Origin of the sequence: Enterococcus sp. (assembly GCF_022711995.1) — a bacterium.
In the GTDB taxonomy this organism is placed as follows: domain Bacteria; phylum Bacillota; class Bacilli; order Lactobacillales; family Enterococcaceae; genus Enterococcus_D.
The window spans coordinates 1-41,336 of sequence record NZ_JALAHI010000156.1; the positions used below are offsets into that span (position 1 = coordinate 1).

At 40.8% G+C, this 41,336-nt stretch carries 37 protein-coding genes; 9 read left to right on the plus strand and 28 right to left on the minus strand.

Going from position 1 to position 41,336, the window contains the following annotated elements; genetic code table 11:
* The 3 genes from Q0A12_RS15080 to Q0A12_RS15090 all read right to left on the minus strand — a co-directional run.
* The coding region (locus Q0A12_RS15080) for a MucBP domain-containing protein (RefSeq protein WP_291293449.1) at positions 1–1,765 on the minus strand (1,765 nt) is incomplete at its 3' end.
* Positions 1,766–2,252: 487 nt separating this feature from the next.
* Complete coding sequence (locus tag Q0A12_RS15085; protein WP_291293450.1) at positions 2,253–2,828, minus strand: GNAT family protein; 576 nt, start codon at positions 2,826–2,828, stop codon at positions 2,253–2,255.
* A gap of 45 nt (positions 2,829–2,873) precedes the next feature.
* Positions 2,874–3,362: a hypothetical protein gene (locus Q0A12_RS15090; RefSeq protein WP_291293451.1), complete on the minus strand. Its 489-nt coding sequence runs from the start codon at positions 3,360–3,362 to the stop codon at positions 2,874–2,876.
* A 195-nt stretch (positions 3,363–3,557) separates the two neighbouring features.
* On the opposite strand from Q0A12_RS15090, the gene Q0A12_RS15095 reads away from it, so the two are divergent.
* Positions 3,558–3,959 (plus strand): hypothetical protein, encoded by a 402-nt coding sequence (locus Q0A12_RS15095; protein WP_291293452.1) that lies wholly within the window; start codon positions 3,558–3,560, stop codon positions 3,957–3,959.
* 88 nt (positions 3,960–4,047) lie between these two features.
* On the opposite strand, the gene adhE is transcribed toward Q0A12_RS15095, so the two are convergent.
* From adhE to Q0A12_RS15140, 9 genes are all read right to left on the minus strand, one after another.
* Positions 4,048–6,639 carry a bifunctional acetaldehyde-CoA/alcohol dehydrogenase gene (gene adhE, locus Q0A12_RS15100; protein ID WP_291293453.1) on the minus strand — a complete coding sequence of 864 codons (2,592 nt, stop codon included), beginning with the start codon at positions 6,637–6,639 and terminating at the stop codon, positions 4,048–4,050.
* 328 nt (positions 6,640–6,967) lie between these two features.
* Positions 6,968–8,047: a M42 family metallopeptidase gene (locus Q0A12_RS15105; protein WP_291293454.1), complete on the minus strand. Its 1,080-nt coding sequence runs from the start codon at positions 8,045–8,047 to the stop codon at positions 6,968–6,970.
* 12 nt (positions 8,048–8,059) lie between these two features.
* Entirely contained in the window at positions 8,060–9,124 is a 1,065-nt protein-coding gene (locus Q0A12_RS15110; RefSeq protein WP_291293455.1) for a M42 family peptidase, read from the minus strand.
* A 15-nt stretch (positions 9,125–9,139) separates the two neighbouring features.
* Positions 9,140–9,661: a GrdB-related putative oxidoreductase gene (locus Q0A12_RS15115; protein WP_291293456.1), complete on the minus strand. Its 522-nt coding sequence runs from the start codon at positions 9,659–9,661 to the stop codon at positions 9,140–9,142.
* A gap of 13 nt (positions 9,662–9,674) precedes the next feature.
* Entirely contained in the window at positions 9,675–11,021 is a 1,347-nt protein-coding gene (locus tag Q0A12_RS15120; RefSeq protein ID WP_291293457.1) for a PTS sugar transporter subunit IIC, read from the minus strand.
* Between the two features lie 53 nt (positions 11,022–11,074).
* Entirely contained in the window at positions 11,075–12,022 is a 948-nt protein-coding gene (locus tag Q0A12_RS15125; RefSeq protein ID WP_291293458.1) for a N(4)-(beta-N-acetylglucosaminyl)-L-asparaginase, read from the minus strand.
* Positions 12,023–12,176: 154 nt separating this feature from the next.
* Positions 12,177–13,478 carry a Sapep family Mn(2+)-dependent dipeptidase gene (locus Q0A12_RS15130; protein ID WP_291293459.1) on the minus strand — a complete coding sequence of 434 codons (1,302 nt, stop codon included), beginning with the start codon at positions 13,476–13,478 and terminating at the stop codon, positions 12,177–12,179.
* 12 nt (positions 13,479–13,490) lie between these two features.
* Positions 13,491–14,219 (minus strand): GntR family transcriptional regulator, LSA1692 subfamily, encoded by a 729-nt coding sequence (locus tag Q0A12_RS15135; protein ID WP_060813156.1) that lies wholly within the window; start codon positions 14,217–14,219, stop codon positions 13,491–13,493.
* 20 nt (positions 14,220–14,239) lie between these two features.
* Positions 14,240–15,082, minus strand: a complete 843-nt coding sequence (locus tag Q0A12_RS15140) for a YitT family protein (RefSeq protein ID WP_291293460.1) — start codon at positions 15,080–15,082, stop codon at positions 14,240–14,242.
* Positions 15,083–15,312: 230 nt separating this feature from the next.
* Between Q0A12_RS15140 and Q0A12_RS15145 the strand changes: the two genes are divergently transcribed.
* On the plus strand, positions 15,313–15,744 hold the full coding sequence (locus Q0A12_RS15145; RefSeq protein ID WP_291293461.1) for an Hsp20/alpha crystallin family protein: 432 nt from the start codon (positions 15,313–15,315) through the stop codon (positions 15,742–15,744).
* Positions 15,745–16,067: 323 nt separating this feature from the next.
* Here the strand turns inward: Q0A12_RS15145 and yajC are convergent, their stop codons facing one another.
* Positions 16,068–16,406 carry a preprotein translocase subunit YajC gene (gene yajC, locus Q0A12_RS15150; RefSeq protein WP_291293462.1) on the minus strand — a complete coding sequence of 113 codons (339 nt, stop codon included), beginning with the start codon at positions 16,404–16,406 and terminating at the stop codon, positions 16,068–16,070.
* 82 nt (positions 16,407–16,488) lie between these two features.
* On the minus strand, positions 16,489–17,634 hold the full coding sequence (gene tgt / locus Q0A12_RS15155; protein WP_060813158.1) for a tRNA guanosine(34) transglycosylase Tgt: 1,146 nt from the start codon (positions 17,632–17,634) through the stop codon (positions 16,489–16,491).
* A gap of 193 nt (positions 17,635–17,827) precedes the next feature.
* Between tgt and Q0A12_RS15160 the strand changes: the two genes are divergently transcribed.
* Positions 17,828–18,541, plus strand: coding sequence for a DUF975 family protein (locus tag Q0A12_RS15160; protein ID WP_291293463.1), 714 nt, complete (start codon positions 17,828–17,830; stop codon positions 18,539–18,541).
* A 201-nt stretch (positions 18,542–18,742) separates the two neighbouring features.
* On the opposite strand, the gene Q0A12_RS15165 is transcribed toward Q0A12_RS15160, so the two are convergent.
* Together Q0A12_RS15165 and Q0A12_RS15170 are read right to left on the minus strand one after the other, a co-directional pair.
* Positions 18,743–19,915, minus strand: coding sequence for an NADP-dependent malic enzyme (locus Q0A12_RS15165; protein ID WP_291293464.1), 1,173 nt, complete (start codon positions 19,913–19,915; stop codon positions 18,743–18,745).
* A 37-nt stretch (positions 19,916–19,952) separates the two neighbouring features.
* Complete coding sequence (locus tag Q0A12_RS15170; RefSeq protein ID WP_291293480.1) at positions 19,953–21,221, minus strand: 2-hydroxycarboxylate transporter family protein; 1,269 nt, start codon at positions 21,219–21,221, stop codon at positions 19,953–19,955.
* A 250-nt stretch (positions 21,222–21,471) separates the two neighbouring features.
* Here Q0A12_RS15170 and Q0A12_RS15175 point away from each other — a divergent pair, with 250 nt between their 5' ends.
* Positions 21,472–23,007, plus strand: coding sequence for a sensor histidine kinase (locus tag Q0A12_RS15175; protein WP_291293465.1), 1,536 nt, complete (start codon positions 21,472–21,474; stop codon positions 23,005–23,007).
* Positions 23,004–23,681 (plus strand): response regulator, encoded by a 678-nt coding sequence (locus tag Q0A12_RS15180; protein WP_291293466.1) that lies wholly within the window; start codon positions 23,004–23,006, stop codon positions 23,679–23,681. The genes Q0A12_RS15175 and Q0A12_RS15180 overlap by 4 nt, the downstream gene beginning before the upstream one ends.
* 517 nt (positions 23,682–24,198) lie before the next feature.
* On the opposite strand, the gene queA is transcribed toward Q0A12_RS15180, so the two are convergent.
* Positions 24,199–25,230, minus strand: coding sequence for a tRNA preQ1(34) S-adenosylmethionine ribosyltransferase-isomerase QueA (gene queA, locus Q0A12_RS15185; RefSeq protein ID WP_291293467.1), 1,032 nt, complete (start codon positions 25,228–25,230; stop codon positions 24,199–24,201).
* Positions 25,231–25,571: 341 nt separating this feature from the next.
* Between queA and Q0A12_RS15190 the strand changes: the two genes are divergently transcribed.
* Genes Q0A12_RS15190 through Q0A12_RS15205 form a run of 4 tightly spaced genes read left to right on the plus strand, consistent with a single transcriptional unit; the run spans position 25,572 to position 28,964 of the window.
* Positions 25,572–26,738 (plus strand): betaine/proline/choline family ABC transporter ATP-binding protein, encoded by a 1,167-nt coding sequence (locus tag Q0A12_RS15190; protein ID WP_291293468.1) that lies wholly within the window; start codon positions 25,572–25,574, stop codon positions 26,736–26,738.
* Between the two features lie 2 nt (positions 26,739–26,740).
* Complete coding sequence (locus Q0A12_RS15195) at positions 26,741–27,376, plus strand: ABC transporter permease (RefSeq protein WP_291293469.1); 636 nt, start codon at positions 26,741–26,743, stop codon at positions 27,374–27,376.
* A complete protein-coding gene (locus Q0A12_RS15200) occupies positions 27,377–28,297 on the plus strand; it encodes an osmoprotectant ABC transporter substrate-binding protein (protein ID WP_291293470.1) in 921 nt (306 codons plus the stop codon).
* Between the two features lie 4 nt (positions 28,298–28,301).
* On the plus strand, positions 28,302–28,964 hold the full coding sequence (locus Q0A12_RS15205; protein ID WP_291293471.1) for an ABC transporter permease: 663 nt from the start codon (positions 28,302–28,304) through the stop codon (positions 28,962–28,964).
* Positions 28,965–29,017: 53 nt separating this feature from the next.
* On the opposite strand, the gene Q0A12_RS15210 is transcribed toward Q0A12_RS15205, so the two are convergent.
* The 11 genes from Q0A12_RS15210 to Q0A12_RS15260 form a co-directional block, all read right to left on the minus strand.
* Entirely contained in the window at positions 29,018–30,583 is a 1,566-nt protein-coding gene (locus Q0A12_RS15210; protein WP_291293472.1) for an ABC transporter ATP-binding protein, read from the minus strand.
* 141 nt (positions 30,584–30,724) lie between these two features.
* The gene (locus Q0A12_RS15215; protein WP_291293473.1) at positions 30,725–31,426 is read right to left on the minus strand and encodes a hypothetical protein; all 702 of its coding nucleotides are present in this window, start codon (positions 31,424–31,426) and stop codon (positions 30,725–30,727) included.
* 405 nt (positions 31,427–31,831) lie between these two features.
* Entirely contained in the window at positions 31,832–32,092 is a 261-nt protein-coding gene (locus Q0A12_RS15220) for a DUF6171 family protein (protein ID WP_060813166.1), read from the minus strand.
* Positions 32,093–32,096: 4 nt separating this feature from the next.
* Complete coding sequence (locus tag Q0A12_RS15225; RefSeq protein WP_291293474.1) at positions 32,097–33,539, minus strand: alpha-N-arabinofuranosidase; 1,443 nt, start codon at positions 33,537–33,539, stop codon at positions 32,097–32,099.
* 25 nt (positions 33,540–33,564) lie between these two features.
* Complete coding sequence (locus tag Q0A12_RS15230) at positions 33,565–34,518, minus strand: family 43 glycosylhydrolase (protein ID WP_291293475.1); 954 nt, start codon at positions 34,516–34,518, stop codon at positions 33,565–33,567.
* Between the two features lie 9 nt (positions 34,519–34,527).
* Positions 34,528–36,054, minus strand: coding sequence for an alpha-L-arabinofuranosidase C-terminal domain-containing protein (locus tag Q0A12_RS15235; protein ID WP_291293476.1), 1,527 nt, complete (start codon positions 36,052–36,054; stop codon positions 34,528–34,530).
* Positions 36,051–36,620, minus strand: coding sequence for a DUF624 domain-containing protein (locus Q0A12_RS15240; RefSeq protein WP_291293477.1), 570 nt, complete (start codon positions 36,618–36,620; stop codon positions 36,051–36,053). The genes Q0A12_RS15235 and Q0A12_RS15240 overlap by 4 nt, the downstream gene beginning before the upstream one ends.
* 10 nt (positions 36,621–36,630) lie before the next feature.
* Positions 36,631–37,413 carry a carbohydrate ABC transporter permease gene (locus Q0A12_RS15245; RefSeq protein ID WP_366031563.1) on the minus strand — a complete coding sequence of 261 codons (783 nt, stop codon included), beginning with the start codon at positions 37,411–37,413 and terminating at the stop codon, positions 36,631–36,633.
* Positions 37,414–37,504: 91 nt separating this feature from the next.
* Positions 37,505–38,401 (minus strand): sugar ABC transporter permease, encoded by an 897-nt coding sequence (locus Q0A12_RS15250; RefSeq protein ID WP_291293478.1) that lies wholly within the window; start codon positions 38,399–38,401, stop codon positions 37,505–37,507.
* A 127-nt stretch (positions 38,402–38,528) separates the two neighbouring features.
* Positions 38,529–39,800, minus strand: coding sequence for an ABC transporter substrate-binding protein (locus Q0A12_RS15255; RefSeq protein WP_291293479.1), 1,272 nt, complete (start codon positions 39,798–39,800; stop codon positions 38,529–38,531).
* Positions 39,787–41,235 (minus strand): alpha-N-arabinofuranosidase, encoded by a 1,449-nt coding sequence (locus tag Q0A12_RS15260; RefSeq protein WP_291293481.1) that lies wholly within the window; start codon positions 41,233–41,235, stop codon positions 39,787–39,789. The genes Q0A12_RS15255 and Q0A12_RS15260 overlap by 14 nt, the downstream gene beginning before the upstream one ends.
* Positions 41,236–41,336 lie beyond the last annotated feature (101 nt).

The window sequence follows — 41,336 nt, forward strand, 5'->3', positions numbered from 1 at the left end:
CCACTGTTACGTCGACAGCTGGTACAGGATGTTTCGTATACACATACGTCACGGTTTGCGCTTGATCACTCAATGTTCCCGTGCCATTTGTTGGCAACTGCGTATCGTCTATTGTATAACCGGTAATGGACAATTTGTACGCATCTGTCGTGGCATCATAAGTATCGCCAATATTCCCTGAGATTGCTTGTGGTGCATGAATCTCGTTGCCATCGATATCCACATATTCCACCGTTACGTCGACAGCTGGTACAGGATCTTTCGTATACACGTACGTCACGGTTTGCGCTTGGTCACTCAATGTTCCCGTGCCATTTGTTGGCAACTGCGTAGCATCTAATGTATAACCGGTAATTGACAGTTTGTACGTATCCGTCGTGGCATCATAAGTATCGCCTACATTTCCTGAGATTGCTTGTGAGGCATGGATCTCATTGCCATCGGTATCCACATATTCCACCGTGAAATCTGCAGCTGTCTCATGATGTTTGAGAGCAAATTGGTGCAAATAGGTGCCTGAAGAAATCGAATAAAAACTATAGCCATCAGGTTGCGCGTACGTTCCAGCAGGATTGTTTACAAAACAATTGTATTCCATGGTTTGAATGTCTTCAAACGCTTCTGGTGTAATACCAGAGACTGTGATTCCTTGATCGGTAATCGTTAATTGAGAAGAAGGAAGCTGAACACCATTCAAATCAAAGTACGTTTGACTCTGGCTGTTCGATGTTGTGAATGGCGGCACATATCCGTCAAAATTTGTGAGTCGGTTTGGCATAATCGAAAATGGAACAAAAAATGACTCCGTGGTACTGTCATAATTCAATACCTTAGCCGATAAGTTAGTCACTTCATCAAGTCTCCCGGTATTTTGACCATGAGCCGCAAGGTTTTCTAAGACAGGAAAATTGTTGATCACAGTAAAATCACTGACCCCACAAAATTGAATACGCAATTCATTTAAATTCGGCAATGAAGCCAATGGCGCAATCGTGGTAATATTCATATTCGATTCAAAAGTAAGTGATTCTAAATTATTCATTTTAAGAATTTTCGGATAAACAGCATTCGTTACATTAGCCGAAGAAAGATTCAGCCTAGTAAGATTATCCCCAAAATCAGGAACATTGTCGTCTGTAACATTAGCCCCCATTAAATAAGCATAGACTAAACTATTTATCTTAGTTAACACCGAGAAATCAGAAATCTGATTGGTTCCGTTCATGTAAAAGGAAGACAGGCTTGTAGCATATTCCAAACCGGTTAAATCAGCAAGAGCTGCATCAGTCGAATAGATATAGATTGTCTTCATTTTACTGATTTTTTCTTTGGTGATTTCTGATACTTCGATTCCTAATGCATTTGCCACAATTGACTGCAAAGTAGGATCTGGTAACCAACTAGAAAGGTCGTCCGCATTCGCATCATTGGCATCAGCAAATGTTCTCGGATGTACTTGTGGATTAGAATCTGTGGATTCACTCGTTTCATCCTCTTTTTCAGTAGAGGATGTGGCAGGAAGCGTAGTTCCTGTTGTTCCTGTTGTTTCTGTCGCAGATTCACTTTCAGAAGTTGTTTCTTCAGACGAAGAAACAGTTGTGGAAGATTCAGTATCCTTCGCAACTGAATCCGCGGAAGATTCTTGAGCGCTATCAGACTGTGGCAGATAATTCTCTTCCTCTGCCAATACCGTTAGGAATGGGGAAGCAAGTGACGACTGGAACAAGACAAATACAGATACATACCCAAATATTTTGCGTTTCATGTTAATCTCCTTTTAAGCTAATTATCATCTCTTTTTTCTAATCATTTTCTAACTATTTTCATATTATACGAAAATTTTGAAATAGTAAAATTATAACTTATATTGAAATATAACACGCCCCTATAGTCGCTTTCACACCCCATTTACGCCATTTCATTTGTTAAAAATAAGCAGCCCATCTGAGCCTATTCATTGACAAAAAAATTTAACCAAAATTTCTCAAAGAAAAATATTGTTATCTTTCTCATTAAATGGTTGATGAACTGTCCTTTTCTATTTATGGAAAATAAAAAAATTCAAAAGAATACTTTACGAAGAAACACCACCATTTCTTTCCCTTATCACTGCCAAATAATCATCTTTTTTTCCAACAATTCTTTCACAGCAAAAAAGTCCAAACAGGATACTCTCCCGCTGGACTGATGTTTTGCTTCTTTTGATTTTATTTGGTCATAACAAACTAGATTGACAATATCAATTAACGGAATTAGTGATCCCTTTTATTGGAAACACCCATTCTACTCTGCATTCTTTGCCATTCTTCTCGAAGTACACCATATTTTACGGAATCATAATAGTGCCCTTCCCAATAGCGAACTTTGCGGATCTGGGCTTCTTTGGTCATGCCTAGCTTTTCTCCTAGTTTCATCATCCGGTGATTACCGGACCACGTGGTGTAACCGACACGCTGGATATGAGGCTCTGCTTCAAACAAATCATGGATCCACTGCCGAATTGCTTGACTGCCGATGCCTTGATTCCAAAGGGAAGCGTCATAGATGGCTATACCGAACTCCAGCCATTGCTGTAAGTTGTTGTCTTCCCAATAAGCGGTAGCGATCCCCACGACTCTTCCTTGATAAATGATCGCTTTGCGCAACGGATTATCGATACAGCTAGCGCCAAACCCCATTCGAAATTCTTCCCAAGTCAACACAGGATCTTGAAAATAAGGACCATCCCATTTCTTCCATTCTAAATCTGCCTTAGGTCCATAGCTGATCGACCAAAGTTCCTTGAGGTTTTCTTGGGTGATTGCTTTTAACTGAATATGTTTTTCCATCTTTCTCCTTTTCAAACATCAAACGGTTGAAATCAAAAACTGAATCTATTTCTTTTTGCCAAATAGACGTTGTAGAAAGCCCGTTTTTTCGGACGTTGGTTCTTTGACTGCCACTGTGCTACCAGCGTCCTTCCATTTTCTCTGAAACGTAAGATTATCTTGTAAAAGCAATCCATTTAATTCAAGGATCCCTTTTAATCCAGCGATCGTTCGTCGCAACTCCCCCTCTTGTTGACCATAGAAATCCTTCTTCCCATTATCCTCAAGTTTTTCCAACTGCTGGATCAACTCTCGAAGTATTTGAGATTGATCTCCCAGAATAGCTGATATTTCTTCCACTTGACTTTCTTCTAACGTTGATGCCGTTTCATAAGTTGTTACTAAAGACAAACTATCGGCATAATCTTTTAAGTCAAAAAGAAACGTTTGGCTCGCTTCATCTTCGCTGATTGATGTTTGTATCAATCGTTTTTGTAACGCTTCCAATTGTTTTTGTTGAACGAGTAATTCGAATACCAATGTTTCTGTGTTCATCGGTACCACCTCCTAGTAATATTGTCATGTTTTTCCTTTGCTTCGTCAAGAAGTCGTTGCTCTATTTTTCAAAATAGTTTGTAGCTAAAAAAGCAACCACTGTACCTTATGCTATTGAATAATCAACCTACTTGTTTTAACATTACACTTATTAATCATTTCAAACCTTTCACTTTAATAAACAGGGGTGAACTCATGAAAAAAATTGTTCTTTCCGGAAGTCTTCACTTTCAATCAGAGTTGCAGGAACTCGCTGAAAACCTGACAGAAAAAGGATATCAGATTCTAAACTATCCCAAGCCAACCGCTGATTTATCAAAAGAATTTCCTTCTTTGTTTACTCATTTTTACAAAAGCATTGAAGAAGCAGACATTTTCTATTTGTACAATCATAAGAAAAATGGGGTAGCTGGTTCTATCGGTGCTGCCGGTTTTGCTGAAGCTACTTATGCGCTTTGTCGCAAGTTGCTTCACAATCAAAAAATCGATCTTGTTTTTTTAGAACAGCCAGATGAGGCGGTTGCTTGCTTTGAAGAAATCCACCAGTGGCAACAAAACGACTGGGTAACAATAGGAGAGCTTCCTTGGTTTAAATAAGCTCCGCTATAGCTACTTTTTTAAATTAGGCATACAACAAATATCCCCTCGGCAGCTAAGATACCGAGGGGATTGGTGTATTCATTGCTTAGCCGTTATAAGCATCCACAATGATTTGTTTCAATTCAGAAATCAATGGTTCTTTAGGGTTAGCTGTTGTACATTGGTCTTCGTAAGCCAATTCAGCCATACGATCTACAGTTGAATCCAATACTTCTTGAGTCACGCCTTGTGCTTTCAAGTTCATATCGATACCAACTTTTCTACCCAAATCATAAACGGCAGTTGCTAAAGCTTCCACTAGTTCCGCAGTTGTTTCTCCTTTAAGACCTAAGAATTTCGCGATGTCTGCGTAATCTGTGTCAGCACGGAAGAAATCATATTTAGGGAACATTGCATGCTTTTGAGGATCTTTGGCATTGTAACGGATGATATGCGGTAAAAGAATCGCATTGGTACGTCCGTGAGGAATACCATATTCTCCCCCAATTTTGTGAGCAACTGAGTGACAAATACCTAGGAATGCATTGGCGAAGGCCATACCTGCCATTGTTGAGGCATTATGCATTTTTTCGCGAGATTCCATGTCTGGTGTTTTCACTGATTTTTCTAAATAGTCAAAGACTAATTTGATTGCTTGTAGACTCAACCCACGAGTGTAGTCAGAAGCCATTACTGAAACATAAGATTCAATCGCATGGGTCAATACATCCATACCTGTGTCTGCTGTAACAGATGCAGGGACTGACATAACAAATTGAGGGTCAACGATTGCTACATCTGGTGTCAACGCGTAATCAGCTAATGGGTATTTCACGTGCGTATCGCTATCTGTGATAACCGCAAAAGGAGTTACTTCAGAACCTGTACCAGAAGTTGTTGGGATACATACAAATTGTGTTTTTTCTGGTTTGTCGATCTTGTATGTCCGTTTACGAATATCCAAGAATTTTTGTTTTGCGCCAAAGAAAGATGTATCTGGGTGTTCATAGAACATCCACATGCCTTTCGCAGCATCCATTGCAGATCCACCACCAAGGGCGATCACTGTATCTGGTTTGAAATCAACCATCATCTTCGTACCAGCGTAAACCGTATTTGTTGATGGGTTTGGTTCTACATCTGAGAAGACTTCGATTTTGACATCATTTTTACGACGAGCTAGAACTTCGCGAACGGTATCGCAGTAGCCGAATTGAACCATTCCTGGGTCACAAACGATCATGACACGTTCAACATTTTCCATTTTCTCTAAGTACAATAGAGAGTTCTTTTCAAAGAAGATTTTTGGCGGTAATTTAAACCATTGCATATTATTTCTCCGTTTCGCTACAGTTTTAACGTTGATCAAGTTCACAGCAGAAACATTACGAGAAACAGAGTTCTTTCCGTATGAACCACAACCAAGTGTCAATGAAGGGATCATTTCATTGTAAATATTACCGATACCACCTTCAGCAGATGGTGTGTTCACCAAGATACGGCAAGCTTTCATGCGTAGGCCAAATGCCAATTGCAAGTCTTCATTTTCTGTGTGGATAACCGCTGTATGTCCTAATCCACCTAAATCAAGCATCGCTTCACATTTTTGGAAAGCATCTTCTGTGTTGTTTGCTTTGATCATCGCTAGAACTGGAGAAAGTTTTTCGCGAGATAATGGGTAATCTGCACCCACGCCATCTAGTTCTGCAATCAATAATTTTGTACCTTCTGGCACTTTGATACCTGCTAGTTTAGCGATATCCATTGCTGAATGACCAACGATTGCTGGATTTACAGCATATTTGCCTTCATTCATCACTGCATCTTCAAGTTTTTGCAATTCTTTTGGTTTTACCACATATACTTGATGGGCTTCAAATTCTGCTTTAACGGCTGCGTAGACTTCTTTATCAACGATCACTGCTTGTTCAGAAGCACAAATCATTCCGTTATCAAATGTTTTTGAAACGATCAAGTCGTTGACGGCGCGTTTGATTTTTGCAGTTTTTTCAATGTAAGAAGGAACGTTACCTGGTCCTACACCTAGAGCTGGTTTTCCTGTTGAGTATGCGGCTTTGACCATGCCTGCACCACCAGTTGCCAATACGATGGCGATCCCTGGGTGATTCATCAATAAACCTGTTGCTTCGATTGATGGATGTTCGATCCATTGCACACAGTTTTCTGGCGCACCAGCTGCGATCGCTGCATCACGAACGATCCGTGCTGCTTCTGCTGAACATTTTTGAGCAGATGGATGGAAAGCAAAGACGATTGGGTTACGGGTTTTCAACGCGATCATCGCTTTGAAGATCGTTGTTGATGTTGGGTTAGTTGTTGGTGTTACCCCACAGACAACCCCAACTGGTTCAGCAATTTCGATCAAACCTTTTTGTTTGTCTTCATTGATCACGCCAACTGTTTTGTCATGTTTGATGCTATTCCAAATATATTCTGAAGCATACATATTTTTGATTGCTTTATCTTCGTAGATTCCGCGTCCAGTTTCTTCAACTGCCATTTTCGCAAGTGGCATATGTTTGTCTAAGGCTGCCATTGCCATTTCGTGTACGATATGGTCAACTTTCTCTTGATCAAAGTTTTCCATTTCTTTTAAGGCCACGTTTGCTTTTTTTGCAAGATCATCGATCATTGCTTGTACATCAATTGTTACTTCTTTTTCCAATGTCTTAGCCATTGTAATCCTCCTAGTTCGTTAACAATTTATTTGTTAATTACTTCACATACACATCATACAACATCTCTTTTTATTTGTAAACAATTTTTGTGATTTTTTTCACAGTTTTTAAAAATAAGTTAAATCAACCGTTTACAAGACCTCAAGTTATTTTAAAACGTTTTTTATCGAATGGGAAGTTCATGTGCTTTATTGAGCAATCAGTGATCGTACCTTGCTTTTTCAAGAAAAAAAACCGATTTATTTGATTGTCTTTCAAATAAATCGATTCTAAGTATTTACTGGAACTGAATTTAGCTTTGTATCCACGAAGAGGAACAATAACATCCTATTCCCAAATTTTGAAAGAGCGTATCTCCTCGGAGGAAAGCTTTTTCAAAAATTCGCTCAATAAAAGGATGGTTTGCAGGCAATCCTGTTTATGAATGATCAATCTCGAGGAATGCATATATCTTGTTGGAATCGAGACTGTCATGGCGACGACACCTGTCATTGCTTTGTGGATATTGCAAGCATCTGTTCCACCAACAGTCATGAAGTCATGGCGATAAGACAATTTTTGTGCCGTTGCAATCTCCTCCATTTTGGCAAGCAGTTCGCTATTGCCGATCGTCAAAGAATCCAAAACGGAAAGTACGGGCCCTTTTCCTAGCTCTAATCCCCCTTGATCAAAGGGTGTGTCTACAGCCGTGGTAACATCTAATGCAATCGCCAAATCGGGCTTAATGCTATGGGCAGCTGTGCGGGCACCACGTATTCCGACTTCTTCTTGAGTCGTTGCCGCAAAATAAACATCAACAGCTAGCTCTTCTTTGGCTAAAGCTTTCATGATCTCAATGCAGACCCCCACACAAACTCGGTCATCCCACGCTTTCCCTAGCAAGTAATTCGGATCATTCATTTCACGAAAGGCGGTCTTAGGTGTCACCATGTCGCCAATGTTTATTCCTAACTGGCGAATGTATTCAGCTGACGGAACTCCCATATCTAAATAAAACTCATTTGCCGGGATCACTTTATTCTTTTCTTCCGGCGGCATCCCGTGGGGCGCACGGCTTCCAATGACCCCTGTGTATTTCTTGCCTTCCATCGTCGTGACACGCATTTCTTGTGCAGGCATGACGTGTCCCCACCAGCCGCCTACCGGTAAGAGTTTCAAATAGCCTTCTTTGGTAATTTGCCGTACCACGAAACCGACTTCGTCCATGTGGGCTGACAACATCACTTTGGGCGCATTCGCTTTAGAACTCTTTTTTACTAAGATCAATGAACCAAGGTTGTCATAGAAACAAGCGTCAACTGCTCCTTCTGCATATTTCTTCACGATTCTGGATACTTCTTTTTCTCGTCCGCCGATACCATCGGCTTCACTTAATTCTTTTAGGATTTCTAAGTCTACAGCTCTCATAGGGATCGTCTCCTAGCGGTTTTCTTCTTTGAATGAAACAATCGCTGCTTCGTCTAACTCTTTCAGAAAAAGATAGAGGGCTTGACTGACTGTTTCATAATCTTCTTGCGAAACAACTTGAGCTGCGGTGTTCATATTTCTTACAGGCATGTTCATAAATAAGACGGGACATCCTGTCCGTAATTTGTTGAACCAAGCACCGTCTGAGTCTTCTAATGAGAAATAATATTGATAAGGTAACGCTGCCTCTTCACAGATTTTTCTTAATTCTTCCATCGGTAACCTATTGGGCAAAACGGATGGATCATAATACGTCAATAAAACCCCTTTGGAGAGCTCGCCTTGGCTATCGCCAGCATCTTCTTGATAATCCCAAGCTCGATTTGTATCTAAAATGATCGTTAGGTCTGGTGCAACCAAATTCGCTGCTGTTTGAGCCCCTCTGGCACCAACTTGCTCCTGAACCGTACATCCGACATATAAATCGAAAGGAAAGCTGAGTTGATTTTCATAAATTTGATGCAACAGATTAATCGTTTGGTTAACAGAAATCCGACCATTCCAATTATGGGCGATCCATTCCTTCCCATTTTTGCTGACAGTGAATTTTGGGGCAAAGGTCACCATATCCCCCAAAGAAACTTCTTCTGACAAGGCTTCCGTTTTTGAAGAAAAGCCAAAATCTAGTAAAACGTCCTCTTTTCCCTGTACTTGGTTTGCTTTGTTTTGTCCTAAAATGACTCCCGGGAAGGTTTTCCCTTGACGATTGTACAAGTGGACTTCCTGTCCCAATAAGCTATTTGGCTCGATTTTCCCCATTATTAGTCCGCGAATCAAGCCGTTTTCTTCAATTTTTTTGACAATAAACCCAAGTTCATCCATATGAGCAGTCACTAAAACAGTAGCAGGATTCTCTTTTTCAGATTTAACGACGGCATAGATCGAACCTAGGTTGTCATAGATGATTTCATCGCAATAAGGTGCATAACACTCTTTCAATAATTTGGAGATTGTTTTTTCTCTTCCGGAAATCCCGGGAGTTTTGACCACTTTTTCCAGCTGATCCATTTGTCCCATCTGCTTTACCACTCCTTAATAACAATGTTCCTTCACGTAATCCGCTGTGTCTTGTTTCTCCGCTTTCAACTGGCAAAGTGTCAACATCTCATTCATTGCTTCTGTAAGTCCAGTACCACCCTTTTTAGGCATTTTTACAATATCTACTTGCTCTTTAAATCGGTTGATGACCTCTTGGCATTCCGTAGACATCGCCGCAACAGCCGGGATCTGCACCTTTTCTTCGACAACTTTTGCAACTTCAGCAGCCATTTCCCCATATTTTTCATAATTAAAGCATGGACCACACAGTAGAACATCTGCGCCTAATTTCTGGACCATGGCGGCAATCTTTAAAGAAGATTCCCGCGCATGACTTCGATAATAGTCATCCCCACAATAAATCGTAGCGAGAACTTCCATGTGTTTTTCCTTTAATAACTTTTCGAACATTTTGACAGAACCAATGGCTGTCTTTTGCCCCCCTAATGGCTGATCCCCATGTTCTTTGCCACCCAGGCCGGCTTGAATCTGATCCAGTAAAAAGACTATTTTCATTGTGATCCCCCTTCTATAACAAGTGATCGATGGAAATATCGTCAAATGACAATTCCAGTTCTTCACTTTTGGCTTGTTCTGCATCCCGTTCATCTTTTAGGTATTGCTTGTCTAATGCCATGATAAATGGATAGTAGATCAAACAACCAATGGCTAATAGAATCAATTGCCAGACAGAAGCAATCAAACTGCCGGTACTCAAATACCCTGAAAAGCCAATTGGCGTCGTCCACGGTAAAGATACGCCGGTGGTATAAGGAATGATCCCTAAGTTCGTTACCAATGTCGATAAAAGCAGATTAACTACTGGAACGGCAATAAAAGGAATAATAATGATTGGATTCAATACGACAGGCAAACCAAAAATAATTGGTTCATTGATGCCAAAGATCCCGGGAACCAGTGAAAGTTTTCCTAGTTCTTTGATCCGTTTTGATTTACAGAACAGGACCATAATAATCACAAGTGAAAGTGTAGAACCGCCGCCGCCAAAGTTGGTAAAGAAGTTCGAAAATGGATCCGTAAAGATGTTTGGCAAGTCTTTACCGGCTTGAAAAGCATCTAGATTTTCCATCGTTAGAATTCTTAGAATCGGCGCGAATACAGAATTGGCTACCGCCGGACCATTGATCCCAAAGAACCAAAAAATCGTACAGGCTAGACTATAGATGATCTGTGCGGTTAATGTATTCCCCGCACCTTTCAATGGCATTTGCAAAACGTTAAAGATAAAATCATGAACGGTGCCAAAAGGTGTCAGACCAAACAAAATATTGATGACAAAAAATAAGAGCATGACTAACGCACTTGGAATCAGTGCAGCAAAGGATTTCGTTACTGCAGGTGGAACCCCATCAGGCATCTTGATGGTCCAGCCTCGTTTTGTTGTGTAAGCATAGATTTCTACAGAAATAATTGCGACGAGCAAACCGACAAAAATCCCATTTGTTCCTAAGTGATCAAAAGAAAGTCCGCTAACAGGATCAGCTACCCCTTCCACGACCAGCTTATTGGGAGTTAAAATCAAAAACGCAATCACAGCCACTGCTGCCGCTTGAATGGGATCGGTTTTCTTTTCTCTCCCATAAGCATATGCCGTTCCTAGACAGGAAAAGAAACCCACTGTATTAAAGACAGAACCAGAAACCCGAGTGACCCACGATTCCCAACCTGTACCAAACATTCCTGCCCAAAACTCTGACCATCCTGGTATCGGAAAATTTGCGAACAGGAGGAAAATCGAGCCTACAATCACTAATGGTGTCGTGATTAAAAAGCCATCCCGCACTGCGATCAAGATTTTGTTCTGCCCTAGCTTTACCGCAAGCGGCATCAACACATTTTCTAATTTATCGAACATTCCACTCTTCCTTTCGAGACTTTGCTCAAAGCTTGCAATCCTCTTTTTTTACGTCATACTGGTGCTTTGATTCGTGCTTCGTATGCATCAAGCCACTCTTGTGTGATCGGTGTGATCACCGTGGTTTGGTCTGGACCAGGATTGGCCATATAAATAGCCGGTTCTTGGTCTGCTGTCGCAACACTAAATGTAAATTCTACATTTGTGGCCACCCCCCATGCCCCATTTTTATCTAAAGCAATCAACGAGAACGCACCAGCTTTGCCATAGCGTTTACGCAATCGCTCTTCAAACCTATAAACGGCCTGATCACAAGCGGACTGTGGTGAAAGACCTTCTCCCATCAAACGGACGATTTCGTAAGAGAGGCAGCCTTTCATCAGGTCTTCACCCAAACCAGTGGCGGCAGCCCCGCCAATTGTACTATCTACATAAAATCCTGAACCGGATAGTGGGGAATCTCCCACGCGTCCTTGTTTTTTCATGAACAAACCAGAGCTAGAGGTTCCGACTGCCATTTGCTGTTGCGTATCGAGAGCGACAACGCCAACCGTGTCATGGCCATCGTAAGGATCGAGATTGGAAGCAGCAATTTCTGCTAATCGTTTTTCCCAGATTTTTTTTGCCCGTTCGGTCAACATATTCTTTCGTTCAAATCCAGCCAGCATTGCATATTCGGTAGCCCCTTGCCCTACTCGAAAGCTATTGAATTTTTCATCACTCAATCGGCGAGCAACAGAAATCGGATTGGCAACATCGGTAATCCCTGCAACGGCGCCAATCTTAAATGTTTCACCATCCATAAAAGCAGCATCCATTTCGACGATGCCGCGTTCATTTGGCAACCCGCCATAGCCAACTGATTTATAAAATGGATAATCTTCCACTGCTTTGATGGCAGTTTCTACTGCATCTTTGCATGACGCTTGTGCTTCTAAAACTTCTTTGGCTGCCAGTACACCATCGTGTGCCATTCGCCAAGTTGCGATCATTCCCCACATATCTTTCCCTCCATCATTTATAGCGCTTTCAAGTATATTCTATATGGTATATACTACTATGTCTATACTAAAAAACGAGTTTCTTTCAAATCTCATCGATTTATAAGAAACTCGTTTCGGATTAATTTTTTATTGTTGAGGGTTCATCGCATTCTTATTCTGTTAATGCTTTGATGCTTCGCATATAGATTTCCAAATTCATCCGCAAATCAGCACTGTCCATGTACTCATTCTTATTGTGTGCAATCCCTTTTTGACCTGGAAAAGACGGACCAAATGCTAAGATATTCGGCATTTTACGGGCATAAGTTGCCCCTGTCGTGGTGACTGGCGTGGGGTCATTGCCGGTGACTTTCTGATAAATGGCGGACAGTTTGGCAATTTCGGTTGATTCTTTGTCTCGGCAAAATCCGGGAATGCTACGAATGACTTCTAGTTCGACACCGAGAGGCAGTTGTCTTTGCAAACGGGTCACCACGTCTGTTTCTGAAACAGACACGGGATAGCGAAAGGCAACTTCCAACAACAATCCTTCAGGAGCCTTTTGCATCACGACAGGTGTTAAAATCAATTTACCAGAATCTTCGTCAGCCAACGCCAAGTCAACCCCTTCTCCAAAATGCTGCTGATGAAAGCTTTGGCAGATCCAACGAAAATAAGCTTGTGCGATTGGCGGAACTTTTTGCGACTCAGCCAGTTGGGCTGCCATGAGGGTAATCGCATTTGCTCCCAATTCAGGAGCATTGCTTGGAGAACGTTTCCCTGTGACTTCAAACGTCTGTCCAGCAACGCCTACGCTCAAGTAATCGGGAACATGGTCTCGGAATTGATCCCCCTGAAACGAGGTAAATTGATGCAATTCATCATCAGGCAGCGGAAAATGAAGGGCTACATTGACGACGCCCCGCTCGCCGTAGACTACCGGATACTTACAATCTGGCGTAAATCCGAACACAGGTGGTTGTTCTGCGGCCAAATAATGAGGAACATCCGACATACCACTTTCTTCATCCGTACCGAAAATGATTCGCAGATTTTTTTTCGGTTGATGTCCCAATTCTTTCAATAATTTCATCCCATAAAGGCAACTGATGATTGGTCCTTTGTTGTCTAGAATCCCTCGACCATAAAGGCGGCCATCTTTTTCACTTAAATCAAACGGCGGAAAATCCCAGCCTGAGCCAGCAGGCACCACATCGAGGTGTCCCAGGATACCGATATAGTCTGATCCTTCGTTTCCCCACTGTGCATAGCCGATCACATCATCGATCACCTTTGTTTCAAATCCAAAAGCGGCACTTTTGTCCATTACCAAAGACAAAACTCGCCGAGTCTCCGTACCATAGGGCGCCTGTGGCATAGGGTTTGATTTCACACTAGGCACTTCTATGACCTGTTTGAGTAAATCTAAAAAGTCTGGCCAATTTTTCTCAATCGCTGCACTGATTTGATCCATTTTTTCCACCTCTTATTTTTGTCGTACCAATGTATTTTTAAAGGTATATTTATCTGCACGATAAAAGGACGTATCGAACAAGATCGGTTTTGCAGAAGGAGAATACGTCATCGAATGGACGAGAAGCATGGGTTCCTCTTCTGAGACATGCAATAGCTTGGCAATATCTGGCGGACTTTTGACCGCTTCCACTTCTTGATGAGAATAACCAATTTCAATGTTGGCTTCGATTACTTCATACAAAGAAGATTCTAACTGGTCTTGGGTGATTTCGCCGGACTCTTTTTCCAAATAACGTTTCAATACATAGAGATTCTCCACCGTCATCGGTTCATCATCAAAGTAACGCAAGCGAGTCAGATACACCATTGGTTCTTTGCCATAATTACCGAACATCTGGCGGATCTTCGTTGGTAATTCTTTCACTGTCTCTACCTGTAATACTTCAGTTCGGGTCTTTTTCCCTTGGGCTTTGGCTGTTTCGGTAAAGCTTTGCAAGCCGCCAGATCCACTTTGGATCTTTGGCTGCTTCATCACATACGTTCCTTTGCCCTTTTCTTTGACTAAAATATTTTGAGTGATCAGAAGATCGATTGCTTTGCGGACAGTTAGGCGACTGCATTGAAATTCCTCCGCTAAATCATAATCAGAAGGCAGCTTCTGACTGGTTACATAGGTGCCATCATTGACGCGTTGCGCGATTTTATCTGCTACTTCCTGGAAAACTGCTTGTTTTTTCACTTGATTCCCTACTTTCTACTCTACCATTCATAAAACGGACGATTCGCACTCACACCGGAAGCCACACTAACAAAAGCTTGGGTGTCGACAGATTGAATCAGCCCTTCAACTGTTTTTAATTCTTTTTGGGAGATGACTAAAAGCAACAATTTCTTCTGTTGATGATCAAAGCCGCCCTCCACATCGTTGATGACAGTGATACCTCGCTGAAGTGCACATTGCAATGTCGTAATGACACCTTCTGCTTTGTCGGTTACTACAAGCAATTGCACACGTCTTTGCTTGAGGTTCACGTAATCTACCATCCGACCACTGATAAAGAAAGAGATGGCACTATAAAAAGCGTAAGGCCAACCAAAAATCATGCCGGCAACGAGTTGAAGACTAACATTAAAAAAGATGAAGAAACTGCCGATACTTTTACCGGTCATCATTTTTACTAAGATTCCTAAAATATCTAATCCCCCAGTGGAGAAATCATCATTCAAAGTCAGACCGACAGAAAAGCCGTGGAGCAATCCGCCAAAAACAGCGCAGATAACCGGATCTGTAGTTAATGTGACAACTGGGATCACCTTCATCATAACAGATGAAAGGAAGACAGTACAAACCGTCATAAGCGTAAAATCACGATCGATCTTAAACCATGCAACCGCTAACAGCGGCGCATTAAAAAATAAGACCAACAAAGGGATCGACCACTCGATACCGAAGTGGACTTGCAAGAGTTGCGACAATAATTGTGAAAGTCCGGTAATTCCACTGGCATATATATTTCCTGGCAGCCAGAACATATTCAATGCAACCGACGATAACACTGCGTAAATAAGTGCAACGGCTAAGCGTTTTATTCTTATTGGCATAAGGCTCTCCTTTCCTTTCGGTTATAGTATATATCATAAAGTATATACTGTCATCTAAAAAAAGACTCTCGACTAAAGAAGCGACTTTGCTGAGCCTTCGTCGTTCCCGGTATAAAGGGGAAAATACTTTCTTGCAACAAATCTGGCAAAAGAGAGTAAAATACTTGAAAACTGACTAATTTTGACTAAAATAATAATTGGAAAGAAAAATAAAGAAAGGATTGATTATTATGTCACATGAGATTGAACCTCGTCGCTCAGATGCCTATAGTATGACACCTTTTAATTTCTTCGAAGATTTTGGTCGCAGCTTTTTTGATGGATTTAAGTCGAACATGATTAAAACGGATATTCACGAAAATGACTCGGAATATCTGGTTGAAGCAGAGCTGCCTGGTATTCCAAAAGAGAATATCCAAGTTACTTATGAAAATGGTATTTTAACGATTGCTGGTCATCATCAGTCGGCTACGACGACTGATGACAAAAAAGGCAAATTGGTGCGCAGCGAACGTAGTCTAACAAGTGTCCGTCGTCAATATTTACTGGAAAATGTCAAAGAAGACGACATCAAAGCCTCCTATTCAGAAGGTATTCTTAAATTGACTTTGCCAAAAGATGATTCCGGCAAAGAACCGAAGAAAATCATTCCAATCGAGTAATCGGATGATTTTTACAAAATCAAACAGCCCTCTTAACAGAAATGCCTGTTAAGAGGGTTTCTATTTAGGAAAAATTCGACTTCGCAAGTTTTAGAGAAAAGAAATGCTTCGTCTACCAGGGACTGTGACAAAAGCCTCTTACAAGTAACCATATCCGAACACTTTATAGTATTGCTCCTTTGCTCGCTTGCCTGATTTTCTTAGATTACCTAAAACAGCCTGCCAAAGTCTGAGTAACTCCCCCCACGCAAAAAAAATCAAAGGCCGCAAAGTCTGCTGCCTTTGATTTCTATCGGTCATTCTATCAGACGGACTGAAAAGACTTATTTTTCAGTGTCTTCGGTTTTTGTTTCCTCAACAACATCTGCTGGTTCGATTTCAGTTGCAACTGATCCACCGGTACCAGGTACGACTGTACGGATTGATGCGCGATCGAATTCCAAGAAAATACCTTCACAGTCAAGAACAACTGTGTTCTTATCTGTATTTACTTCAGAAAGAACGCCATGAAGTCCGCCAATTGTTACTACGCGATCTCCAGCTTTCATATTTTCCAATAAGTTTTTTCGTTCTTGTTGTTGTTTCTTTTGTGAACGGCTCATGAAGAACCACATTGCCACCAAAGCAACAAGCATAAAGAGCATTGGTAAAGATTGTGCCATTTTTTTCACCTCAATTTTTTTACTTTTCTATAGATACTTTATCAGAATCTGACGTGTATTCCTACCGTTTTACCACATTAAATTAGAAATTCTTGGCATTTTCTTTATTGAAGCCATATTCCTCGAAGAAATGTTGGCGGAATTCCAACAAGTTGTCATCCATGATTGCTTGACGGACTTGTTTCATCAAATTCAATAAGAAATAAACATTGTGGTATGACGTTAAACGGATACCGAATGTTTCATCACATTTGATCAAGTGACGAATGTACGCACGTGAATAGTTCTTGCAAGTGTAGCAATCACAATTTTCATCAATTGGTCGGAAATCACGGGCAAATTGCGCGTTCTTCACAACTAATCGACCTTTGGAAGTCATACACGTTCCGTTACGGGCGATTCGAGTCGGCAATACGCAGTCAAACATATCGACCCCGCGAATCACGCCATCGATCAGAGAATCCGCAGCGCCCACCCCCATCAAATAGCGTGGTTTGTGGTCAGGAATCCATGGTGTAGTAAATTCCAAGACGCGATTCATTTCAGCTTTCGGCTCTCCTACTGACAGACCGCCAATCGAATAGCCAGGAAAGTCCATGCTGATCAAATCTTGCGCACTTTGTTTCCGTAAATCTTCAAAGCCGGCGCCCTGAATGATTCCAAATAGTCCTTGAGAATCTGGATTGGCATGGGCTTTTAATCCACGTTCTGCCCAGCGAGAAGTCCGTTCTACTGATTTTTTGACATAATCATAGCTTTCGTCAAATGGCGGACATTCATCAAAACTCATCATGATATCAGAACCCAATTTGTTTTGGATATCGATGGCTTTTTCCGGTGAAAGGAACATTTTAGAACCGTTTAGATGGTTCTTAAAGTGAACACCTTCTTCAACGATATTTCGCATATCTGCTAATGAGAAGACTTGGAAGCCGCCAGAATCAGTTAGAATCGGCTGATCCCAATTCATAAATTTGTGAAGCCCACCTGCTTCGGCCACTAGATCTTCTCCTGGTCGCAGCCATAAGTGATATGTATTACTTAAAATGACACCAGCACCCATGGCTTTCAATTCTTCCGGTGCAAGGGTCTTAACAGTAGCTAACGTTCCTACAGGCATAAACATGGGGGTTGGAAAAGTACCATGCGGTGTGATCAATTCACCTAAACGGGCACCTGTATGTTTCTCTTTCTTGATCAGACGATAACGAATGGCAGGTTGCGACATTCATTTCCCTACTTTCTTTATAGACTCGATTTACTGTGCAACGCTATTAATGATAAGGGTTGTGGTAGGAATTTGCAAGAAGCTTTCAGATTCTCTTCTTCTTTTTCAAAAAAACTTTCCTTTCATTAGCCTATTTTTTGTACAATCTATGGTCTTTTGCTATCATATTAAACAAATAGAAAGGAGGGTTTTTATGAAAACGATTGGACAACTAAAAAGCGAAGCCAAGTCGGTGCTCAGCGGTCGCTGGAAAGACAGTGTCTTGATGTGCTTAGTTCCGACTTTGATTTCAATCGCGTTTGCTATTGTGCTTGTGGTGGTTGTCGTGTTGCCTTTGATGGCACTAAGCCAAACAAGTGGATTTGACGGTCAATCCATCAATGAAGCGTCAAATGCAACAGGCGGTAGCGGCGGTGGTAGCGGATTGATCGGCGGGCTCTTTGCAGCGTTGTTCGGAGCAGGGATTTCTTGGACATTCCTTGATCTGTTACGCGGCAAGAAGCAAGAGATTCGGCCATTTTCTGATGTTTTTCGCGGATTTAGCGGAGCGTTCGCTCTTGGTATCATCGTCATCTATATTTTATCAACGATTTTCACTAGTTTATGGGCATTATTATTTGTGATTCCAGGGATCATCAAGTCTTACTCCTACTCACAGGCGTATTTCATTTATTACGATACTTATGAACAAACAGGGACACGCCCCGATTTTCTGGCTTGTATCACGGCTAGCCGCCGCTTGATGAAGGGCTATAAAGGAAAACTGTTCTTGCTTGACTTGAGTTTTATTGGCTGGCACATTCTAGCCATTATCACCGCTGGAATCGGGTACCTTTGGTTAACACCTTATATCAGTGCTACCAAAGCAGCCTTCTATGATAATTTGCCAAAACAGACAGTAGCCTAAAAAAAGGGCTGTGCCATAAGTCTCCGACAAGTAACATTCTCCGAACAGTAACTAGTATTGCTCCTGCGGTGCAGGGACTCCTCGTCGCAAAAGTAGGAGTCTGTCGCAATAGACTATTGTTCGGTTTCACTTGTTGGATAATGACTTATGCCACAGTCCTTTTTTTTATGAAAAACTGACTTCAACCCAATGTTGCTACCGTCAATTGACGCTTTCTGCTAGGACAGCATCTTTGACTGAATCTGCCACAATCTTAGCGACTCCTTCTTGGAAAGCATCCGGAATAATATTTGTTGGCGTCAGCTCCTCGTCTGGGATCAAGCTGGCAATTCCTTTGGCTGCGGCAATCTGCATCTCAACGGTGATTTTGCGGGCTTGGGCATCTAAAGCTCCACGGAAAATCCCTGGAAAAGCCAACACATTATTGATTTGATTTGGAAAATCACTACGTCCGGTCCCTACAATATAGGCCCCTCCTGCCAAGGCTTCGTCGGGGAAGATTTCCGGAACTGGATTAGCCATAGCAAAGATCACAGGTTTGTCTCCCATCTCAGCGATCCATTCCTTTTTCAATGCCCCCGGAGCGGAAACACCAATGAAAATATCGGCCCCTTTCAATGCGGTCCGCAAATCTCCGGAAAGATGATCCCGATTTGTCACTTTAGCAATCTCTGCATGATGCGGTGGCAACTGATCATTTTCTTCATTCAAGATTCCCACCTTATCTACAACAATGATATTTTCTGCACCGGCTGCCAAAAATTTTCGAGTAATCGAAAGCCCTGCGGAGCCACCTCCGTTGACAACGATTTTGGCTTCTGCCAGCGATTTGCCAATCAATTTCAGACTATTGAAAGCAGCTGCTAATACAACGATGGCCGTCCCATGCTGGTCATCATGGAAGATCGGAATCCCGCATTCTTCGATCAACCGCTGCTCGATTTCAAAACAGCGCGGCGCACTGATATCTTCTAAATTGATTCCCCCGAAGGTTGGTGCGATTGCTTTGACGATCGCAATGATTTCTTCGGTGTCTTGGGTGTCTAACACGATAGGGATCGCATCGACATCGGCAAAGCGTTTGAATAAAGCGGCTTTCCCTTCCATGACCGGCATTGCTGCTTCCGGTCCAATATTTCCCAGTCCTAACACTGCGGAACCATCGCTTACAACAGCGACAGTGTTTTTCTTAGTTGTCAATGAATAGGCCAGTTTTCTATCTTCTGCAATTGCGGAAGAGACAGCAGCTACCCCTGGAGTGTAGGCAATACTTAAATCTCGTCGATTTTCGATTGCGACTTTCGAGACGACTTCCAATTTTCCGCCATATTCTTTGGCTTGTTGCAAAGCGATTTCTTTTACATCTTCTGACATGATAGGTTCCTCCTATAGTTGATCACTTTCTTCTCTTTTAAAAAATCATTCGTAAAATCGCGGTCATAGCAATCACTGTGATGGCACCGCCTAAACGGGTTGCTACTTGGGCAAAAGGCATCAAATTCATTCGGTCGGCAGTGCTCAAGATTGCTACATCACCTGTGCCGCCCATGCCGCTTTGACAAGCAGAAATAATTGCGGCTTCGATAGGATACATATTCATAAAACGAGAAACGACAAATCCAGTGGCAATTACCGTAAACACTACACTGATAACGACAAGAAAATAAGGGATACTCAATGTGCCCACAACATCTTTTAAAGGAATGTACAACAACCCAAGCCCGGTCATCAATGGAAACGTAAAGTTACCAGAAATAAATTTATACAATTGTTTAGAGCCGTGTTGTGTTTCCGTTGGGACCACATTCAAGTATTTCAAAAATGCCGCTAAGACGATCATCAACACTGGTCCAGGAAAGCCAGTCAAATGCTGCAGTAAGCTGCCGGCAATGAACAGCGTACAAGCAGTCAACACCCCAGCGCCCATTTTCTTGATATCAAAAGCGCCGGAATCATCTTTTAATGCATCCTCCATATCGTCCTCATTACTTATTTTAACGAGTTGACCACCTCCAGAAAGATCTGGCCGTTTTTCTCCCCAGCGAGACAATAATGCGGTACACATGATTGCAAAGAAATTACCAATGATGGTGGCTGGAATCAATTGTGCCACCAACTGATCACTGCCTAAGCCAGTGATTGCGCTATAGCCAAGGGATAGAGGCAAGATGCCTTCACCGATCCCGCCAGCTAACACCGGCGTAACAATGAAAAATAGCGTGTGCTGCCATTCTAAGCCTAATAATACACCAACTAGCGTGCCAACCCCCATTGCGCAGATCATTCCGATCATCATAGGAATGATCATTCGCATCAATCCTTGCACGAGGATTTTACGATTCATGCCTAAAATACTGCCGCAAACAAGACAAGCAATATAAAAATATAAAAAATTGGCTTGCTTCATCAAAATATCGGCAGATTCAAGAATATTCGGATTGACTAAGTTGAAGAAAACCAAAATAGAGGGAATCAATAAAGATAAAATTGCCGGACCACCGAAATTCTTGATAAAAGGAATATTGGCACCAATCGTTCCTAACAACCAGCCTAACGTTAAAATAACTGCAAAACCACCTAACATATTGACAGGTAGTTGTTGTAATAGCCCGGTGACTACAATGACTGTCGCGAGCACAATGTAGACCGGTAATGGAACCGAACCAACTTTGATTTTCATCCACCGATCAACCAACTTCTCTTCTTTTGCTTTCGATTCAACCTGTTTTCTCACCACATGGGATTCGATATGCTTTTCCATTTTGCATTCCTCCTAAAATGATTTCAATCAAACGATTGGTTACTCACAGATTAAAGCAAACGTTTTCTTTTTCGTAGTTTATTTAATTATTTTAAGTATTTAAATTAATTAAAGCGCCGAAAGGTTTTCGTCAGCTATGTTATAATTTAAGAGCAAAGGGGGAACTACAGTGAAAAAAGGGTTACGGTTATGGGGTGTGTTAACAGTCGTTTTTACGATCATCCTGCTCCTTGTCACCTCTATTCTTTATGGATTGGTCCTGATACAAAATTCGTCATTTATTCGTTCCAATGAAGAACAATTGCTCTTAGCCGTTGGCAAACAGCTGGCCATCGATCCACAGGTGACCGCTGCGCTAGAAGAAGAAAAGACCAATGCTGAATTGGAAGCGTACACAAAAGAAGTGACGCAAATACATGGACTAGACTTCGTGGTTGTGATGAATATGCAGGCGATTCGCTTGACTCATCCCGATGAGTCCCAAATCGGTAAACACTTCGAAGGTGGTGATGAAGTCACCGCATTGGAAGGAAAAGAGCACACTTCCATCAGTGAAGGAACATTGGGCCGCTCACTGCGGGGATTCGTTCCGGTCTATTCCCTAACAGAACCGAAGAAACAAATCGGTGTGGTGGCTTTAGGAATCCGCATGCAGTCACTAAGCGCTTTAATAAAAAGTTCCCGAGAAGGGTATTTGATTGCTTTGGTGCTAAGTATTGCGATCGCCGCCTGCGCAGCAACTGGACTCGCCTATTATTTAAAAAGACAACTGCACAATTTAGAACCAAAGGAAATTTCACGGCTTTTTGAAGAACGCAATGCCATGTTAGAAGAGACCAAAGATGCTGTCATTGTCTTGGATTTGAACCAACAAATCAATCTGGCGAATATCGCTGCGAACGAACTATATCAAAAGAACAGTGGCCGCACAGACTCATTAGTCGGCAAACATTTGCAAGATCTAGTTTTGCAGACAGAAACTATCGATTTAGAACGCAATGTCGAACAGCTCTATCGGCAAAATGGGCAAGATTTTCTTTTCTCCTCGGCGCCGATCATCGTGGAACAAAAACGGATCGGTTGGATCGTCTTTTTGCGTAATGCGACGGAGTCGTTGTTCGTTATGGATCAACTAGCCAACACCACCGCATATGCCACTGCGCTGCAGTCTCAATCTCATGAATTTATGAATAAACTGCATGTGATCTATGGACTCGCCGACTTAAAAGCATATGATGAGTTGAAAATTTATCTGGATGATATTTTGACTCCCGAAAAAGAGTTTTCTCATCGACTCTCCTTTTTAGTTCAGAATCCGCAAATCGCCGGATTCCTCATTGGAGAACGACAAAAATTTTCGGAACGTAAAATCCAGCTTCTGATTGAGATTTCACCAGAAATCCCTGCGAATCCGCAAGAAGCAGAAACCAAAGCCTTGATCGATCTTTACCGCTACATTCATCATATTTTGCTGCAGATGCAGGCCATCGAGGAATTGCGGATCGAGATTCAATACGCGATCGATCAGCTGACCTCTACTTACACGATCCAGCTGTCTGAAGCCAATCAGCAAGTTCAGGACAGTTTTCACAGCAACTATTTCCAGCAAATGCTAAAAGATTATCAGGCACTGTTTTCTATTGAGGAACAGCCAAACCTAGTTATTCTTCAAATTCAAACACATTATCATGGGGTGATAAAATGAAACCATTAAACGGATTGATCGTCGAAGATGACCCAATGGTGGAGTTTATCCATCGGAACTATTTAGAAAAAATTGGTACCTTTCAAGAAATCTATTCGGCAGATACAGTCGCCGACGCTGAACATTTACTACAAAGTAAACAAGTTGATTTAGTACTGCTCGATGTCCATCTGAAAAACGGCAACGGCTTAGACTTGCTCAAAGAGATCCGCGAGTCGCAACAAGCCATCGAAGTGATTTTGATCACAGCGGCCAATGAAACTCAGACCATCCAGTACGGACTGCATCTAGGGGTCCTGGACTACCTTGTCAAACCATTTACCTATGAACGCTTCCGGCAAAGCATCGAGCTGTTTCTAAAAAGGCAAGAAGCTTTGGAACAAGACAATTTAGCACAAGAAACCATTGACCAAATGCTCGTGGCCAAACAAAGACCTGATTCATCCTCTGTTGAACTGGATAAAGGCCTGTCTGCGGATACGATGGATCGTATCAAAGCAGCGATCCAAACCTTTCCGGCAGCGTTCACGATCCAAGATTTGGTGGAAATCAGCGGCTTTTCCCACGTTTCCGTACGGAAATATATGTCTTATTTAGAAACGCACGACTATGTCAAAAGTCAGATCATCTATACTAAGATTGGGCGTCCCTATAAAGTGTATCAAAAATGCTGATAGACCATTAAAACAGCCGCCTATCCCTGATTTTGCCATCATCTGACTCGTTTTTTTCTGATAGGCACCCATCTTTTCCCTCTGCCAATGAGGACTTGCTTCAATGAGTCGATACAGATTTTCCGTTTGCAAACGCTTTCTAAATATGCTATAGTATAGGTGTAAGGAAGGTAGCAACTCTGTTAGTGGTCTTGTAAATATCGCAAACTCAATCTACAAAAAGTTGTTGAACGTACAAGTTTCACCTAGTATCAAGCGTGTAAAGTAACAGAAAAGCGTAACACAAAATCGAGAATCTTTTCGAAAATAGGATACGTCTATTACGTTGTATCAGAACACACGAAACATGTGTAAGTTTGTAAAAGAAAACAAATTTTGAGGAACAAATTGCTTTGCATGAACCAACCATCAGTGACCACTACTTATACCTTCCCTTAGATATAGGCTGGACGACAAAAAAGCAGTTCAAAAAGTTGAAACCTTCAACTTAATGAACCGCACTTGTCGTTCAGTTTTTTTATTTTAAGAACATGGCGTCGCCAAAGCTAAAGAAGCGATAGCGTTCTTCAATGGCATGGTGGTAAGCTTCTAATGTCAGATCACGTCCGGCAAAGGCACTGACCAGCATCACCAATGTCGATTTTGGCAAATGGAAATTCGTTGAGAAGGCTTGGACAACTTTAAACTGATAGCCAGGAGTAATAAAAATGCTGGTCCAGCCGCTGTCAGCTTTGATCTCACCATCAAATTTTGAGCCGATGGTTTCCAATGTACGGATCGAAGTCGTTCCAACAGCAACGATTTTCCCACCATTTGCTCGTACCTCGTTTAATTGGGCCGCCGCTTCTTCTGTCAATCGGTAAAACTCGCTATGCATTTCATGGTCCGCGATATTGTCCACACTAACTGGGCGAAACGTTCCTAACCCAACATGCAAGGTCAAATAAACTAACTTAACCCCTTTATCAGCGATTTTCTCCAATAATTCTGGCGTAAAATGCAAACCGGCCGTTGGTGCCGCTGCCGAACCATTTTCTTTGGCATAAACGGTTTGGTAACGGTCTGGATCTTCCAATCGTTCTTTGATATATGGCGGCAATGGCATTTCACCCAATGATTCTAAAATTTCCAAGAAAATGCCATCGTAGCTGAAGCGAATGATTCGTCCCCCGTGTTCTAACTCTTTTTCAACAACCGCTTCTAAGCGGCCATCACCAAATGTGATCTTCGTACCGACTTTTGCTCGCTTGGCTGGTTTGATCAATGTCTCCCAACTGTCTCCTTCGATATTGTTTAACAATAAAATCTCTAAGTGGGCACCGGTCTCGATTTTTTCACCATAGATACGGGCTGGCAACACACGGGTATCATTCATGACAAGGGCATCGCCAGGAGCTAATTCATCAATAATGTCATAAAAATGTTTGTCTTCCATTGCGCCGCTTTCTCGGTCTACCACCAATAGGCGGGAACTTGAGCGATCGCTAAGCGGCGTTTGAGCGATCAATTCTTCCGGTAACTCAAAGTCAAAATCTTCTGTTGTAAGCATGTCGTCACTCTCTTTCTTTCATATGCCCGTCTATTCTATCACGTTTTTATAGTCAGGGGAAAAAAACTGCTACTTTCTCTAAGATCTCCCAACATAGCCTTTGTAAAATACGCTTTTATGCCCAAAACACAATGAATTTAAAATAACGAATAGAAAAATTGCCAATGACTAAATTTCTATCCTCAACTATTTTCGATTGGATATTCCTCACTCTTTCTCAGCAAAATATGTGAATCTGAATAAAAAAGGCAGAATATTTGAATAACAGCCTACTTTTAGGCATACTATTGACAGAGCCTAGGCAGAACAATCGTTGCCTAAATAAAATTAGAGGTGAAATCATGATTGAATTTCAACATGTATCCAAAATCTATAAAGGCGGCAAAGTAGCTGTCGAAGATGTCAATCTATCCTTTGAGAAAGGAGAGTTCATCTGTTTCATCGGTACCAGCGGTAGTGGGAAAACAACTTGTATGCGAATGATCAACCGAATGACCGATCCAACGAAAGGAAAAATTTTAATCGATGGCAAAAGTGTGACCGATATCAACCCTGTCGAATTGCGTCGCCAAATCGGCTATGTGATCCAAAGCATTGGTCTCATGCCGCATATGACGATTCGCGAAAACATTACCCTTGTACAAAAACTGTTGAAGGTCAGCCAAGAAGAGCGCAATAAAACCGCCGAAAAAATGATTGATCTTGTCGAACTTCCGCGGGAGATGTTAGACCGTTATCCAAATGAGTTGTCTGGTGGACAACAACAACGGATCGGTGTTGTCCGAGCGTTGGCAGCCGACCAAGACGTCATTCTGATGGATGAACCTTTTGGTGCATTGGACCCTATCACTCGCGATTCATTGCAAGATTTGGTCAAAGACTTACAAGAGCGTTTAGGAAAAACCGTCGTTTTCGTCACCCATGATATGGATGAAGCATTAAAGTTAGCTAGCCGCATCTTGATCATGAGTGAAGGCCGTGTCATCCAATTTGATACTCCGCAAAACATTCTGCGAAACCCTGCAAACAGCTTTGTTGAAGAATTGATTGGTGAAGACCGCCTTCTGCAAGCGAAACCAGACACGACACCAGTCAAAGAAGTCATGCTCAAAACACCGATCGCCATCACGCCAGAAAAATCTTTGCAAGAAGCGATTCGTCTAATGAGAGAAAAACGGGTCGATACGTTGTTAGTCACAGATAATAGCAATGTCTTGAAAGGCTACATCGATGTCGAATCAATCGACCGCAATCGAGGAAAAGTAACCAGTGTTGGAGATATTCTGAATAAAGATGTCTTCTATGTAAAAGAAACTGCTTTACTACGAGATACGTTGCAACGGATCCTAAAACGCGGATTAAAATACGTGCCCGTCGTTGATAACGAAAAACATTTAGTAGGAATTTTGACCCGTGCTTCCTTAGTAGACATTGTTTATGATGTTATTTGGGGCGAGGAGTCCTCTATTCTTGATGCGATTGAATCCGCAAAACCAGAGGAGGTCTAGCCATGCAAAGCTTCTTTAATGAATATGGCGGCGAACTGGTTACCAAAAGTATCGAGCATTTATATATCTCATTTGCCGCATTATTTCTAGGTATTCTGGTCGCTGTTCCTTTAGGCGTTATTTTGACACGTTTTCCTAAAGCGGCTTCGATTGTGATCGGTGTGACCAGTGCCTTACAAACCATCCCCTCATTGGCTTTATTGGCATTGATGATTCCTATTTTAGGTGTGGGAAAAATCCCAGCGATTGCTGCGCTTTTTATCTATTCATTGCTGCCTATTTTGCGCAACACCTATATCGGCATGAAAAAAGTCGATTGGAATTACCGCGATGTTGCCAAAGGAATGGGCATGACCAACTTCCAATCGATCATCAGTGTGGAACTGCCTTTGGCGATCCCGACCATTATGGCAGGGATCCGCTTATCTGCAGTCTATGTTTTAGCATGGGCAACATTGGCCTCTTATATTGGTGCCGGAGGTCTGGGGGATTTGATCTTTAGTGGATTGAATAATTACCAACCACCATTGATTTTTGCTGGTACGATCCCAGTAACGATCTTCGCACTTTTAGCAGACTGGCTACTGGGATTACTTGAAAACAAACTGACACCAGCTGCATTAAAGGAGGATGCCTAAATGAAAATCAAAGCGAAACTCGGTCTATTATTGTCCATGACCTTTGTTTTACTATCCGGCTGCTCCTTCCCAGGACTTGCTTCTACATCAACGGAAGATACGGTAGCAATTACCGGGGGAATCACCTCGGAAGCTCAGATTCTTGGGGCGATCGTTGCTGGAATGGTGGAACATTACACGGACAAAAAGACTACTGTTATCAATAACTTGGCCACAACGACCATCAATCATCAGGCAATGATGAATGGCGATGCATCGATCTCGGCTGCTCGTTATACCGGAACAGATTTAACGACGACACTGGGTTTAAAACCACAGTCCGATCCTGCTGCAGCCTTTAAGACCGTCAAAGATGAATTTGAAAAACGGTTCCAGCAAACATGGTTCCCTTCCTATGGCTTTGACAATACTTATGTTTTTCTAGTCAGAAAAGATACCGCAGAAAAATATAATCTGAAAAAAGTCAGCGATTTAAAAGGCGTTGCCGATCAATTGGTAGCCGGTGTCGATACAGCATGGATCACCCGTGAAGGTGACGGCTACGATGGCTTCCAAAAAGCATATGGCTTTTCTTTCAAAAACATTTTGCCTATGCAGATTGGCTTGGTCTATGACGCAGTCGATAATGGCAAAATGGATATCGTACTCGGCTATTCAACCGATGGACGGATCGCCAGTTATGATCTGGTTATGCTAGAAGATGATTTGAACTTCTTCCCACCTTACGATGCAGCACCTGTGGTGGATGATAAACTCATCAAAGACACCCCAGAAGTAGCCGACGCCTTGAACAAACTGGCCGGTACGATCTCCACGGAAAAAATGCAGCAACTCAATTATCAAGTTGATAATGATTTATTGGAGCCGACTGTAGTCGCGGAACGTTTCTTAAAAGACAATCATTATTTTGAAGGAGAGTGACGAAATGAATGACATGAATCTATTTCAACAATTTATTGCCTACTTTCAGGAAAATGGCGGTTATGTCTTTGCCCAATTTATTCGTCACTTCCTCATTTCCATCTATGGTGTTTTATTCGCATCCATCGTTGGTATTCCCCTAGGAATCTTGATTTCTAAAAAGACGCGTCTGGCAGATTGGGTCATCCGAATCGCCAATATCATCCAAACGATTCCTTCACTGGCTATGATCTCGATTCTGATGATTGGCATGGGACTCGGTGTCAATGTCGTGATTTTAACGATTTTCCTTTACTCCCTTTTACCGATCATCAAAAACACCTATACCGGTATGCGTCAAGTAGACCGCAATACGTTAGATGTTGGTAAAGGAATGGGTATGACAAGTTGGCAACGACTGTATATGATCGAATTGCCTTTATCCGTCTCTGTCATCATGGCAGGTATTCGGAATGCATTAGTCGTTGCAATTGGTATCACGGCCATCGGCGCCTTCGTCGGTGCTGGTGGTTTAGGGGACATCATCATCCGCGGAACCAATGCCACGGATGGTGCTTCGATCATTCTTGCAGGAGCCCTACCAACAGCATTGATGGCAATCATCACCGATTTAGGCTTAGGATTTATTGAACGACGGTTGGACCCAGCCAGTCGTTCGTCGAAATAACCGATATTCCCACCGTATTTAGGACCAAGTCCACATACGGTGGTTTTTTCTGTTTAATCCCTTAATTCGATGATGTTATCGTAGCACTGTTCCTCCTCGACCGTTACTTTATGGGCAACTTCTAAGACCGTTTGAGGTAACGAGTGAATGATCCTCTGTAACTTTTTGGTCGCCTCGTTATCAAGTGCGGAAGTGCATTCGTCTAAAAGTACGATTTTGGGCTGTCGAATCAGCGTTCGAGCTAACACGACTCGCTGCTTTTGACCACCAGACAAATACTGACCATTCTCTCCAAGAAGCTTGTTTCCCCATTCTTGTGCGAGTAATGTCAAGTCTGTTTTCTCAAGAATTTCTTGATATTCCTTAGTAGAGAAAGTTTCATCAAAACAGATATTTTCTTTTAGCGAGGCATTCATTATGAAGGGCTCTTGAGGAACCAACAGCAGATCTGCTGGTTTCTCTGTCAAACTCTTTTTCTTCTCAACTTCAAGACTTCCTTGGTAATGAATTTCTTTATGTAAAAGCAATTGCAAGAATGTCGATTTTCCAATCCCCGAGCGTCCTCTGATCAGCACTTTTTCTCCTGCCTCAATCGTGTCATTTATCGGCTGAAAGAGCGGCCGTTCGCTTCTGTAAATAGTTAGATCACGAAAACGAATCCTTCCAGTAACAGAAGACCGTTGTTTCTTCGCAAAAGAAGGTGTAGAAGAACAGGACTTTGGTAATTTTCCGATAATTGGTTGCACAGAATGAAAGGTACCCATCAAAGCAATGCCTGAAATCAATGGATTAACGATAGTATTGGAAATTTGCACCAGACCCATCAGATTAGCCAGTGCTAACTGATTTTTCGCCACAAGGATTCCACCAATCATAATAGGAAAAAAGAAACAGATCGTTCCAACGGTATGAATCAGTGCAGAACTGATTTTGGTTAAGAAATTCATCTGCTGTAATTTTTGCTCCATGGTATCAATTCCCGCAGCATTTTTTTCAAAAAAATAGTTTTGACTTTGGAACATCCTGATGACAGTAAGACCAGCAACCATTTCTTTAAAAGTGGAAATAAAAATCGCATTTGCAGCCGACCACTCTTTAGAAGCGCGCTTGATTTTTGTTTCAAAAAGATGAGGTATAAACAACGGAATGAGTGAAAAGGCAATAAACACCATGGCCATCTGAAGATCGTAGAAAACAGCAGTTATCAACGAGAGAACAAAAGTGGCTAATAATTTTACAATTTGAAAAAAACTACCTAAATAATTTTGTTCTAACAGCTTCAAATCATTCGACACAAAGTTAAGGGCCTCTCCCGATGGAATATTACAGTCACTTTCCGACAAAAGACGCTCAAAAACGCTTTTTTTAACCCGGGTGTTAAACTCAAAAGTTAATTGATTGACCAATTGAAGCTCAAAATAGCTCAATAAAAAAAAGCAGCTATAAACCACTACGGACAACAAAAGCAAGGAAACATACGATCCGCCTCCCTTCGTCGCATACTGAATAATCGTTGAGAAAAGAACGCTCGTAAACGCATTTGTACCCGACGTCAAAATCATCAATAAAAGACAAAAAAGCATTCTTCTTTTTGACGTATATTCAAAAATCAAATTCACTTAACCTCCTCCTATCCTAAGAACTTTTGTTGTTAGCAACACTATAGAATAGAAAGAAACAAGGAACAAGTGAAGGATAATTCACTTGTTCCTTTTCTGGAATTTAAGCAAAATAAATGTGAGACAGCACGGAAGGATACCCTACTGTCCAGAGAATAAGTCTTGGCTTTCCTCCAAAAGATCTTTTGGGAGATGGACCTCAAAATAAGCCAACATTTCCTTAAACCCCTTTAAATAATAGGCCTGACCATTGAGTTGTGCCAGTACAAATGCTTTTTTCATATATAAAAGTCCCTTTGCATCATTCATCTTGTGTAAAGAAATCCCTAACTGAAGATATAACCCCGGCAAAATAAACAGCGATTTATTCTGGACTTCTTTTATAGATAACCGACAATTGGTTATGACTTTTCCCCACTCTTGATCGATTAGCAATCCCGTATTGATAACATAGGTCAATGCACCATCTTTTATGAAATCAATGGATTGCGCAAGTACCAATGACTTTTTTGAATACGAACTGACTTGGATATATTGAATCAGAATATTTGTATGTAAATCCTTAAATGGTTGCTCTAAAATGATTGGGTTATTTTCAAGAAGTTGTTCTAAGTGAAATAACGTCTGCTCATTATTTTCACCATAATACGCTGTCATAATACTTAGAAACTTATACGTAATTGTGCCACGGATATATTTATGACTGATTTGCGCCAACTTTTCCGTAAGAGCTTCATTGATCTGATCAAATGCTCCATTTTCATAAAGAGAAGTAAACGTCACTTTTATCTCATCAAGCGCTGCTTGATCCTTCGCATAGACTCGATGAAATAATTCTTCCATGGAGATCCCTAATTTTTAACAAATATGCAGTAATATTTCCGTACTAGGACTTACAGAGCCATTTTCGATATTGATCAAATGCCTTGTCGAAAAAAATCCTTCTGTAATATTATTTTGAGTCAACTGCTTTTCTCTACGTATCTCCTTAATTACAGAGCCAATAGAATGGTTCGTATTTTCCACAAATTCAACTCCTAAAGAGCTCCCGAAGTGAGAGTTCCTCTTATTATCGAAAAATTGGTACAAAAATCATTTTCTCTATCTTAACACAGAGGCAAGGACAATGTTTTACCTGAAAAAACAAAAAAGCCTACGGAAATGAGACCATAGACTTTCTTTAGTTTCGTTCTATCAATACCTTATGAAATTCAGTTCCGCTAAGTCTTCGAGCTACAAACAGGAGGGTTATTGAATGATCTGCCCTGTTTGTGCCCACATTCCAGCAGGACAATTTTTCTTAGCTAGATTTGCTCGAAATTTATAAAAGCAACCACATTTGGTACAGGTGTGCTGGGAACGAAATGTACAAGCCTCACAAATGGTAATACGGTGCTTAACGACTTCAAGGACAGCAAGATTGCTCTCGATTGCAAGTTGTTCTGCAATCAATGCTTCTACATCAGTTGCTACAGCTGTTTCTTTAATATCGCAACCTTTACACGTCATAGAATCACCCCACTAAAGACAGTGTCAATACACTCATCGCTGGAACATTAACCGTTAATTGATTATCGTTGATTGAATAGTCATCGAAATCTTGGATCACTACATCTTCTGGATGATCAAAATCATTGTGTGCGTTCATTTTGTCCCCGACAATATAGCGCGCTTCTTTGACTTCATTGATCGCTGTTTCAAAGGAGAAGAATAATTCTTCCGTACCTTTGGTAGCAAAATTACAAACCGATAGATGGATCGTATCTTCCTTTTTGGAAATCGTATAGGTAACGGTATCGCTGCTAGTTCCATGGCTATCAATGGTTTCAGCATCTTGATGGACTTTATACAAATCAAATACATGATAGCTTGGTGTTTTCACCATTTGTTCGCCATCTGTCAAAATCATCGCTTGCAAGACGTTAACTGTCTGGGCAATATTTGCCATATGCACTCGCTTGGCATGTTTATGGAAAATATTCAAGGTGATGGCTGCGACCATCGCATCACGAATCGTGTTTTGCTGATATAAAAATCCTGGATTTGTTCCGGGTTCCGCAGTAAACCAAGTTCCCCACTCATCAACAATGATCCCGACGCGCTGTTCTGGATCATATTGATCCATGATAGCGCTGTGACGGGTCAATAATTCATCCATGTACGCTGCTTTTTCACAGGTCAATTGCCACTCCGTCTCATCAAATTCCAGCGCACTGCCTTTTTCTTCCCAACCTTTGGGATGAACATAGTAGTGTAAACTTAGACCATCCATCAGCCAATGGGCATTTTTCATCAATGTTTCTGTCCAATGGTAGTCATCTACATTTGCTCCACCAGCAATTTTATAGATTTTTTTGTCGCCGTATTGGCGGACATAGGTTTGATAACGACGATACAGATCCGCATAGTACTCTGGTCGCATGTTGCCGCCGCATCCCCAGTTTTCGTTTCCTACGCCAAAAAATTTCATTTCCCACGCTTCTTCATGACCGTTTTCTCTGCGAAGATCGGCCATCGGGGAAATGCCATCCATCGTGATGTATTCCACCCATTCTGACATTTCTTGCACCGTTCCGCTACCAACATTTCCATTGACATACGCATCACATTCCAGCTGCTTGATCAATTCAAAAAATTCATGGGTCCCGAAATGATTGTTCTCAGTCACCCCACCCCAGTGCGTGTTGACCATCGTTTTTCGATTTTCTTTTGGTCCAATCCCATCTTTCCAATGGTATTCATCAGCGAAACAACCGCCAGGCCAGCGTAAGACAGGAATTTTGATATTTTTCAAAGCTTCTACAACATCTGTGCGCATTCCATTTTTATTTGGAATAGGCGAATCTTCTCCTACATATAAGCCTTCATAAATACAGCGACCGAGGTGTTCTGAAAAGTGCCCGTAGATATATTTACTGATGGGTGTTCCATTTCTCTGATTCATTACATTTATCATCCGTACACCAACCTTTCTTCCCTTTCTAGCCGATTGGTTCTCCAAAGAAGGGAAATCCATTACTATCCCATGTGAACACTTGCGCATGAGCGTGTCGATTAGGATTATCCAAAGGGTCTCCTACAGCATTTTTTTCAGGTCGAGCATGGAAAATCAGGACATCCTCTTGATTGTTCTCGCTTTTGGTAAATGAGTTGTGACCTGGTCCAAAACACTTATTTCTTTCTGAAGTAACAAATACTGGCTCTGGAGATTTATGCCAAGAGTAACCATTTAGAAGTTCTGACTCTTCATCCGCCCATAAAAGGCCCATAGCATAATTTTCATCAGTAGCACTTCCTGAATAAGTGATAAACACTTTTCCATTCTTAATAATAACTGCGGGTCCTTCATTTACTGAAAAGCCGCGTTTTTCCCATTGATATTCTGGAATTGAAAGAAGAACTTGTTCTCCTTTAAGCGTCCAAGGATTGGCCATTTCAGAAATGTATAAATTTGAATTTCCAGGAATACGCGGATCTTGCTGTGCCCAAACATAGTAGAGTTTTTTTCGATGCTGAAATGCCGTACCATCTAAACTGAAACTATCAAATTTTGTAACAATCTGGCCTTTTTCGACCCATTCAGTGTTCATCGGGTCTGGATGTGCATTCTCAATGACGAACATACGATGGTGATGATGCTCATCTCGAATGTTTGCATCATCGCTTGCCGCAAAATAAATATACCAGCGTTCGTTAATATAATGGATTTCTGGCGCCCATATCAATTCACTCATCATGCCCGTTTTAGGGGCATGCCATACAAGTACACGCTCAGCCTTTTCAAGATCATCAATTTTTTTTGCTCTACGTAACTCGATTGCTTGATATCCGGGTAACGAACCAGTAAAGTAATAAAACCCATCTGTATGCTTATAAACCCAAGGATCCGCACGCTCAATTACAATTGGATTTTTGTATTTTTTCTTTTCTGCCATAAAACTTCCTCACAACTTTTTTATTTTTACTACATTCCATGAATACTTTTCTACAGTAACAGTAATAGCTTCCTCGTTTTCAAAAACTATTTCTTTAGACTCGGGAACGATTTTATTTGGTGTTTCTCTCAAATTTTTAGCAAAAAGTGTGTCACTCTTAAGTACAATATGTTCTGCCGTCTGGCTAAGAGCAAAATCATGATCTAAATGAATCGTCTGTTTTTGTTCTCCTCGATTGACTAAAAATAGCACTAATTCTTGCTGATCTTCGATCACTACACTGTCAACGATTGGAACATTTTTGACCTTCTCACAATCATAAGTTGGCCCTTTTGTAATTTGTTTTAGTACAGTCCCTTTTGCATATCTAGATAAATGAGCCATAATAAAGTAAGTTGGATTACACCAAGCTTCCCCTTGAGGATCTGTTAATATTAGCGGAATCGTATTGACCAATAAGGATTGGCAAGCAATCTTTACACGATCAGCATGTCTTAAAATTGACAATCCTAGTGACCCAAACAATAAGGAATCTTCCATTGTAAAAAAGCACCAGTCAATAGGACTGCCTACCTGAAAATCCTCATGCTGTTTCTCTGGTTGTGAATGAACATTCCATTCATCAAAAGCTAGATACATCGTTTTTTCACTTCGCAAAAGTCCTTTGACATAGTCACAAGCAGCAACTACTTCTTCAATTTGACGATCAAATCGATAGGATTTTGCAAGATAGGTTGGCGTATCGTCCCGTTCATTTTTTGGCGGTTTCGTTAAATCATCTTCATCATATTTATCGATATAGTTATGAAGTGCTAAATAATCAACCGTTTCATAAGCTTGTTCTAATGCAATCCGATCCCATTCAGGATAGCTAGCCAATCTTGGTGTGGAACTTCCGACTAAAATCGTCTCAATTGAATCATCCACTAACTTCATTACTTTTGATGCTTCATTCGCTAATCGTCCGTAGTCATAAGCACTTTTAGCACCAATCTGCCAGGGACCATCCAGCTCATTACCTAAACACCATAATTTGACGTTAAACGGCTCTTCGCTGCCATTTTTTCTGCGCAAATCGCTCCAGTAAGAGTTTTTCGGAAAATTACAGTACTCTACGATATTTCTTGCATCATCAATCCCTTTCGTTCCTAAATTGACTGTAAAAATCGGCTCTGCTCCCGTCTCTTTTAACCAATCAAAAAATTCATGTATGCCAAACGTATTTGGTTCTATTCCACGCCAAGCCAAATCGATTTTTTGGGGCCTTGATTCTTTTGGTCCAATCGTGTCTAACCAATCATATCCAGAGGTGAAATTTCCACCCGGATAACGAATAACTCCGAGTTCCAGTTCTTTGACTAGCTCCAGTACATCCCTACGAAATCCATTTTTATCAGCATTAGGATGATCTGGTTGGAAAATACCTGTATAGATGACACTTCCCATGTGTTCAACAAATGATCCGAATAATCTTGAACTGATATCACCAACGATAAAATCTTTTCTTACTTTTATTCTTGTACTATTACTATTCATTCACTATCCCTACTCTTCCTAGATAATATAAGATCAAGTAATTTCCAAATAGCTCCCGCAAAAATGAAAATAAATGGTGGAAATAAAAAAATCAAAATGGTAAATCCAAAAATCAGCATACTACTGAACAGCATTCTACCAAAGGAGAGAACTAAATCTAATGAACTTTTCTCGAATAATGTGAATATAGACATGTGTTCATTTTTTCTGCAATTGTTTATCCAAGAAACTAAGAACATTAGATAGATAATTGAAACAACATAGCCACTGATCATTAATATCTGGCTATTTTCTTGTAATAAAAGATTTGTTGTAAAATAGATGCTGATTGTTAACACACTGATCAATAGGTTGATGCAAAAATGCTTTTTTACTCCTTGGTAAAAATGGTATAAAAGTTGACCACTAGCACTGTTGCGCCATTGTTTCAAAACATACAACGTCGCAACAGAGGCTGGCACTATCGTGATGATTGGGAGCGAAGCAACTACCCAGAGTATACCTAAAAGTACATAATCAGTGATCATGATCAACTGGCTATAAATTTTTGTTTCAACTAATTTCATTGTCGACACCCTATTCTTTCATTCCAGACATTGCGGTCCCTTGAACAAAGTATTTTTGAGCAAAAATATAAATGATTAATAGTGGCAACATAGAAATGACCGTACCCGCCATTACTGGACCGTAGAAAGAAATATTCTGTCCGGTAAAAAGCGCCAGTCCTGCTGGTAAAGTTCTCATTTTTGAACTACTGGTCAAAATCAAAGGATACAATAAGTCATTCCAACTATTCATCAATGTAAATATCGCTAGTGAAAGCAATGTTGGTTTGCTCAATGGAAGCATGATCTTCCAAAATATACCGAATTCGCTCAATCCATCAATCCGGGCAGCTTCTTCTAAAGAAGCTGGCAGTGTGACAAAAAAGGAGCGCATCATGAAGATCCCAAAAGCTGTCGTCATTCTTGGAATAATCAATCCTGCATATGTATCTAAGAGCCCTAAAAGATTGACTTGAATAAACAAAGGAATCATGAATACTTGGAATGGGATCATCATCGTCAACAGAATAAAATAAAACAAAACAGATTTCCCTTTAAAGTTCATCCGGGCAAAAGCATACCCTGCCAATGAATCAAAAAAGATCGATGTGATCACAGTGCCACCTGCAAAAATAACAGTATTTTTTATATAGTCCAGCAAAGGGATCGTTGACCAAACCTTGATATAATTATTTAACGTATAGTTATCGGCAAAGATACGCGGTGGAAAAGAAATAATATCCTTCTCGTATTTAAAAGAAGAAATGATTAGCCAGAGAAATGGGAAAGCAATAATGAACAGCACTAAGAGCATCCCAATTACACTAAAAATCTTTTTTAAATCAACTTTATTTCTTTTTTGTCCAACCTTTACAATTGTACTTTCTGATGTCATTTTGCCCCTCCTATTTCATTTGCCGTTCTTTATGTGTCATATACAAATTAGTTGATATTGCAACTCCAGCTATAATGACAAAAAGGATCGAAGATAGTGCCGATGCATAACCTAATTCATAAGGTGCTGTAAAACCACGGCTATAAATATACTGAACAGCCGTTTCTGTCTTAAATTGTGGGCCTCCAGATGTAGCTACATAAACTTGGTCAAAGACCTGCATGGATCCTATTAAATTTGTTAAGATACAAAAACCGAGGGAAGGCACTATCTGTGGCAAGGTTATATTGAAAAATTGCTGACGATTCGTTGCGCCATCCATCTCCGCTGATTCATAAAGGGAGGGTGAAATTCCCTGAATGGCTGTCAGTAAAATGGTCATTGTTACACCAAAATTTTTCCAAACTGTCATGATTGCAACTGTCGGCATTGCTAAAGTAGGATCGCGAAAAAATTGAGGAATCGGTAAGCCTAGTTGAGAGAATAGATACGGAATTGCACCGACATTCGGATCTAGTAACATTGAGAAGATAATCGCGATAGATGTCAACGAACAAATGACAGGTATATAGAAGGTTGAACGACAAAAACGGTTAAATTTGGTGTTTTTTGATAAGACTACCGCCGCAAACAATCCCACAATAATTTGTAATGGTGTTTCTAATATTGTGAAATACAGGGTATGCAGCAAAGAGTTGATTGCCCGTTCATCACTGAAGATCCTCATAAAATTATCTAGTCCGACAATATTTTTACTGGTAAAAAAGATATTTAGATCCGTAAAGCTAATTGCGAATGTTCCTAAAAGTGGAACAACAGTAAAAACGAGTAGGACTAATAATGACGGTGCCAAAAAAAGATAGGCAGCTCGGCTTGGTTTATTCCAAAATCTAGCAATTGATTTCAATATATACACCTCTCTTAAAAAATAGAAATGAAATCGAGACAGAATTTCACACTTGACAGTTAAAAAAATCTGCCTCGATCGATTCATTTATGCGCTTCCCTAATCAGTATGACTCTTACTATAGTTATCACTGATTGAGCAAATCATTGATTGCATCATCCGCGTCGTTCATCAATTTTTCAGGATCTTCTCCTGCCAAAAGTTTTTCAATCAGAGGATTAATAATGTCATTATTAATTGCAGCGATTTTCGTGAATCCAGGTAAAAATGGCTTAGCATACGCCATTTGTTTTGAAAGTTCAGAAACAATTTCATTGTTTTTGACTTCCTCATCATTAGCAACAGAATTCAAATAAGCTGGGAAGCCGTTTTCAATACTCCAACGTTTGCCGATTTCTGTTGTGTTCCAGTATTTCAAAAATTCATAAATAGCTTCTTTTTTATCACTATCTGTACTTGATGGAATTGCGTACCCAACCCCATCAAGGATTGCAGTTTTATCTCCATCTTCACTAGCTTGAGGCAAAGTTGTCACACTATAGTTAATTTCATTTGCTTTAAGACCGTTGTTCAACCATGGACCATTGATTTCGATAGCTAGTTGCCCTGCATTCATTAAGTTATCCATCTCGGCGCCAGAAATAGATTCTGGACCTGCTTTGTCAACATGGATCATTTTTTGGATTGCTTTTAAGGTTTCTAAATTTTGTGGTGAAGCAAACTCTGATTTTGTATAGTCATCATTGACAAGCTTCCCACCGTTAGCAAGTATCCAGTTATACAGGGGAGCGCTTCCATCTTTATTGAAAACAAATCCAGAAACATTTGAATTGCTATCAGCTAATTTAGGCGCCATCTCAGTCAGTTGTTCCCACGTTTTCGGTGGTACCTCAGCATCTAGACCAGCTTTTTCAAATAAATCTTTGTTCCAGTACAGATACATTCCCTGTACTTGCATCGGAATAAAATATTGTTTTTCATTTACAACGCCTAAATCAACGGCGGTTTGTGTAAAATCTGATTTGTCCACACCATCATAATCCCAAAAATCATCCATGGATTGCACGGCGCCATTTTCGACGTATTGAGCGAAATCACCATAATTTAAAGCAATAAAGTCAGGTGCTGTTTTGGAGGAAATAGCTGGTGGCAACTTTTCGTTCAAGTTTGCCCATGTCATAACGTCCATCTCAATTTTGATATTCTTGTCATTGCTTTCATTGAAGTCATTCACTATATCTTGTAAAATCTCTCCGTCAGATGCGGTAAAGCCGTTCCAAAAAGTTAATGTAACTTTATCTCCTGAGTCACCACTAGTTGATTTGCCACCTCCACACGCGGCCAATGCACCAACTGAGACAAGTGATAATGTTGCCAACAATAATTTATTCCATTTCATTAGAAACTCCTCCTTTAATTGTATTTTCTAAACTACATCTAATCATATTCCATGATAAAGATTGCAAACAGCAGTTGATCCCATTGTCTAATGAATAATTCTTGGAAGAAACAGGTTTGATGCGTTCCTCTTTTTCTGTATTTACTTCTTTTATCTCTGATCCGCAAATTTGAGAAAATTCGATCACATTTTCCACAACCAAATCTCCCAATTCAATATGAAAGTCCATTGTTTCTTTTGCTCTATTGACTGCAAAAATGACTAATTCATTTTTTTCTTCATTTACTACAGCAATTGATTCCAGATAGGGTACTTTTTCAAAATCCTTGGTTGCATAAAATTCTGACTCAACTAAAGGTCGAAGCACCGTTCCTCTTCCATAGTTTGAGACTTGCATAAAGGGATAGAATATCGTTTGACGCCAAGCATCTCCATCTGGATTCGTCATTATTGGTGCAATAACATTTACTAGTTGTGCTAAACAAGCTATTTTTACTCGATCGCTATGTTTTAATAATGTGATGAGAAGACAACCTAAAAGGAGGGTATCTTCAAAATTGTAATGATCTTCTAACAATGGCGGTGCGATCTGCCAAGGTGCTACTTTTTCATCATGTTCATTACTGTGATACCAAATATTCCATTCATCAAATGATAAATCAATCGTTTTATTACTATGTTTCTTTGCTTTAACAGCATCACAAATCGCAATTACCCCAGAAATAAATTCATCCATATCTAAGGAACGAGCGAGGTAGTTTTCCAGGTCGTCTTCTTGATTTCCATAATATTGATGAAGAGAAAGAAAGTCGACATACTCATACGTATGCTCCAAAACAGTCATCTCCCACTCACCGAAAGTCGGCATATGACTATGTGAACTTCCGCATACAACCAATTCAATCGTGTCATCCACTAATTTCATTGCCTTCGCTGTTTCTGCAGCAAGACGTCCGTATTCTTCAGCTGTCTTGTGTCCTATCTGCCATGGCCCATCCATTTCATTGCCAAGGCACCAAGTTTTAATATTTAAAGGCTCTTCTAACCCATTGCTTTTTCTTAAATTACTCCAATAACTATCTCCATTAAAATTGCAATATTCAACCAAGTTTCTAGCTTCATCGATACCTCGAGTACCCAAATTGACCGCCATATTTATTTCCGTGCCAGCTTTTTTTGACCATTTAAAAAACTCATGCAAGCCGATTTCATTCGTTTCAATTGTCCGCCAGGCTAAATCGAGTCGCTTTGGCCGTTCGCTAACAGGACCAATTCCATCTTCCCAATTATAACCAGAAAGAAAATTTCCACCGGGATATCTTACCAGCGGGATATTTAATTCCTTAACGAGCTCTAGTACATCCTTTCTGAAACCATCTTCATCTGCTGACCGATGTCCCGGTTGGTAGATTCCTTCATAGACTGCTCGACCCATATGCTCAATAAATGAACCGTAAAGACGTGGATCTACTTCAGAAATCGGGAAATTTTTTTCAACCTTCAGTTTTGCTTTCAATTGTTAACCCCCTTTTAATA

Excerpts from the sequence above, each read along its gene's own strand:
- Q0A12_RS15085 (WP_291293450.1), bottom strand. The coding sequence starts at position 2,828 with ATGGAAAAACATATTCAGTTAAAAGCAATCACCCAAGAAAACCTCAAG.
- Q0A12_RS15090 (WP_291293451.1), bottom strand. The coding sequence starts at position 3,362 with ATGAACACAGAAACATTGGTATTCGAATTACTCGTTCAACAAAAACAA.
- Q0A12_RS15095 (WP_291293452.1), top strand. The coding sequence starts at position 3,558 with ATGAAAAAAATTGTTCTTTCCGGAAGTCTTCACTTTCAATCAGAGTTG.
- adhE (WP_291293453.1), bottom strand. The coding sequence starts at position 6,639 with ATGGCTAAGACATTGGAAAAAGAAGTAACAATTGATGTACAAGCAATG.
- Q0A12_RS15105 (WP_291293454.1), bottom strand. The coding sequence starts at position 8,047 with ATGAGAGCTGTAGACTTAGAAATCCTAAAAGAATTAAGTGAAGCCGAT.
- Q0A12_RS15110 (WP_291293455.1), bottom strand. The coding sequence starts at position 9,124 with ATGGGACAAATGGATCAGCTGGAAAAAGTGGTCAAAACTCCCGGGATT.
- Q0A12_RS15115 (WP_291293456.1), bottom strand. The coding sequence starts at position 9,661 with ATGAAAATAGTCTTTTTACTGGATCAGATTCAAGCCGGCCTGGGTGGC.
- Q0A12_RS15120 (WP_291293457.1), bottom strand. The coding sequence starts at position 11,021 with ATGTTCGATAAATTAGAAAATGTGTTGATGCCGCTTGCGGTAAAGCTA.
- Q0A12_RS15125 (WP_291293458.1), bottom strand. The coding sequence starts at position 12,022 with ATGTGGGGAATGATCGCAACTTGGCGAATGGCACACGATGGTGTACTG.
- Q0A12_RS15130 (WP_291293459.1), bottom strand. The coding sequence starts at position 13,478 with ATGGATCAAATCAGTGCAGCGATTGAGAAAAATTGGCCAGACTTTTTA.
- Q0A12_RS15140 (WP_291293460.1), bottom strand. The coding sequence starts at position 15,082 with ATGCCAATAAGAATAAAACGCTTAGCCGTTGCACTTATTTACGCAGTG.
- Q0A12_RS15145 (WP_291293461.1), top strand. The coding sequence starts at position 15,313 with ATGTCACATGAGATTGAACCTCGTCGCTCAGATGCCTATAGTATGACA.
- yajC (WP_291293462.1), bottom strand. The coding sequence starts at position 16,406 with ATGGCACAATCTTTACCAATGCTCTTTATGCTTGTTGCTTTGGTGGCA.
- tgt (WP_060813158.1), bottom strand. The coding sequence starts at position 17,634 with ATGTCGCAACCTGCCATTCGTTATCGTCTGATCAAGAAAGAGAAACAT.
- Q0A12_RS15160 (WP_291293463.1), top strand. The coding sequence starts at position 17,828 with ATGAAAACGATTGGACAACTAAAAAGCGAAGCCAAGTCGGTGCTCAGC.
- Q0A12_RS15165 (WP_291293464.1), bottom strand. The coding sequence starts at position 19,915 with ATGTCAGAAGATGTAAAAGAAATCGCTTTGCAACAAGCCAAAGAATAT.
- Q0A12_RS15170 (WP_291293480.1), bottom strand. The coding sequence starts at position 21,221 with ATGAAAATCAAAGTTGGTTCGGTTCCATTACCGGTCTACATTGTGCTC.
- Q0A12_RS15180 (WP_291293466.1), top strand. The coding sequence starts at position 23,004 with ATGAAACCATTAAACGGATTGATCGTCGAAGATGACCCAATGGTGGAG.
- queA (WP_291293467.1), bottom strand. The coding sequence starts at position 25,230 with ATGCTTACAACAGAAGATTTTGACTTTGAGTTACCGGAAGAATTGATC.
- Q0A12_RS15190 (WP_291293468.1), top strand. The coding sequence starts at position 25,572 with ATGATTGAATTTCAACATGTATCCAAAATCTATAAAGGCGGCAAAGTA.
- Q0A12_RS15195 (WP_291293469.1), top strand. The coding sequence starts at position 26,741 with ATGCAAAGCTTCTTTAATGAATATGGCGGCGAACTGGTTACCAAAAGT.
- Q0A12_RS15200 (WP_291293470.1), top strand. The coding sequence starts at position 27,377 with ATGAAAATCAAAGCGAAACTCGGTCTATTATTGTCCATGACCTTTGTT.
- Q0A12_RS15205 (WP_291293471.1), top strand. The coding sequence starts at position 28,302 with ATGAATGACATGAATCTATTTCAACAATTTATTGCCTACTTTCAGGAA.
- Q0A12_RS15215 (WP_291293473.1), bottom strand. The coding sequence starts at position 31,426 with ATGGAAGAATTATTTCATCGAGTCTATGCGAAGGATCAAGCAGCGCTT.
- Q0A12_RS15220 (WP_060813166.1), bottom strand. The coding sequence starts at position 32,092 with ATGACGTGTAAAGGTTGCGATATTAAAGAAACAGCTGTAGCAACTGAT.
- Q0A12_RS15225 (WP_291293474.1), bottom strand. The coding sequence starts at position 33,539 with ATGATAAATGTAATGAATCAGAGAAATGGAACACCCATCAGTAAATAT.
- Q0A12_RS15230 (WP_291293475.1), bottom strand. The coding sequence starts at position 34,518 with ATGGCAGAAAAGAAAAAATACAAAAATCCAATTGTAATTGAGCGTGCG.
- Q0A12_RS15235 (WP_291293476.1), bottom strand. The coding sequence starts at position 36,054 with ATGAATAGTAATAGTACAAGAATAAAAGTAAGAAAAGATTTTATCGTT.
- Q0A12_RS15240 (WP_291293477.1), bottom strand. The coding sequence starts at position 36,620 with ATGAAATTAGTTGAAACAAAAATTTATAGCCAGTTGATCATGATCACT.
- Q0A12_RS15245 (WP_366031563.1), bottom strand. The coding sequence starts at position 37,413 with ATGCTCTTAGTGCTGTTCATTATTGCTTTCCCATTTCTCTGGCTAATC.
- Q0A12_RS15255 (WP_291293479.1), bottom strand. The coding sequence starts at position 39,800 with ATGAAATGGAATAAATTATTGTTGGCAACATTATCACTTGTCTCAGTT.
- Q0A12_RS15260 (WP_291293481.1), bottom strand. The coding sequence starts at position 41,235 with ATGGGTCGAGCAGTCTATGAAGGAATCTACCAACCGGGACATCGGTCA.